The following is a 57,265-nucleotide window of genomic DNA, read 5'->3' on the forward strand; positions in this document are numbered from 1 at the left end:
TCCGAAAGGGCAAAAGTGGACGACTTTTACGCCGCCCGCGACAACACTATGCCGTCGCTACCGTGGCCGAGTATTGCTCCGCCGTTCACAAAAGTCCTTCGCGACCTGAAGCGCAAGGCTGGTGCCGCCTTTCAGCTTACCGCCTTCTGTATAGCACACGACTGCCTTAACAGGATCATCCCCCGGATAGCCGAGAACCTGGAGGACATTTCTAGACAGGAGCCGCTGGGATCGCATGCTCATCTGGTTCCAGCCTCGGCGGTAGCGAGACGCGATCTCGAAATACTCCCCGGGGATATTGAAGTGAGGAGAAGGATTCCCGCGATCACCCTGTTGCCAAAGGAAGATCTGCTTCAGCCCATTGCCGTCGTCACACCCCTTCTCGAATGATTCATCGGCACGCTCCGCACCACCGGAACGAAGACACCATCCCTCGAGCGCCAAGATCCTGCCGACCTCAATCATACGATCGCAAACTTCAATCGGCGTCTTTCGCGACCCGATCCCCGCGTAGTAGTTCACTTCTCCCATGCCTTCGTCTCCCCTGTGTCGATATGGATCATAGCTTGCGCCGGCAGGTAACCGACACCTCCTAGATTGAGTTTCACGGCCAGGTCTCGAACCGTCTCCATCGGAATATCCGGCAAAGTGAAATCGACCGCGCGTCCGAACTCATGTAGACGCTCGAGCGCAAGATCATACTCGGACCCAGAAGAACGCCGTTGCGCCAAAGTGGCTTCATCCAGAACACCATCGAAGACGACGACCCTCCCCTCGTAATCCAGCCCACTGATGATAGCGTACAAGAAGTCCAGCAGGGCCGGGTCGATATCTACAGTGCTTCCCTGACGCGGGTCCCGGAAGAAGATAGCGAGGTCATTCAGCGCTGCTGCGTTGTACCATTCGCCGCGCCAATAGGTTACCCGGAGGCTTTCCCCGGTAGCTGGCCTTACCAGGGACAGCACCCGATTCTTCGAGGGGTCGTTGACCTCGGCGAATAGGGGGGCGGTACCGGCGAGCATCACCGCTAAGGACGCCACCCCCGTTTTCAGGAACTTCCTCCTAGCAAGGCTCATCCTGTCACCACTGACGGACCCGACCAGTATCAACGTGGACGAAGTTGGACTTGGGGTAGTATCCCACTCCTCCTTCACGCAGATCGCGTGCGCTCCGACGCAAAGTGGAGAGAGCGACGCCGCGGACCCGGATATCGCCGGCCTTTCCATCCATGTGAAGAGACCTCTTGGCCACACCGCTCGAGCGTCTGCTGAGCATCGCATTGGTCCTTGGAGATCGATATCCTGAAATCAGGTCGAGCCCTTCCCGTGCCCCAAGACCTTCCTGGAGCGCATAGAAGATGTCGTAGAGACCTGGGTCGATGTCGTGACGGGTTTCATCACGCCAGTCCCGCATGAAGTAGTTGAGCTGCGCGAGCCCTTCAGCATCATATCTGCCGTTCCGCCAGTATGGGACACGAACGTGTTCATAGCGGCCATTGATTGGATGGGTGTTGCGCAGCTCGAGCACTCTTACCGAGTTCACACCGAACGCTGCCGAAGCCTGTGGAAGCGCTGCCGAAAGGGACCCGGCAGCAAGGCTGGTGAGAAACTTCCTTCTGTTCATAGCGAAATCCTTTGATGCCTTAATAGGCGCAAGGATTACTTCTGACTGGTTTCGGAGGCGTTTATCCCTGCAGGGTCTGGCAACTTGTTCCTTTGGGCCATCTCGCTGACGTGGGCGATACTGAAGGCGATGGAAACTGCCAACGACATAGCTAGGACCACTACAGCAGCGGCTGACCCGCCTAGGATTATCTTCCGGCGCCGTGCAGAAAGGCGTGCTTGGTTTCTAAATTTGACCCCTTCGCGCTCTGCCCGATCAGAAAGCATCTCGAAGGCGTGAATTGGCGTGTCAATGTTCTTGAGCTCAGGGAACCCAACGTCGGCGATTGGCAGGTCTGAAACAGACTTCTCCGCAATATTGAGAAAGGTTTCTGACATGCACACCGCGCCGGGCTGGGTGAAGCCTTCCAATCGAGCGGCGATGTTCACACCGTCCCCGAGGATATCCGTACCGCGGGTATAGATCTCCCCCATGTGCAGACCGATCCTGAAAATCAGACGCTTGCTCTTCGGAAACCTCGCGTTCTCCGCCTTCAGTTTCTGCTGAATTTTCAGAGAGCATTCCAAGGCTTCAGTCGCGCTTTCGAACACAGCAATGATGCTGTCACCAGCAGTGTTGGCGATACGTCCGCGGTAGGCTTCGATGTTCTTGTCGATGTATCGCCTCGACCGCTCCAAAAGGGCCAGCGTGCGGTCTTCGTCGTCGGCCATCAATCTGCTGTATCCGGCCACATCTGCGGCAAAGATGATGGATAGCTTCCTGCCTTGCTTTTCCGGTTTCTTACCGCCTGCCATTGTTCAAGTTCTCTTCATTGGTCCTGGATACCTACTCAAGTCGAGGGGCAACGAGATGCACTTCAGAAAGAACGCGACGATCTGCGCGAGGAAAAGTCAGCGCTGGAAAAGTCCAGTGATCTGAAAATTTCAGAGCTTTCTGAGGACTTGCTCTCCGCGCGGCAGGAGATCCGAAAGCTCGAAAAAGCCCTCGAGGGCGATCGCCGGTCGAATGCGTCCCGTGAGAGCGTTGCGCACACCGGCCTTTGGCAACAGGTTGTCCATGCCTCCATGCACACCGCTGGCCTCGAGGCCCAGATCAGCGCAATGCGACTAGAGAACGCCAGCTCCGATCTTCTGGTCACCGATCCCGACGAGGGAAAATCCCGGCTCAAGAAGATCTACGATGACGCCTTCGAACAGCGTGCAAACCAGCTCAACGTAAAGGTGCCTGCGCGAAGCTGACCATAGCCCTCCTGATTAGATGGCAGAGTGGAAGCTATCATGACCGCTCTCGTGCAATGCATATCCGAGCTTAAGCATCTTGCTCTTCACAGGCCCCAGGTGGTTCCAAATCGAAGCAAAGCTCCTGGGGATCATCATCTGAAGTGGTACCCCCATCATGTTGGCGGCCGGGTGACCGAAGCGCGTCTTTTTGAGCGTGCATGTCGCAAACGGGTCAGGGAAGTCCGGTAAGCTGTCCCAAGTGCGGGCGGATGTCGCAAAGCGATCGAACCAGAAGACATTGCGCATGTCACATTCTATGATCTCGCACCCACTGAACACGCACTCGAAGAACTTGCTCATCACGAAGTCACAACGCACGAAGGTCACGTTCTCGAACCGACATCCTTTGAAGATCGTCCCCTTGCTGTCAGGGCGATCCGAGCGATCCGACAGGTGGTGAAAGCTTGTCTGCCGGATGGTGACATTGCGGAAAGTGCAATCGGTCAGCGACGACCGCTTGAGGTCCTCAAAGTCCAAGACGCAATCCTCAAAGACAACCTCTGAGAGCGCTAGCTGCTCATGAATTTCGGAGGAAAAATCATAATCCTTCAACTGGCCACCCGACTGCAGGGCCAGGTCCAGGAAAATTTCGCTCCACCGCGGGAATTCCCCCGTCTGGCTGCAAGGAAAAATGGTATGACGGACGTTCCCGCTGCGGTCCTTGATCTCGATAGCAGAATTCGACATGATGTCTCCCTGCTAGAGAGGGTTGCGACGGAACTTTGAGAAGTCTTTTCTCCATGTCGCACGACGACGTTTTACCGAGGACATAAATGGACAACTCCAACGCTCTTCCAGACCGGTTCGAGGCCGCAGGCGAACCGACGGATGGTCTCATAACGATCACTGATAAGAAGACGGGCCGCGCGACCAAGGTTGGCCTCACGTTCTACGCGAGCTTCGTCCAGTCCCTGAACGAGCTCATCGATTTCTCTGAAATTGAGACCCCCTCTTCCGAGACTGTCGCCACTGCGCCTGCCGCGGCCGACGAAGAGGCTCCCAAGCCCAAGCGTGGCCGGCCGAAGAAAGTCGCTGAAAGCGCGCCCGACGAGCCCGCGCAATCTCCGGAACCTACGGATGCCGCTCAAGCGGAAACTCCCGCGGACGAGAGACCTTCGCCGGAACCCACGAAACCCAAGCGTGGGCGCCCCAAGAAGAAGGCTGCCGAGCAAGAGCTCCCACTGGAGCCCGCGGCTGCGGCACAGCCGTCGGAGGAAGCCCCGAAGCCGAAGCGAGGCCGCCCCCGAAAGTCTGAGGCCGCACCCGAGAAGCCAGTGGAAACTCCCGAGGCCACTCAGGCCGAGAAGGCAACCCCGGACGCTGTGGCTGAACCGGCAGCCAAACCCAAGCGTGGGCGCCCCAAGAAGAGCGCTGCAAAGCCCTCTACCTCGAAGGCGACCGAACAGCCCCATGCCGTAGAAAAAGCTCCGAAGTCTAAGCGCGTACGGCCTCAAAAAGCCGTTCCTAAAGCAGAGGCTGCTCCCGCCGCCGCAGTTAGTACTCCATCGATTGAGGGCAAGGGTTACGTTCTTGTCCCGCGGTCCGATGACAAGATGCCAGTCTACGACATCATCGCGACGGGCGGCGCCAATCTCGGAACGGTGCAACAGAAGTCGGACAAGCGGTACTACGTGGAACCGGCTGATCAGGAAAAATTTGGTCCCACTGACCATACCAGTCTGATTGCCGCCAAGACACGCGTGTTTGTCATCGCGCGCTAAGGGGCCATAGGCCACCTCAGTTTGCATCTGCTATTCTCGAAGCTAATAGGCCGTTGAAAACTCCGATCTCGACGCGCAAGGAGGAAATGTTTCATCGCGACTAGGGCGTGGATGCCGCCAGCTCAGTTGCCGGCCCGGATGAAACTGGTTTGGCAGCGGGAAGCTTTCTTGTGATTGCAGTGTGCCCCAAAGATCAGCTAGCACCCACTGACCTGCTGGCAGGTCCATCCCCTCGTGCGACACCTGCCGGGTAGTTATAGCACCGACCAGCGGAAAGAACGGTAACTGACGCCGCACTTCTTCGCAGAACTGCTCGATGGTGACCGTATCAGAGGATGCAAGTGTTCGCTGCCACTCCGGCTCCAGCGCCAAGGTGCGCGTGAGAAAGGCGATGTAGCGGCCAACTGCAACAATCGGGCGGAGCAGGTTCAGGATCTCGACAACAGCTGTTTTGGTGGCAAGCGGAGCACCATTTTCACCAAAACTCGCGATGCGGTGGGCTGGACACCCTTCAGGAAGGCCAGGCAGGGCCCGCGCCAGCTGCCTCTCGACGCGCCGTCGGCGCAGGAGTGCAGCCATCGTTCCGGGACCGACTGACCCGGCACGAGCGCTCATCTCCACCAGCGTCTTGCGAAGGGCCGCATCCCCGCTGATGCTCTGATCGAATCCCGCCCACTCGCACGCCACTTGCGCGAGTGTATCGCTGGCCCCGACCAAGACGTTGGCTTCCCCTTCGTCGCAAAGCCGAGCGGTCCAGACACGGCCAAACGCCTCGGCGAGGCGTTCCGCGGCATCTTCCTCCACCAACAACGCCATGAACAACGCCTCGCGGTGCCTGTGGGCGGCCCCATCCGTTTGCTGCACGCTGCTATTGTCCTGAAGCAGGCGCAGCACCGTTGGCGGCATCGCACCTCGCCGGGTCAGCCCGTCGGCACCGTAGAGCAACCTGATACCGCGCCCTCCTGTGAGGCAAACGGCCTTGCGCCCCATCAGCCGGGTGCGAAAGGAGTCAGTCCCCAGCCGAGTGCTGCGATCCGGGATAAAGCGATATCCCTCACGCAAAAGCGCGAGCGTGGCATCGGGGCGCTGTCCGAAGGAAGCGCGCCGGGTCTCATATGAACGGCTTCCCGCCGGTGACGGCGATCGTCGCCCCAGAAGTGTAGCTCGACGCCGGATCAGCCAACATGACATAGGCCGAGGCCAGTTCCGCAGGCTGAGCCGGGCGCCCCATGGGGTAGTTCGCGCCGAAATTCGCTACGCTCTCTGCTGGCAGCGTCGCCGGGATCAGGGGAGTCCAGACCGGCCCCGGTGCCACGCAGTTCACCCGGATCCCGCGCGCCCCCAGCGACTGTGCGAGCCCGGCAGAGAAGTTCTGGATCGCGCCCTTGGTGCTAGCATAGGCCAGAAGGCCCGGGTTGGGCATATCGGCATTGACCGAGGCTGTGTTGATGATTGACCCGCCCTGCTTCATCAGCGGCACGGCAGCTTTGGACAAGTAGAACATCGAAAAGATGTTGGTGCGGAACGTAAGTTCCCATTCCTCATCCGGGATATCCTCGAACGTATCGAACTGCATCTGGTGCGCGGCATTGTTCACGAGGACGTCGAGGCGACCGAACTGCTCTGCGGTACGGGCGACGATGTCACGGCAATGCTCCGCGGACTGAATGTCGCCGGGCAAAAGCAGGGCGCGCTGCCCAGCGTCCTCGATGAGGTCTCGGGTACGGGCAGCTTCAGCGCTTTCAGACAGGTAGGACGCCGCCACATCGGCCCCCTCTCGCGCATATGCCAGCGCGACGGCCCGTCCGATTCCGCTGTCGGCCCCCGTGACAAGGGCCGTCAGCCCCGCAAGGCGGCCCGAACCACGGTAGCTGTCTTCACCGTGGTCCGGCACGGGCTGCATATGCTCGGTATGACCTGGCAGGTCCTGCGACTGTTCGGGAAACGGGGGACGGGGATGGTCCATGGGGATGATCTCCGATGCTGAGTCCGTGGGTGTCGTCAGCCCAACAGGCGAGCGACCCGAACGTTCCGGGAACCACCGCGTACCAGCAAATTTCCGCTCAACGCTGGAAGCGCAAAGGCCCGAAAGAGATGTAGGAGCTTGCATCACAGCACCGCGGGTTGACAGCTCTCGGGAGCTCTCAAGTCTCTGTCAGGCGGCGAAACTGGTTCCGTTCCGCGAACAGGGCCTCAGCTATTCCAAACAAATGCTAGGCAATTGCTTCAGATCTGCTCTTCTGATTGACCTGCCCCCTGCCCGCCGGTCCCTCCTTCATAAAGCATCTACAAGTTGGTGCACTGCTCCCCAACGCTGGACCGTCGGACGCTCGAGTTTCCCAGCTGTTTTACGATGATGGGCTGCTAGCGTCACCTAAAATACGGCTGCGCACCCGACCCGGGTGGCGCCGGTGATCCTTGAGACTAGCATCGCTAAGGTACTACTTCCGCTCTTACTAGCGGTAGAGCGTTGCCTCAAGAATGCCGACCATCTCCAGAACGCTCGACGTAAGTGAATTTTGAGAACGCGAGGGTAGTTGCGACAAGCTCCGCTATCTCGATATCGCCATTCCCTACCTGAAGGCTTCTACCTTTCTGCGCCAGCCTTCACAGACCCGGCACCACTGGAACATTCCCTCACGCTTGCCGGTTGAACCTGAACTTTCCCACCACCGCAGGAGCGCCCGCATGGCCAATAGGCTTCCCCCTCAAGATCGCCACGCCGAAACGCAGGATCCGGACACGCCCTTCGACAAACATCCGGCGGGCGGATGGGGCTCGCTCCGGGGCGTGGCGCGCATCGCTGGCGAGACCGGGCTGCCGACCGTAGCGACCAAAGTGCTCGCCAAACTCAACAAGCCCAGCGGGGTCATGTGCTCGTCTTGCGCTTGGGCCAAACCCGCCAAACCCAACACGTTCGAGTTCTGCGAAAATGGCGCGAAGGCAACGCTCTGGGAGCTTGATCGCAACCGCGCGGGGGCCGACTTCTTTGCGCAACACAGCGTCGAGGATCTGCGCAGCTGGCACGACCACGATCTCGAGAAATCTGGGCGGCTCACCGAGCCGCTGCGCTATGAACCCGCGCTCGATAAGTATGTTCCGGTCAGCTGGGACGAAGCCTTTGCCGAGATCGGCCGCGAGCTGCGCGGCATGGCGCCGGAAAAAGCGGTGTTTTACGCTTCGGGCCATGCGGGGCTAGAGGCTTCTTATCTTTATGCGCTTTTCGCACGGGCGATGGGGCACCAAAACCTCCCGCAAAGCTCGAACATGTGCCACGAGACCACCAGCGTGAACCTGCAGACTTTCATCGGTACGCCCGTGGGCACCTGCACGCTCGAGGATTTTGAGCATTGCGACACGATCTTCTTTTTCGGGCAGAACACCGGCACGAACAGCCCGCGCTTCCTGCATGTGCTGAAAGAGGCGGTGGAGCGCGGTTGCCGAATCGTCACCTTCAACCCGGTGCGCGAACGCGGACTGATCGAGTTCACCGACCCGCAAAGCCCCAAGCAGATGACCCTCGTTAAGCCGACGCAGATCTCGGAGAAATACTACCAGCTGCGCCCCGGCGGAGACATCGCGGTGATCGCGGGGCTGATGAAATGCGTGCTCGAGGCCGAAGACGCCGCGCCTGGCACAGTGCTCGACCAAGACTTCATCGAGGCGCATACCACCGGCTTTGCCGAGACCCAGCTGGCGGTGCGCGCCGCCGATTGGGCCGAGATCGAGCGCCACTCTGGACTGACCGAGGCGATGATCCGCGAGGCGGCGGAGGTCTATCTCTCGGCCAGGAACGCAATCGGCATCTATGGCATGGGTATGACGCAGCATGTGAACGGCTGGCTGAATCTCGGGATGCTGTGTAACCTGCTGATGATACGAGGTAATATCGGCAAGCTTGGAGCGGGCATCTCGCCGGTGCGCGGCCATTCAAATGTACAGGGCCAGCGCACTGTGGGCATCGGTGAGAAATCGTCCCATATGCCCGCTGACAAGCTGCGCGATCTTTTCGGGATCGAGGCCCCCACCCGCGAGGGGCTTAACGCAGTGCACGCCTGCGAGGGTATTTTGGATGGCAGCGTCGAGGCAATGATCTCACTCGGTGGCAACCTGATCCGAGCCCTACCCGACCGCGAGCGCATGGAGGCGGCTTGGCCTAGCCTGCGGCTGACGGTGCACGTGTCAACTAAGCTCAACCGCTCGCATCTGGTGCCCGGAGAGGTCAGCTACATCCTGCCCTGCCTTGGCCGAACCGACCGTGACATTCAGGTGACCGGCCCGCAGGCTGTGTCCATGGAGGACACCTTCTCGCATATCTACGGCTCACTTGGCGGCGCCGAACCCCCCTCGGAACACGTACGCTCGGAACTGGCCATCGTCGCTGGCATGGCCAAGGCGACGCTGCCGGAAGACCCGCGGCTCGACTGGGACGGCTGGACGGCAAACTATGATCTGGTGCGCGACCTGATCGCCCGCACGTTCCCGGATGATTTTGCTGATTTCAACGAAAGGCTGATGCAGCCCGGCGGCTTTTACCGCGGTAATCCGGCGCGCGATCGGGTCTGGAAGACGGAAAGCGGCAAGGCCCAATTCACGCCCCCGACCACGCTTTCGGCGCTCGGCGCGGCCCCTCTGGACGAGGAGGTGATGACGCTGATCACCCTGCGCTCAAACGATCAGTTCAACACCACGATCTACGGCTTTTCCGATCGGCTGCGAGGGCTGAGTGGCGCACGTGAGATCGTCATGATCAATCGCCGCGAGATGCGGCGGCTCGGGCTGACCGAGGGCCAGAAGGTGGCGCTTGTAACCGCCATCGAAGATGGGGCGACGCGGCGGGTAGAGGGCTTTGCCGTCACGCCCTACGATCTGCCCGACGGCTGCATCGCGGGCTATTACCCCGAGCTTAATCCACTAGTGCCGCTCGCTTATCACGAGAAGAACTCGCAGACCCCCGCTTATAAAGGCACGCCGGTGAGGATCGTCGCATGAGCCTGCACCAGACACTGACCGGCACGCGCCCTGCCTTGCCGCCGCTGATCGAGGAAACCCCGGTGGCGCTGACCTGCGATGGCAGCACGCTGGCGGTGATGATGGCCACCCCCGACGATCTGAAGGATTTCGCGCTCGGCTTCGCCCTGACCGAAGGCATCCTTCACCATCCGGACGAGCTGCGCGAGCTGGAGATCGTGAGCCACACCGACGGGATGGAAGCGCGCATGTGGCTGGCCCCCGAAGCCTCGCACCGGGTAATGAGCCGCCAGCGTGCCATGGTCGGTCCGGTTGGCTGCGGGTTGTGTGGCATCGACAGCCTTGCGAAGGTTGCGCGCGACTTACCCGCCCTGCCCGCCGGCCCGCGCTTCGACGTCGCCGAGCTTGCCGAGGCTCCAGATCACCTGCGTAATCACCAGCCCCGGCACGACCGCACCCGCGCCTGCCATGGGGCGGGCTTTTTGGTGCCGGGGCGTGGCATTGCCTTGGCACGCGAGGACGTGGGGCGGCACAACGCGCTGGACAAGCTTGCCGGGGCACTTTGCCGCGCCGGGCTTGACCCGGCGCAGGGTGCTGTAGTGATCTCGTCGCGGGTTTCCGCCGAGATGGTCCAGAAAACCGTTGCCATCGGGGCGACGGCCCTCGTCGCGCCCTCCGCCACCACCGATTATGCGCTGCGCATCGCGCAGTCGGTCGGGCTCACGCTTGTTGCCCGAGGAAGCACGCGCGAGCCTTCCTGTCTAGTTGGAAGCGCTAGGCTCGACTGGCAGTGACCCCCCGGACTTAGCTGATGCACGGTACGTGTGTGATTCGGGAACCGTGTCGCAATGCTGGGGTGGGCAGCGAACGGGCAGGAACGCGCGGCAACCCGGCGGTCCATATCAGAAAGTGTACACCTCCGATAACCCGCTCAACGGCCGGCGATCATGGCTTTGAATGCCTTGATGGGCTCGCGGGTGCGGCACATCGAGCGCGTTCGATGGGTTTTCTGCCCGGTTTGGCCTCAGACGGGTGCATCTCGGCTGAGGAGCCACCGCAATCGGCCCCTATTGTAAACCATGTTTGCCAACGTGATCGTTGCCTTGGCACGCGCAAGGCCGATTGTGCGGGTGACCGACCTGCGGTTGTTGGCCCGTGATGTCGGTTTCGACATGGGACGGTCGCGCGGCTTCTTGCGGTGGATCTCGCTGACTATGCAGTTGGCTGCGAGCCAGGCTTCGTTCTCCGCAGAGCGATAGGGGTATCCGCCCAGACCCGGCGCCCTGTGTTGGCTTCTGGATCAGACCTTCGCGCAGGCGGGCACCGTCATGTTGGGCGGCGTCGGTAATGAGCTGGCGCCAGATAATGCCGTTCTGGCGATCGATGGAGATATGGCTCTTATAGCCGAGGGTCGGGATCGCAAGGTCGACCGGTTTGCTACCATCCGCGCGCGTCTTGGCCTTTGAATACTTGACGGTCCAGCGCGCGTTCGTGTCCCTTTGCGCTGCCTTGGCGGGCTCGTCCGGCCAGATCTCGGACGCCGTCTTTCCTGCCTTGATCGCCGCCTTCTCGCCGTCAGAATTGCGCTGGCGCGGGTCAGCGATGAGGCTCGCGTCGATGATCTGACCGGCGCGCGGAATGAACCCCGCTTGGTTGATCGCCTGGTCCAACTCCTCGAACAACTCATCGAGCGCATCGGCCTTGATGAGCGCCTCCCGGAAGTCCCACAGCGTGTTCGCATCGGGCACGGTGTCAGCGATGCCCAACCCGCAAAAGCGCATCCAGCTGAGACGGTCCCTGACCATGCGTACGGTCGCATCCAGGCTCAGGCCGTGCAGGCTCTGCAGCACCAGCATGCGGAACTTCAGCACAACGTCCAACGAAGGTCACCCGCCCTTTTGACCGCGCAAACTGGCAGCCGCGCGTTCAAGGATCGGTCGGAACCGCTCGAAATCCACAGTGCCGTTCAAGGTCTCCAGCGGGTCACCTCCCGCCGAAATCTCCGCCAACTGGTCATCGACGCTCCAGAACCCTGCTCGCTTGGCCATGTAACCCTCCACCCGTCATCGGAAGTGAATCACGACCGCTGCACATCAGCCAGAGGTTTCCGGAGGCGTCCAGCTTTCATGTTTACTACGCCCCTCGCCCCCGGCAAGTCCAAACCTAACCTAGTTGGGGAGGGATATAGAAGCTCTCGAGCCATGCGTGATCATTCCTCACCGTCCTTGTAAAGTCCCAATACATCACCCTCGAGGACACCGGCCACAAAGTAAAAAGATGGGGGATTTCCCAAAAAGTCTTCGATGTTCAGATGATTGAAGGCAAAATACTTGCGCGCGACATTCTTCTTCTGAGCAGCGAATATAATGCGCTCAATACCAGCGAATCGCGCCGCTGCAAGACACATCTCACAAGGTTGCAGCGTACTTACTAAGGTACAACCTGCCAAATCGGGCGTTCCCAAAGCCCCTGCAGCACGGCCGAGCGCAACGATTTCCGCATGCTGAGTTGGGTCATCTTGAAGGTGCACATGATTAATGCCCCGCGCAATTATATCTCCGTCACGCAAAACGACGGCTCCTATGCCGGATTTTCCCTTTTTCTCCCTAGCTTTCAACGCATCATCTATCGCGCCACGCATTGCGATAAGCTCACTATGGTTTACTTCCTGCATTTTATCTTTCTCCGTTGGTTAGCCCAGCGCAAGTCCTCTTAACCCAAGACAAACCCCTCACTCCTTCAAGTTTATCCAGGTCGGCTGAAGGTAAATCAAACACGGCTGCCGCTACAAATGAGTACATCTCTACACCTCCGCGCATTAAAGCCGCACTCGCGCTTAATTACCACGGCATCCATCTGCACCATTGAACAAAACGACGACCACTCACCCTTAAAGGGCTACCGGACGCGCTCCGAGCACTGCATACACTTCGCATAGGAAGAGAGACCAGTACTGCGATGTTTCTCCCACCTAACTTTCCTAAGATGAGGGTCAATTTTTTGACTCTAAGTCACCAGACATCGCCCTTTCAACGTAATCTTTAGTCTGCAATTCGTGCAGTATCTGCCTCAATCTTCTCCGCTTTCTCCGCGACCTAATTTGCTTAGCCTCAACTTCAGCTGGTCGAATTTTTTTTATGCCATTTCCCTCGGAAACAGCAACCTCGAAGATTCGACTTGCGGCAATAAGATCACGAGCCTGGTTTGTTGCGGCGATCGCGACCAAATTGATCTTTTCCGATTCATCAATTTGCGACCGTCCGTTAAGCTTTTTTTCTGCCCGCCTATATATGTCAGCGAAACTCCCAATATCGACGTATGCACCACTAGAAATAGGGCCTTCTGCAGATATATTACTCGTTGGAGAATCTTCTTGCTCCCACAGTTCGAGTCGATCTACCACGCTGACCGTTCTGCAAGTATCCCCATTTCTGAACTCGGCCAATACATCCATGAGAAAAGCTGGCTCGGATCCCATGTTTGAAATCAAACAACGTCCTTCGTACGTCTGTGCGCCCGCGCGACTAATCAGAATACTAGACCGTGTCTGTTTGCGGTAACTCGTAAGAAATAAGTTTAAGTAAGTAATCCAAACTACGGTCGATACGATACTTACTAGTACCTGCAATGTTGATACATTCGCCTCAAGCCATGTCCACATTTCATTCATATCCTCTTACCTTCATCAGGTTTCTAGGCACTCTCCTCCGCGTAGCGCGACAATACGAGCTATACATAAGCCCCATCTTCCGGCCCTACAGTCTCTTCTTCTTGTTCACCGGCGAGGCACTATTTAGGAGGCTGGCCCGCTACGGCTCTGGCGGTGAGGATCGGCCAATCTTTCGTCAATCGTGGCGCGCCTAATGTTGCCCTTGAAACTGATACCTACACCCCCTGATCTTCACTGCTACGATAGGCCCTTCTGTAGAAGAATCCGGCACACACCTGTGTTCGCCACGAAATTCATCCGTCAGAATTGGCTCGAGCAACTCAGACAATATTTCCTGATCTGTGCCCGAAGCGCGCTACGGTCACCTCGGACCAGGCTTTTGGGCATTTAAACTCTCGATGCGCCACATAGTTGCACAGATGGGCAAACCGCTCCGGTGCTCCTTCTTAGTCAAAGTGTGCTTTCTCTCTGCAGGACAACAATCTCCCAAGAACTTAGGTCAGTGCCCACCTGCCGGGTTCGAGCCTTGATCATCCACAGCCGGGACACTTTGTACCCTCTCAAGTTTGACGCCGTTTAATAAGGACTGCATCGATCTCCCCATTCTGCGGATCGACAATCGAGCATTTTACCCTTCCTAGAGCAAAGGCATACGGTTGCTCTTAGCCTTCATCTGCTACATGAAACCCCCTCGGGATGAGATTTAGACTTCGAATGCTAGAAGGAAATTAACCGCTAGCCATCGACCAATCTAACGTAGCTTCCGCTTCCAGGTTCCCCAAAAATCTGTAGCCCCATAACATTCCGAACGAACATGCGCTTCAGTGCGGGCCACAGACAAAATGTGACGTCCTGTCAATGTCCTACCATGTTCATGCATTGAATATGATGGGACATCTCCTTCCGGCGGGAACCGCGGCTCACAATCGGCGTTAGATGATAGGAACTGTCGTGGAGAGGGCGGATAAGTGAGACATGCAGCGGCGAAGGTTGAGCCACATGGTTCAGCAATCGAGGCCGGCGATCCCGTAGCTATTGCGACGGGCGCTTTGCGGAAGGGCGCGCCTAAGGAGGATGTTCTACGGCAACTGACCGCGGCAACCTCGAGCGCAAACATTGATCCAGCCGCGTTGGCTCAAGCTCTTCGCGATACTGCGAGCGAAGATTTGCCGCTGGCTCGGCTGCTCGAAGGGCACGCCAATGCATTAAAGTTAGTCAGGCTCTACGCTGATCCAAAGCTCAGGTTCCAGATCGAGACGGAAGCTGCGAACGGTTCAGTTTTTGGGGTATGGGGCGCGGATGTTCCAACGGATGCTGTGTCTGCGACAGGCGATGGCATACTTTCCGGCACCAAGCGCTTTGCTTCTGGTCTCGGAATCGTGGACAAAGCGCTTGTGACCGTGGCGGCGAATGGTGGACAGCAACTCTACCTCGTAGACACATCGCATGGAGAGCGACAAAACCAACATTCCTGGCATATGGTCGGTATGCAGGCATCGCGATCCGGAAACTTTGTCTGCACCGGCCTGCCTGGCGCGCCAATCGGCGATATCGGTGACTACGGCAAGGAACCGCACTTCGTAGGTGGGACTTGGCGCATTGCAGCTGTCTGCATTGGTGGGATCGTAGGGCTGCTAGACCGCTGCAGTGCAGTCTTGCGAGAGCGGGGTCAAATTGATGCTGAGGGGCATCTTTTCCGGCTTACCCCGGTGACACTCAGAGCGGTAGCGGCGTGGCCTGCTGTGCTACGAGCGGCACGCATCGCCGAAGGGCCCTTAGGAGTCAGGTCGCCCAACCGGGCAGCGAAAATCTCCATTGGTGCGCGGTTGCTCACCGAGGAGTTGGGTCAGGATACCATCGTCGCTGCCGAGCAATCCGTAGGACTTGCGATGTTTGCCGACGACAATGTCGCTGGATGCCACGCGCGTGACCTCGCCTGCTACCTGCGGCAAGCGGCGCGAGACGAATTTATGCTTGGCGCCGGAAAGGCCATGCTCGGGCAACCGGCGGGGCTTGCGGGGTGGATCGATGATCCTTGCTGAACCTCGTCCAAAGTGCCGCCGGATCACCGCAGCGCAGCTTTCCGGAAAACGTCCGATTGTCGTTCTGGCACCGCACCCGGACGACGAAGCGCTCGGCTGCGGCGGCCTTCTTGCCCATACGTTTGGCACTACAGGCGCGCATGTAGTTCTCATGACCGATGGCGCGGCTTCCCACCCCCGTTCAAACCAATGGACCGCAGAGCGGCGCGCCGGGCTGCGCTTGCGTGAACTGCTGGCTTCAGTGCGCCAGCTTGGGGGTACCGCGAAGGATATTACCAGCCTTGGTCTCCCCGATGCGGGAATGGACTCGCAGAGTCTACCCATTCTTTCGCTGGCCCAAGACATTGCTTGTCTGATGTCCCGCCTTGGGGCTCGCACTTTGCTAGCCACCGCCCCAACTGATCCTCATTGCGACCACCAGGCCACCGCAGCCATCGCAAGCCTTACCGCTCGACTCTCAGGGGCACGTTTATTGTATTACCCGGTCTGGTCGCGTTGGAAGGTACCCGACTTTCGCGCGCGTATGGCGCCGATGCCAGAGTATCTGTTCGACACCTCCTCCGTCCGTCGCCGCAAAGCCCGCGCTATTGCGTCTCATCAGAGCCAACATGGCAAAATTATTTTGGACGACCCACAGGGGTTCAAGTTGGATCCAGAATTCGTGCAAATGTTCGTCGAGAGTGACGAAATCTTCTTCGAAGAGCTCGCGCCATGACCGCCATAAGTCTCAACCATCTTACCGCCCTTTACGCCACGGGAGATGATCCCTGGAACTTCCGTACCAGCTCATATGAGCGCAAAAAATTTCTTGCGACGTGCGAGGCCCTGCCCCGGAAACAATACTGCTCCGCCCTCGAACTTGGATGCGGGAATGGCGAACTGGCATCTCATCTCGCCCCGCGGTGCGCGCAATACACAGGTGTCGACGCTGTCGAGACTGCATTGCAGGCGGCGCGCCGGGCAGTGCCGAAGGGTTACTTTTTAAAGAGCTTCCTGCCTGCAAGTTTGCCGAATGGTGACTATGACCTCATCGTGCTGTCAGAGATCCTCTATTTCCTCGACCGGCCGGGCCTGAGCACTCTAGCGCGTCAAATCGACAGGCGCTGGACCGCGGCTGATATCATCTGTGTGACATGGCTCGGACCGAGTGGAAACGCCCTTCAAGGCGAGGAGGCGTTCTCCCTATACGCTTGCGCCAGCGAACGCCGCTTCGTTTGCAAGCGCGCAACGCCGGAGTACCGCATCGATCTCGCATTGGGCCCAGCATGATGCGCTTGCACGTGTCAACTGTCGAGCGACACGCTTTCGCCAACGCCAACACGGTCGTAGTAGTGCCGGCCCGAGACGAGGAAGATCGCATCGACGCCTGCCTGTCCCACCTCTTCGCGCAGGATGCTCCCATTCCTGCAGGGATCGTCCTCTGCGTGAACAACAGCACCGATGAGACCGCTGCTCGCGCCCTTGCACAAGCACGCAGCCGCTGCCATCCGTTTATCCTTGTCGAGGCGACCTTTGCCAGTGGTGGAGTCGGACGAGCCCGGCGCCTTGGCCACCAGATCGCCATGCGCGCGGCGCCGCAGGCCAACGTCCTCCTCTCGACCGACGCCGATTGCCTGCCGGCTCCCCGCTGGCAGAGCGAAATGGAGGCCGTATTGGCGCTGGCGCCTGCCGTCCTGGGGCGGATCGACGTCTGCGGGCGGGAGCTTGCATCCTTTCCCGCGAGCGTTCTGCTGCGCCAGCGTCAGGAAAACGCCTTCGCCGCGCTGGCCATGGAGTTCGAGCGGCTCATGGACCCGGCTGGGCCCGACGGTATCGGCCTCAACACAGCCGGCGGCGCCAACCTCGGGTTCCGCCGCGCGGCCTACCGCAGTGTAGGCGGCTACCGCCCTCTTGAAACCGGCGAAGACCGCGACATCGTCAACCGGGTGCGCGCAGCCGGATTCCGCCCTCTGCGCGCCGAAAACGCGGTGGTGCTGGCCTCCATGCGCCGCGATGGGCGTGCTCCCGGAGGCATGGCCGATGAGATCACCGCTCGCTTCCAGCGCGAAGATTGCAGCGTCGACAGCGCGCTTGCCCCATTTGAGGTGATGGTGGCACGTCACCTCGGGCACAACGCCGCCGCCCCCCGTCTCACCCTGGCAGGCGCGCGCGGTGATCTTCAGGCTCTTCAAAGCTGCGTAAAGGCCTTGCGGTTGCTCGCATGTGTAGAAAGCCGTCGGCGCTACCTAGCCGGCCTAACGGGATTGAGCCCCGTACTGGGCGCGCCCTTGGCCACGCGTGACGCCTCTCGCAAAGATAATCGGTAAGGATGGAACTGCGGCAAACTGTCGCGGGTTGACAAGGCAATGACGGCGCGTACCGCCGGTCAATGCAAACCGAAGGAGGCAAGGATGACCATTCCTTCCCAAGACACTCCGACGACACCTGCCGCAGAAAGCGCTGCGCGCGAGATGCGCGACGATCTCCGGACCAAAGCCCGTGATACGGCAGAGGAAGTGAAAGAGCGCGCCAGCGGATTCGAGGAAGACCAGCGCGGCCATATGGCAGACGAGGTCTCGGACGTCTCGAACGCGCTTCGCAAAGCCGCCGAGGAAATGCGCAGCGGCTCTCCGCAGGAGCGGACCATGTCGCAGATCGCCTCGACGCTGGCGGATGCATCGGAGTCAATTCGAGACAAAGACCTAGGCGAAATGGCAAGCGGCCTTTCGGACTTCGCGCGTCGCAACCCGATCGCTTATCTCGGCGGCGCCGCAGTTCTCGGTCTCGCCGCCGCGCGTTTCGCCAAGGCCGGTAAGGGCGGAGGCCGTTCGGGCCCGGCACCGGAGCCCGGGCCGCGCCCTGAGCCACCGACCAGCCCCGTGGATTCGGCCCGTGCCCGCGACCTTCCGGCGCAACCTACACCAACACCGACCGCGGCGAGCCCTGCCACCCCAGCGTATCACCGCCCGGAACCGGAGGACATCTGATGCCGACCGAACAGACAACCGGAACCACCAATCTGGTGAGCAACATTATCGCACATGTCACCACGCTGGTGCGTAAGGAAATGGAACTGGCGCGCGCCGAGCTGGGCGAGAACCTCAACGGTGCCGCGACGGCGGTGGGAGTGATTGTCGCCGGTGTGGTCTTCACACTTGTTGGCCTCAACGTCATTGCCGCCGCGCTGGTGGCCGCTCTGACCGCAGCAGGCATTCATTCTTTCTGGTCTGCCGTGATCGTCGGCGGCGTCGCCCTCATTGCAGCGCTGATCATGATCAAGGGCGGGATGAGCAAGCTCAAGGCAAGCAGCCTTGCGCCGACCCGCACCACCGAGAACGTCCGTCGCGACGTGTCCGCAATCAGGGAGACGACCAATGGCTAATCGCAAAACGGCGGCAGAAATCGAGCGCGAAATTGAACGTGAGCGCGAGGGCTTGACCGCTTCCGTCTCGGAACTCCAGAGCCGTTTTTCGGCAGACGAGATCGTGGCACAGGTGGGCCGCCACCTGCAGACCCACGGCAGCGAGATGGGACAGGCGTTCTCGAAGTCGGCCAAGCAAAATCCCATCGGGCTCACGCTGACCGCCGCCGGACTCGCGTGGATGGTCTTTGGTCGCTCCTATGATGACGAGGATAAGCGTCTAGCGGGAGATCCTCTGAGCCGCCAAATCCGCAAGAGCCGCGGGGCGGCACCCGCCGAAAGCGCGTCGGCCGGACCGGACTGGGCCACCCGTAAGCCGGGCTACGGCACCAGCTACCGTCCAAGCTACTACGATGATCTACACCTTGATGACGGCGAGGAGAGCGAGACCTTCGGTGACGGCGTCGATCGGACGCAAGCTCGGCTGAAGGCGGGTTTCGAGGCGGGTCGCCACAACGCGGCCGCCACCGCAGGCGAAGCGCGCGCCAAGGTCGGAGAGGCCGGAAGCGCTGCGCGCGGCTCCATCGCGGCAAAGTCGGCTCAGGCGCAATCGGTACTCGAAGACGGCTACGGTCGCATCACCGCGGGGACCGAGCGCATGTCGGAAAGCGCGCGGCGCCGTGTCATCGAAGCCCGCGAACGCGCGCTGATCGCCCGCGAGCGTGCAGGTAAGGGCGTGCAACGAGCCGGTGCAAGCGCCGCCGATTTCTTCGGCGAGCATCCCCTCGTGGCAGGCGCCCTTGCCATCGCGGCCGGTGCCGCCCTCGGCGGAGCGGCACCGCGTAGCAAGGCTGAGGACGACCTCATGGGCAATTACAGCGACGCGTTGTTCGCCGAGGCCGACGCGATCTTCCGCGAGGAGCGAGACAAGCTTGCAGCGGTCGCCGATGCCGCCATGGACGAGGGTCACAGCATCGCCCGCGACGCGCGCGCAGAGGCTGACGAGCGCACCCCCGGCGACAAGCCCGCCGAGCATGCGCTTGCCGATGCCGCCAAGTCTGCCGGAAAGCGTCTGGAGGATCGGGTGCGGGATGAAGCGGAGGCGCAGAACCTGGGCCGTCCGGACGTGACCTCGGACACGCCGAAGCAGGGCTGACATCAGCTGACCGAGACTTCGCGCCGGTGCCGAGTGGCACCGGCGCAAATTTGATATGATCAAGGATGATTGCTGTCATGCCAAACGACGGTTCCTTCGCCACACGGCCACGCCAGATCGGCTTGACCGGCTGGAAAGCCATCGCGATGCGCGTGAAATCCGAATTGGCCGCAGACCGGATCAGCCTGGTTTCCGCAGGTGTCGCATTCTATGCGCTGCTGGCAATTTTTCCCGCGATAACTGCCCTCATGGCGATCGCCGGACTTTTCATCACCCCCGCCGATGTCACAGCGCAAATCCAGCAAATCACCGAGGTGTTGCCGCCGCGCGCCGCCGAGATCCTGATAGAGCAGGCAAAATCTGTAGCGGGGTCGCAGAGTGGCGGCCTTGGGCTTGCGGCCGCTCTGGGTGTGCTACTTGCGCTCTATTCCGCTTCGCAAGGCGTTGCCCATCTGATCGAAGGGCTGAACGTTGCTTATGACGAAACGGAAGAGCGCAGCTTCATCCGCCTCAAGCTGACCACGCTGGCGCTCACGCTGCTGCTGATTGCCGGATTACTCTTAGCCATCGGGGCGCTTCTCGTTCTGCCCGGCATGCTCGCGATCTTCCAGCTTGGTCCAGCGCTCGAAGCCTTTGCGTCGTGGGCGCGTTGGGGTGTACTGCTCTTGCTGGTCGTCGCCGGCATTGGGCTGATCTACCGGTTCGGCCCCTCCCGAAAGGCAGCGGAGTGGGTATGGATCACCCCCGGCGCCCTGGTCGCCTGCGTGCTCTGGCTCGCCGGGTCACTCGCCTTCTCTCTCTACAGCGAGCATTTCGGGTCCTACCAAGAAACTTTCGGATCCCTGGCTGGCGTTGTGATTTTGTTGTTCTGGTTGTGGATTTCAGCCTACGTGATCCTGCTAGGGGCCGAGATCAATGCCGAGATGGAGGCGCAGACCTTGCACGACACGACCACCGGCAAGGACCTCCCGCGCGGTAAGCGCGGGGCAGTGAAGGCCAACGAATTCAAGGGGCGCGGTGAACGCTAGTCGCCTGTATCTAAAGTTCATCGCATAGGGTTTGGGTGCGCTGGCCGAACCTCTTGACCGATGCAAGGATTTCGTCGGCGGATCTGACCCATCAGCATGGTTTCGGATTCACGTTATAGGCCGCAATAAAGGTATTGACGTCGCCCACGAGATCGGCACTCAAGAGGTGTACGCCACGTTTCATCAGCTTGCGGGTCAGTTCCTTGAAGCAGTCCTCGACCTGGTAGTTCCAACTGGCCGGTGCAGGAGTGAAGTGCACATGGCAGTGCGGGCGCTGGGCCAGCCACGCGGTATGCTTAGATCAATTTACGAAAAGACCGATATCGGCCGTTTACCTTCCCAGGGCACAACGCAAACGGCTCGTCCTAGGGAGAGTTCTTGTAAATGCACGACCTTCAAGACCGCGCGCTTGTTTTGCGCATTGCTTTCGCGATCAGCTCCGCCGTCTCGCCGCCCATTTCGCTGGCGTTCACCAGCCCCTGCACGAAGGGATGACGCCGGAGCAAAACCGGCAGAGCGACGCAATGGATGCGCCCCGCGCAGGGCGCAGCGAGGGGCAGGACAAAAGCGTCAAAGCGCAGCGGCTCTGACAGAAGATCCGCGCGCGCCAGCGACGGAAACCCGAGGTCTGCCAGCGTCATGGCGCGCTGGCCGCGCGCATCGACGAGGATCTCGAACGGGCTCTCCTGCCCGCCGCGCTGCACCGAAACGCCCTGTGCGCAGGCGGTGATCTGGCTTTCTTCACCGAGCCGCAGCACCTCGAGCACCCCCGCCTCGCGCAGCGCCAGCAGGCGCTTGATCGACGGGTGCGGCACGCAGGCATAGCAATCGGTGAACAGCGGCTTCAGCGTGTCGTGAAACGCCGCGACCTCGGCATCGCTGAACCTTGGGATCAGCTCTTCGAACAGCTCATGCGCCCGCAGCAGCGCGCTGCGCCACGGCGTCGGGGTCTTGCTGGCGACGGTCTCTTCGGCCTGCACAAGATTGGCGCGGGCCCAATCGAAGGGATCCGCCGCGAGGCGCTTGGCGAAATAGCCGTGGCAAAACGCGTCGCAGGACACGTCTGGCCCGCCGAGGCCTGCCAGCCACGCCGGATCCGCCGCCTGCAGGTCCGCAATGAAGGCCCGATAGGCGCGGTCGAGCAGAGCGCCCTCCTCCACGCCAGAGACCTCCGCGCAGATACCCGCCAAACGGGGCAACTCGGGCAGCGGCAGGTCGTACCAGTAATCCGCCTCGGGCAGCAGCCCCTTGCGGGACATGAGGCTGAGCAGGAACGGCTCCCGCCCCTCCTGCGCGACATAGCGCATCCGCCCGCCCTCCTCGCAAAAGCGCCCGCGCGCCGAGGCGATGGTCACCGCCACATCAATGGCCGACAGCGAGGTGCCCAGCACGCCGATCCGCTGCTGCGGCAGCCGGGTCAGCTTCTCGGCGGGCCAAGGCGAATGCAGCACCGCCCCGCCCGCGCACGTCCGGTCCGGCCAGCGGTGCCCGGTGGCCAGCACCGCATCCGCATAAACCGCCTTCGACGCGCTGCCCGGACTGCGCCACGCCAGCTCGACGCCCGCCGCGCGCGGCGCGATGTCGGTGACCGTGTGGTGCAGGTGAAGCTCGATCCGGTGCCCCTGCCGCCGCCCCAGCGCGATCACATCTGACATCTGCGCGGTGAAATAGGCCCCAAGCGCAAGGCGGGGATAAAACGCCTCGTCGCTGATCTGGGCCGCGCGCAGCCCCAAGCGCGCCAGGTCCGAGGTGTCGAGCCCGCGCAGCCAGTCGTTGAGCGAGGTCAGAACCGGCGGCAGCTCGCGGCTGGCGATGTTCGACAGCATGACCGTCGCGTTCATATCGGAGTTATAGGGCATCCCCGGACCGGCGGCGCTGCCCTTCTCAAAGATGTCCACATGCAGCCGCGACGGTGCCTGCCGCAGCAAAGCGGCAAGCGTGTAGACCCCGGTCGGACCGGCACCAACGATCGCGACGCGATGCGCCGCAGGCGGGCGGGGGCGCGGCGGCCTCACGGGACGATTGCCACGCGATCTCAGGGGGATGGGTTTTTCATAGGCCATGCGCGATCTCCGCCGAATGGAGGGTGGATGGGGGGCACCAAAGGCAATTCGGAACAGACCCGCGGGCGGGTGGGGACACGCGCCGCCTATTGCGCGGCACTGGACTATGCAAACCAGGCGCGGCGGAACTGCGGATCAAACGCCCCCTCTGCCGAGAACAGCAGCCGCTGCGCCCGCCCCTCGAGGCTGCGGGTCAGCGCGAGGCCCTCGGCCTCGAGTGTGAGGCGGGTGCTGCCCTTGGTGAAAAGCTCGGGGTCGGCGCGCCGCAGCGCCACAAGCTCTTTGAGCAGCGCGGTCTTGCGCCAGCCAAACACCGAGATCGGCGCGGCGGGGTCGAGCGGCGTGCGGTTGTCCGGATCGGTCAGATCGAAGCTGCCCTTTTCGCTGCCCTGATAGATGTCCGGCACGCCCGGCATGAAGACGCGCAGGGCAAGCTGCGTCAGCGACAGCCCCTCGCCCATCGCCACGAGTTTGCGCAGCGCCTCGGGCGGATCCGCCCGCCATTGCGCCAGAAGCGCCCGCCCGAAGTCTGCCGCCTGCGCCTCGGCGTCCTCGTCGGGGTCGTGCCAGTCGGTGAGTTCCTTGGCCTCGCGCAGCGCCTTCTCGAGATGCTCTGCCAGCCGGTCCTCAAGGTCCGCGCGGTCCGGATCCCAAAGCGCGATGGCCGATTGCAGGATGTACCAGCGCACCGAGCCGTCGGGCGTGTTCGGCCCTTGCAGTCGGGCGGCCTGCGCCCAGAGAACAGCGGCTTCCTTCGGCAGATGCGTCAGCGCGATGAGCCGCGCGCGCGCGTCCTCGCCGCGTTTGGTGTCATGGCTCGATCCCAGCGTCAGCGCCTGCGGCCAGAGGCGGGCGCGCTCGGTGCAATAGTCCTCGAACTCCGCCGGGGTCAGCGGCGGCGCATCGGGCTCGGATCCGACCTCGGCCTCGGCGAGACAGCGGGTGTGGCGGTAAAAGGCGGTGTCTTCCTGCGCCTTGGCCACCACCGCGCCGGTCACCTGCTGAAAGCGCCGGACGAAGGCGCGGCCCGCGGGGCCCTTCGGGGCGGCGAGCCGCGCGTGCAGCCGGTCCAGCACCTGGCGATCGGGCAGCGCGGCAGCGGCCTCTTCGGCGGTCTGGGTCAGCAGCTGCAGATCCTCGGCGCCCGGGCCGTCGCTGTCGATGTAACTGCGGTAGCGTGGGAAGGCGACGAGCAGCGCGCGCAGCGCCTCTTTGATCTGCTCGGGCTTGACCAACGCGGCATCCTCCTCGGCGTCGGTCTCGTTGAGCGCCTGCAGCGCGATGCGGGTCAGTTCCGACAGTTCCGCCGCCAAATCTTCGGACAGGATCTGATGCCGCGCGGCGCGGCAGGCCGCCGCATAGTCGCCCTTGGCCCCGGTTGCACCGCGCCACATCCGGTCGAGCCGGTCCATCCCCTCGGCGTCCAGCAGCAGCCGGGTGATCCGGTCGTTGGCCTCATAGCCGGTGGTGCCGGTGACCGGCCAATGCTGCAGCCGTTCCTCGCCGGTGAGGATTTTCTCGATCCAGATCGGCAGTTTTGGCCCCACCTCCTGCCGCAGGCGCCGCAGGTATTCGGCGGGATCGGCGAGCCCGTCCACATGGTCGATCCGCAGCCCATGCGCCAAGCCCTCGCGCAGCAGCGAAAGCGGCAGGGCGCTCATCGCCTCGAAGACCTCGGGCAGTTCGATCCGCATCCCGATGAGGCTGGTGATATTGAAAAACCGGCGGTGGGTCAGGCGCTTGCGCTCGCGCACCCAGTGGCGCAGATGCCAGTGCTGGCGCTCAAGCACCTCCGCAACGTCGCCGCTTTCGGCACTGCCGGGGGCGAGCGGCAGCCAGCCGCCCTGCCATGTGATGCGCTGCCCGCCAGCGTCGATCTTAAAGGCCCCCTGCTGCAGCATCTCGTCTTTGGGCTGCGGCAGCAGCGGCAGGATCAGCCCCTCGGCCCAGTCGACGTCGAAATACTTGGCAAAGCGGCTTTCCGCGCCATGGGTCAGCGCATCCACAAGCCACGGGTTCTCGGTGCTGAGCACCGTGTGATTGGGCACGAGGTCGAGCACGATGTCGAGGCCATGTGCCTCCGCCGCCGTCACGAGGCGCTCATAGCCGGAGCGCCCGCCAAGCACCGGATCGATCTCGGCGGGGTTGGCCACGTCATAGCCATGGGTCGAGCCGCTCTGCGCCGTGAAGATCGGCGAGAGGTAAAGATGGCTCACCCCCAGATCGGCGATATAGGGCAGAAGCTGCGCGGCACGCCCAAAGTCGACACCCTGACGAAGTTGCAGCCGGTAGGTCGCGATAAGAGGTCTCACGCGGTGATCTCCACTTCGATGGCAAAGGGATCAAGGGTCGGATCGCCGAGCCGAAACTCGGCGCGCGGCAGCCCCTGCGCGCCGGTGGCGGGCTCTCCCAGCGACAGCAGCATGCGGATCTCGCCCGCCGCGAAGGGCCAGCGCACCGCATAGGCCCGCGCGCCAAGCCGCGTGACCGCGCCCAGCCCAAGCTTGCCCGAGCTGAGCAGCGGCACGATCTTGCGCGCGCGCAGGTCCAGTAGATCGCGGGTCAGATCGCGCCACGCCGCCGCCCGCGCCGGGTCTGATGCGGGATAGGGGCGCGAGGCCTCCAGCGCCTCCGGGCCGGTGGGGTCGGGCATTCCCGACAGGTCATAGCCGATGCGGGTCAATTCGGCGCCGCGGCCCTTGCGTACTGCCGCGCGCCCGGCCTCGTCGGGGGGATCGCAGAAGAACAGAAAGGGCGCTGCGCTGCCCTCTTCCTCGCCCATGAACAGCATCGGCACGAAGGGCATCAGCAACAGCGCCGCATGCAGCACCCGCGCCGGGCCGTCGCCGATCAGCGAGATCAGCCGCTCGCCAAGCGCGCGGTTGCCGATCTGGTCGTGGGTCTGATTGGCGTTGACGAAAGCGGTCCACGGCAGATGCGCGGCGGGTGCGCCGCGCGGTTCTTCGGGGTGGGGCTGGCCCTCGTCCACCTGCCCACGGCTCAGCGCCTTGGCGATATCGTCAAAGGGATCCTCGGCAAAGCGGCTGTAATAGCCATGGGTCTCGCCGGTGACCGCCACATGCATCGCATTGTGCCAATCGTCGTTCCATTCGGCGTCGAACCCGGCCTCGCGCAGATGCGGCAGGTTGCGCTCGTCCTCGCAGATCAGATGCACCGGCCGCCCCAGATCGAGCGCATGGATCTCGGCGGCAAGCTGGCGCATGAAGCGCTGGTCCTGTCCGTCGCGGATTTCATGCACCGCGTCGAAACGAAACCCGTCGAGCCGGTACTCCCGCAGCCAGCCCAAGGCGGCGTCACGGAAAAACGCCTGCACCTCGGCCCGCTCAAAGGCGATGCCGTCGCCCCAGGGCGTCGGGCGCTGGTTGAAGAACTCGGGCGCGTAGCTGGGGAGCAGATTTCCGAAGGGGCCGAAGTGGTTCATCACCAGATCGAGGATCACCATCATGCCAAGGCTTTGGGCCCGCGCCACCAGATCGCGCAGATCGTCGGGCGTGCCATAGGCCGGATGCGGCGCGCGGATCAGCACGCCGTCATAGCCCCAGCCGCGGCGTCCGGCGAATTGCGAGACCGGCATGATCTCGATGGCGGTGATGCCAAGGCTGGCAAGGTCCGGCAGGCGGCGGGCGGCGGCGGCGAATGTGCCCTCGGGGGTGAAGGCCCCCACATGCAGCTCAAAGATCACCGCCTCTTCCAACGGCCGCCCCTGCCATGGCGTGCCCCAGTCGTAGCGCGCGGGATCGACGGTGAGCGATGGCCCCTCGACGCCGCCAAGCTGGGCGCGCGCCGCCGGGTCCGGCACATCCCGCCCGTCGATCCTGAAGAGATAGGCCATGCCAGCCCGCGCCGGCACCCGCACGCTCCAGACCCCCGCCTCGCTGCGCATGGCGATCTCGCGGCCCTCGAGCAGCAGTTGCACCCGCCGCGCCTTGGGTGCCCAGAGGCCGAAGGACCACAGGCCATCCCCGTCCGCATGAGCGCCCCACCGCGGCTGCATGGTCAGACCCCTCCCGCGCCCGCAGCGCCGCCGCGATCGCGCAGCACCGCCACCGATTGCGCCGCCACGGTGATCTCGGGTCCGGGGCGCTCTGCGCAGGTGATCCCGTCGCTCCCAGTGTCCTCGCGTCCGGTGTCGAGGATAAGCTCCCACGCCCCCTCGGGCAGAGTGAAGGTGCAGGACTCGCCGCCGTTGATCAGGATCAGCAGATCCGGGCAGTCTTCCTGATGGTGCCGCAAACCCATGGCGAAAAGCCCGCCGTCCTGCCAATCACGCTCGGACATCTCGCGCCCCTCGGGATGCAGCCAGATGCTCTCGGTCGCCTCGGGGCGCGGCCAGAACCCATAGGGCGCCAGATGCCCGCGCCAGTCGCGGCGCAGCGCGGTGAACGCCGAGACCGCCTCGACCAGCCCGGGACGCGCCGCCTCCCAGTTGATCCATGTGGTCTCATTGTCCTGACAATAGGCGTTGTTGTTGCCGCTTTGGGTCTGGCCCATCTCGTCGCCCGCCAGCAGCATCGGCACCCCATGCGACAGGAACAGCGTCGCCAGGATGCCCTTCACCCGCCGCGTGCGCGCGGCAATGATGCCGGGATCGTCGGTGGCACCCTCATGGCCCATATTGTCCGACAGGTTGTGGTTGTGGCCGTCGCGGCCATCCTCGCCGTTCGCCTCATTGTGCTTGTCGTTGTACGAGACCGTGTCCCATAGGGTGAACCCGTCATGGGCGGCGATGAAGTTGACCGAAGAGGTGGCCGGGCGGTGCGAGTGGTTGAACTGCACCGGGCTGCCCATCAGCCGCTCTGACAGAGCGCCAAGCTTGCCCGGCTCGCGCTTCCAGAAGCCGCGCACATCGTCGCGGAATTTGTCGTTCCACTCGCGGAACGGCCACGGGAAGCCGCCTACCTGATAGCCGCCCTCGCCCACGTCCCAAGGCTCGGCGATCAGCTTGATCTGGCTCAGCAGCGGGTCTTGCCGGATGGCGTTGAAGAAGGCCCCCTCGCGCTCGAACCCATCGGGCTCGCGCGCCAGCGTCGAGGCGAGATCGAAGCGGAAGCCGTCGACGTGAAAGGCCTCGACCCAATAGCGCAGGCTGTCCATCACCATGCGCAGCACCATCGGATGCGCGACATTGAGCGTGTTGCCGGTGCCGGTGGTGTCAAAGCCATGGCGGCGGTTCTCGGGCGACAGCAGGTAGTAGCTGGCGTTGTCGATGCCCTTGAACGACAGGGTCGGGCCAAGCTCGTTGCCCTCGGCGGTGTGGTTGTAGACCACATCGAGGATCACCTCGATCCCGGCGGCGTGGAAGCGTTTCACCGCGGCGCGCACCTCGCGCACGTCCTCGGTCGCCAGATAGGTGCGGTTCGGCGCAAAGAAGCCCAGCGTGTTGTAGCCCCAGTAGTTGCGCAGCCCCTTCTCGATCAGATGCCGGTCCTGCACCATGGCGTGGATCGGCAGCAGTTCGATGGTCGTGACGCCAAGCTTTTGCAAATGCTCGATGATCGGGTCGGAGGCGAGCGCGCGGAAGGTGCCCCGGTCGGCCTGCACCACACCGGGATGGCGCATGGTCAGCCCCTTCACATGCGCCTCATAGATCACCGTATCGCGCCAGCGCACCTGCGGCGCGGCATCCGCCTCCCAGTCGAACACCGGGTCGGCGACCACCGCCTTGGGCATGAAAGGCGCGCTGTCGCGGGTGTCGAGATCCAGATCCGAGCCGCCCACCGGATAAGCAAACAGCGCATCGTCCCAGGTCAGCTGACCGCGCATCGCCATGGCGTAAGGGTCGAGCAACAGCTTGTGCGGGTTGAAGCGATGGCCGCTTTCCGGCTCGAACGGCCCGTGCACCCGGTAGCCATAGGCCTGCCCCGGCCCGAGATCGGGACAGTAGCCAAAGAAGATACCGCCCTCGGCGCGGGGCAGCTCCAGCCGGGTTAGCTCCTGCGCGCCAGCCTCGTCGAACAGGCACAGCTCGACATTTTCCGCATGGTCGGAGAAGAGCGCGAAATTGGTGCCCTCCCCGTCGAAGCGGGCCCCCAACTGATCCGGTCGGGACCGGGCTGGGTCGATAGAGACGTCACGCGGATCGATCATGTCAGCCTTCCAAGCTGGTGAGAGCGGTCATCCGGGGCACCCGCTGGATGGGGGCCCTTGCTGTGGTCTTGCGCAGGGCGGCGTTGCGCCGGTCCATCATCTCGGCGGTGATCAGCAGCGTGCCCTCGGGGGTTCTGCGGAAGAAACGGGCATCCTCTTCGGCGTCATAGCCCGCGCGAAACCCATCCGGCAGCCGCACGCCGGTGCCGACGATGGCGTTCCTGATCTGGCAGCGCCTGCCGATCTTGCTGCCGGGCAGGAACACCGTGCCCTCGGCGATGCTGTCGATACAGTCGGTCTGCGCCCGCTGCATGGTCTTGGGCAGCGCCACCGGCGGCACCTCGGCGGCGAAATCAAGCTGCGCGCGCCGGTAGGCATCAAGCGAGCCCACATCGCGCCAATAGGCGCTCTGGCCGTCGCTGCTGTCGGGCAGCCGGTAGACCGACAGCGCCGCCTCGCGCAGTGCCAGCGGCAGGATGTCCTGCCCGAAGTCATGCCGCGTGGTCGGACGGCCAGGCGCTTCGCGCAGCACCTGCTTGAGCCAGATCCAGTCGAACACATAGATGCCGGTCGAGGCCAGCGCGCGCTCGGGGTCGCCCTGCATCGGCTGCGGCTCGGCTGGCTTTTCGGCAAAGCCAAAAACTTCGCCATCCGCATCGAGATCGAAGATGCCAAAGCTGCGCGCCTGCGACAGCGGCACCGGCGTCGCCGCAACGGTGACCGGCAGGGCCGTGCCCGCGGTGATGGGCGAGCAGCTGCTCAAGGTCGATGTCGAGCACATGATCGCCCGACAGCACCATGACGTCGCGCGGCGCATAGGCGTCAAGGGCGCTGATGTTGCAGCGCAGCGCATCGGCGGTGCCCCGATAGCCGTAGGGGCTCAGAAGTTCTCCGTCGCGTACCGAAATCCCTTTGGCAAAGCCATGCGCCCAATGCCGATTGAGGTGCTGGCACAGGTCATCGGGGCGGTATTGCGTGGCCACGAACAGGCTTTCGAATTGCGCCCGCTCGGCCGCGGCCAGAATGAAATCGACGATCCGTCCCTCGCCGGATCCAAAGCTGAGGGCCGGTTTGCACTGCGCGCTGGTGAGCTCAAAGAGGCGCGCGCCGCGACCGCCCGCCAGCAGGAAGGGAAGGCACCGGGCGGTGCTCGGCAAGCTTTTGGAAATCCGCATGAATCATGGCCCTGTCAGGATGTTGAAGTGCACTACTGAAGACGCAATCCGCACCTTCAGTAGGGGTGGTCGAAATGATCAGGCCGGCCGGATGATCCTCAGCAGGAACCCCCCGGCCCGACTTTGGTTCCTGAAAATATCGGGCGCTTTTGTCGAATTCCGAAGGCCGGATATATCCGGCGCGTAATCACTCATAAATCGCGACGGCCTCCTGGAAACTCAACGCCGGTACATTGGTTTTCCGAGCCGTCTGTCTGCGACTCCATTTTAGGGCGCCGCGGCTGCATCAATAGGGCAATACAGGCCAAACCACTCGCGCCAATAGGCAGAACCACCTACCGCGCGAGACCGAGCTGATTTCGAACTCAGAATGCGCGCGATAGAACCCCCACGGCCCAACGGCGCCACGGTCAAGCGTACTTTTGCCCTGGCAACAATGCTATTTGCGGCCTTGCGGCGCACCCGTTTGCTTAACCATCGCTGGGTCGACGCACGTGTCCCCCGCCGCACAAGCGGCAGGGGACTGTGCATCAGAAATCCGCGGCGTCCATCCCCGCGATCACCCGGTCAGGGGTGGCAGGCATGTCGTAGACACGCGCGCCGCAGGCATTTCGCACCGCGTTCAGTATCGCCGCCCCCGCGCCCGAGATGCCCAGTTCGCCGATGCCCTTTGTCTGGATCGGGTTCGCCATGTCGTCCCGCTCTTCGAGGAACACCACCTTTAGCTCTCCGGGCACGTCCGCATGCGCAGGTACGTGGTAGTTCGCAAGGTCGCGCGTCGCTAGATGGCCGGTGCGCGGATCGTGCGACAGCTCTTCGGTCAGCGCCGAGCCGAGGCCCCAGATCATCCCGCCTATGGCCTGCGAGCGCGCGGTTTTCTCGTTAAGGATGCGGCCCATCGCCATTACGCCCAGCATGCGCCGCACGCGCACCTCGCCGGTGTAGGCATGCACCGCCACCTCGGCGAAATGCGCCCCGAAGCCCGAGGAGAAGTGGCTCTCGGAGGTGCCCCCGGCCTCGACGCTGGCTTCCTCTACAAGCTCTACGTCGACCAGTTCGGAAAGCGGCACTTCGCGGTTGCCGCCGCGGGCGATGCCGTCCTGCAGGGTGAGCTCGGACAGGCTGCACCCCATGCGGTCGGCGAGTGTCTGGCGGATCGCCTTCGCCGCGAGGAAGGTCGCCGAGCCGGCGGAGTTAGCCCCGAAGGAGCCGCCGGACCCGGACGCGCCGGGGAAGCTGGTGTCGCCAAGGCGCACCTCGACCTGCGCGATCGGAAGGCCGAGCATCTCTGCGGTGATCTGGCCGAGGGTGGCGTAGCTGCCGGTGCCAATGTCGGTCATGTCGGTCTCGACCACCGCGCCGTCGCCGGTCAGGCGCACCCGCGCAGCGGACTTGATCAGCATGTTCGACCGCGCCGCCGAAGCCATCCCCATGCCGACGTACCAATCGCCCTCTCGGCGCTCGCCCATCGGCTTGCGATCGGCCCAACCAAACCGCTCGGCTCCGACGCGCAGGCAATCGGCGAGGCGCGTGGCACTAAACGGCTGGTCGGTCATCGGGTTCTTGTCGGGCAGGTTCTTCAGGCGCAGCTCCACCGGGCAGATGCCCAGCTCTTCGGCCAGTTCGTCCATGGCTTGTTCCAGCGCCAGCATTCCCACCGCCTCGCCCGGCGCACGGACGGATCCCGTCGGGGTGCGGCAGATCCGGGCCAGCGTCTGAGTGAAGCTCATACCTTCGGCACCATAGAGGAACTGCGAGGCTTGGCTCACCGGTTCGGCGAAGCCTTCGTCGCGGATGTTCGAGACGCGGTCGTCATGCGAGAGCGCGCGCAGCCGTCCATCCTTGTCCGCACCGAGGCGCAAGCGCTGACTAGTTTCGGTCCGACGCAAAACGCTGTCAAAGACGTTCTGCCGGGTCATCACAACGCGCACCGGTCGCCCCAGTTCGCGCGCGGCAATGGCTGCCGCCACCGCCTCAGGACCAATCCCCAGCTTGGAGCCGAAGCCGCCACCGATGTAGGGCGACAGAATGCGCACCTGCTCGGCGTCGATTCCCAGCGAATCCGCCAGCTCCTGCTTGTTGAAACGCAGCATCTGCAGCGCGCCGCGGAGGGTGAGCGCATCGCCGTCCCATTCAGCCACCGCCGCGTGCGGCTCCATCGCCGCCGCCACGTGGGGCGCGGTGGTATAGGTGCGATCCAGTGTGACCTTGGAGGCCGCGAAGGCCGCCTCGAAATCGCCCGCCGTTTCCGGATCGCCCTGCTCGTGCGTCTCGCTGCGGGCTGGATCGGTGATCACACCGTCCTCGGCCTCGTAGTTCACCGTCAGCCGCTGCGCCGCATCGCGCGCGGCCTCAAAGCTCTCGGCCACCACCAGCGCGATCGGCTGGCCATGATAATGCACCTCGTCGTCCGGCTGCACCGGCGCGGCGCCCGCCATGCCTTGCGCGGGATTGCGGATCATCTTCGGGCCGTGGAACACGCCAAGCACGCCCGGCATGCCCGACACCGAAGACTCGTCGATCGAGGTGATGCGCCCCTGCGAGATGGTCGCGCGCACCAGCACCCCGTGCGCCGCGTGTGGGGGCAGCCCGTCAGCGGCGTAGGCGGCGCGGCCCGACACCTTCTTGGGGCCCTCGGGCCTGTCGAGCGGGGCGCCGACGATCCCCTGCCCTGTTTCGTCCAAAAGGCGCGGCTGCGCTTCGTCCATGCGGAATGTCTTGGTCATGCCGGGATCCTCGCGGTCTCGACGCCGGGCGCGGACGCGGCAAGGCCGGTGGCCTCGCGCAGCGCGGCGATCAGGGTGCGCCGCAGCAGCGGCTTCTTGAACTCGGCTTCAGGATGGCAGCGCGCCTGCTGCAGCAGCCTGTCCGCGGCCTGTCCGAAGGCCTCATCGGAGGGGACCACGCCAACAAGCGCCTCTTCGACCTCCGAGGCGCTCCAAGGCCGCGGCGCCACGCCGCCGAAGGCGCAGGAGACCGAAGCGATGCGGTCGCCTTCCATTGCGAGGGCCGCTGCGACAGAGACCAGCGCGAACGCATAGGACGCGCGATCCCGTACCTTCTTGTAGACCTGCCGTGTGTCGACCATCGGCGCGGGCAGACAGACGGCGGTGATGATCTCGTCAGGCGCCAGCACGGTTTCGAGGTCCGGGCGGTCACCAGGCAGGTTGTAAAGCTCGCTCACTGGGATGCGGCGCGCCGCGCCCTGCGGCGTGCGGATCTCGACCTCGGCGCGCAACGCAGTCAGCGCCACCGCCATGTCCGAGGGATGCGCCGCAAGGCAATGCTCGGAGGTGCCGAAGATCGCCAGCATCCGTCCCACGCCCTCTTTCGCCGCGCAGCCCTCGCCCGGGTTGCGCTTGTTGCAGGGCATGGCCGTGTCGTAGAAATACGGGCAGCGCGTGCGCTGGAGAAGATTGCCGCCGGTGGTGGCCTTGTTGCGGATCTGCGCCGAAGCCCCGGCGAGGATGGCGCGCGACAGCAGCGGCCAGCCGTTGCGGACGCGGGGGTCCGCCGCTAGCTCGGAATTGGTGATCAGCGCGCCGATGCGCAGGCTGTCACCGTCTTCGGAAACGTCCTTGAGGCCGTCGATCCGCGTGATGTCCACCAGCCGCGATGGCGTCATCACCTGTATTTTCATCAGGTCGAGCAGGTTGGTGCCGCCAGCGATGATGCTCGCGTCCTCGCCGAGTTCGCCCGCAGCGCCGGACAGCGTTTCGGCCCGCGTGTAATCGAAGTCCCTCATGATTTCACCTCGGCGGCCATGGCGATGGCTTCTCGGATCAGCGGATAGGCGGAGCAGCGGCATAGGTTGCCGCTCATGCGCTCGGCGATCTCGGTGTCGTCGAGCGGCATCTCGCCCTCCAGCGAGGCCGAGGCGTAGGACGGGTCGTCGGCGCGCAGCTCTTCGAGCATCGCGGTGGCCGACACGATCTGGCCGGGCGTGCAAAAGCCGCACTGGTAGCCGTCCTTGGCCACGAAGGCTTTTTGCAGAGCGCTCAGGGCCTCCGGGCTGCCGAGCCCTTCGATGGTGGTCACCTCATCGTCTTCGTGCATGGCGGCGAGGCACAGGCAGGAATTGACCCTCTGGCCGTTTACCAGAACCGTGCAGGCGCCGCACTGGCCGTGGTCGCAGCCCTTTTTCGTACCGGTCAAACCGAGCTGGTCTCTCAGGGTGTCAAGTAGGGTGGCTCGCGTGTCGTGCTCGACCTCGCGGGGCTCACCGTTCACTGTGAATCGTGTGCGCATATGGCTTTCTTTTCAAATGTGGCTTTGGCTCGGGCGACACGTGGCGCCCCTGAAACCAGAACCACTCGGGCCACGGTAGAGTTCCGGAACTTCCGGCCCCAAGCGTGTCGATGCCTTAGGCACGGGCAGAGAGACCAAACTTTACGGACGTTTAATGTGCCAAAAGAAAAAGCGGGCATTAGTCTTTGCAGGTCCAACGTCCGCGCCGCTAGACCCGGTCTACGGGTACGCTCCGCCATCAAGTTTTCATTGTGATCAGCCCAACGTCTCCACACCGCCGGGCTGGTTTGCCCCGCGCACCGCGGCACGAAACTGGCCTCTCCGCGACTGGCCCAAAGCGGCCCGGTCGCACTCCAAAGGGGGTAGATGTCTTTGACTATCAGGCGAACTCTTCTAGCATCCATTCCAACTGCGCACGACCGCAGGCAAATTTTCTGCACGTGGATATTGGGGATAATGCATGCCAGAGGCAATTTTCGGAGACGCAGTCGCAACGGGCATCTCTGGTTTGGACCGTGTGCTGCATGGGGGATATCCGCAAGACGGGGTTTTGCTCATCTACGATGCCCATGGGACCGGCAAAACTATCCAGACCGTCGGGGCAGCCGAGTCCTAGATGATGTAATAACGGAAAGTCGGCCTGGCCCGAATGCGCGGGCCGCTGCCCAACAGCCGACACACTGGCGATTGAGAGGACTCGGCGCTGCGATAGACTCCAGTCCGAGATAGCACTGAACGAAGAGGAAAAAACATCGGAGGTACGTTCAATGGTGGCGGCATTCTCGGGCGGGTTGCTTTTGTGCCTAGTGATCTGGGATATCTTGATGTCCGCGCTGGGAACGGGCAGCTCGGGCCCGATTGCACCGCGCGTGGCGCGGACCATGTTTGGTGCACTCCGGAAGTTGCCCGAATCCGGCGCCGTCCACCGTAGTTGCGGACCCATCGTCACCGCTGCAATTGGGGCAGTGTGGATCGTGCTCATGTGTCTCGGCTGGACGCTGGTGTTTTCCGCCACTCAAGCGGCCGTGGTCCAGTCTTCCACCAACCAACCCGCCGGCATGCTAGGCCGCATCACATATGCAGGGCACCTTCTATCTACCCTGGTGGGAGGACTGAACCAGCCCGGCGGCCAGGGATGGGGCGCGGCGGCGATGCTGGCGGGCGTGTCAGGAATGATCATTCTAACCTTATCTGTCAGCTTCGTCTATTCGACGACGCAGGCCGTCGCGACAGGGCGCGCAGTAATTGCGCTATCGGATATCCACGGGCCAGGAACCGAACAGTTCGACAGCGTCCTCCTCCCGCAGATCGCCACACTTGCTGCACAGATCAAAGCAATTCCGTTCAGCCTCTACTACAGTACGGTGCGCGATAATCGCCGCCTGCCAGCATCGCTCGCCAGGTTGTACCGGCACCCGCAGCTGACTTCTGACGCACAGGCTCGCTTAAGGGTGCTACTGTGCGAATTGCCGGGGCTTGAAGGCACCGAGGCCGAGGCGTTCGAGCAGCGCTTCTACGCCTGGGTTGATACCTATTCCATCGGCGGGCGCTAAAGTGTCGCCGAGAAACAGGCCCCCACCTGTTCGCGAACCGATCGCAGCGCGTGCGACACCTTCAGTTCTGTCGGGTAGATCTGCATCCCCGGCCCGTATCCCCAGCTGTGCGCGCGCCGGGTCTGGCCACGGCTCAGGCGCGCCTGGCCCACATAACACTGGTTGCCCTCATAGACCTCTGGCACTGTGGGCATGGCCGCCACCTGCAAAAACGCAGCAAGGCACGAGACCGCACGGACGGGATCGCTTACGAGGTCCTCGTAACGCAACACCAATGCTGAATGCAGGTAACGCAGATCTCGCGCAACGATTTCATGCGCATCCAGCCAATGATTAAGCATCTCATCTGGGGCCAGGTCGACCCACTTGGCGGTGGCCGCAGCGACCGCTTCGGGGTGGCGGATGACCACCACGAATTGCGAGAGCGGGAAAAGCTGTTGGTATAGCCGCATACGCGTTAGGTTCACCGGCGATTTTTCTACTCTCCAATGCCCGGGGCCAAAATGGGGCTCCCAGTCTGTTTCAATTCGAAGCCGAGTTTCCAGCGTATCATAGCGGGTTCCTTCGGTGTGATGTTGAGCAGGATCGGTGGCGAAGTGCATCGGCGCTCCGTGCATCGCTGTATGCGGAATGGCGCCCTGCAAATAGACGCCTTCGTTTTCTGGAACGGGCGCATCAGAGATGGCGCCCACGCCAGGCAAGCCGGCGATTAGCCGCGCGACAAGACTAGTTCCCGACCGGTGAAGCCCACCGACAAAAACATATCTGTGGTTCTGCATCATGTTCCCCTGCTGCGTATCTGCATCCCAACTAATCCATAGCGGACGCGCGCCAAGCTCTACGCGCAGGACGTATTCACGCAATTTGGAGCATGCCCTGGAACTATACTCGCCTTACGACGTTCAAGGAGGGTACGTAGCTCAGTCTACACACCGTAACTCATTCCAGACTGCGAGGACCTCATGCGGATCATGCATATTGCCCTGGGCGGCTGTTTAGCCGCCCCGCCGATCCCTTATGGGCTCACGGAAGACACTGGCGGCCACATCGCATATGTTCTTGGCGCGGCCCGCGCACAGGCAGCGCGTTCCGATGTTTCTGAGGTGACAATCGTGACCCGCGCGTTTGACGATCCGGCGCTTGGGGCAAGGTTCCGGCAGTCTGAGGAACGCATAGCGCCGACGATGCGCATCTTGCGCCTGCGTACCGGCACACGCGCATACTTGGAAAAACAGGCTCTCGAAGCCGCACTGCCCGAACTATCCAGTGCATTTATTGACTTACTACGCAACATGGGGGCGGCACGGCCCGATGTTTTGCACGCTCACTTCGCGGATGCCGCTGAGCTTGCGATAGCGGCCGAACAAGAATTTTCGCTGCCCTGGCTTTACACCGCCCACTCATTAGCAAATGAAAAGCTGCGGCCCGGCGAGACCCCGGGTCCCGCCCTTTCGCGTCGCATCGCTCGTGAAGCGATTGCCGTGCGTCGCGCTCACGGCATCATCGCCTCGTCCCGTGACGAAGCCGAACGCCAGCTCCCGCGCATATATCCTGGCGCCGAAGGGCACACTCATCGCGTTGGTCCGGGCGTCACCCTGCGCTGCGATGGCGATGCTGCCCGCGCCCGCGAGACGTTGACGCCGTTTCTGCGCGCGCCCGACAAACCTGTGATCTTGGCCATTGCCCGCCCCATCGCTAAGAAGAACCTTGCAGCGCTGGTTGATGCCTATGCGCAATCGCCCGACTTGCAGGAGCGCACCAATCTTGTGATCCTGGCTGGACTACGCAGTGGTTTGCGGGGTGGGTCGGCCGAGCAGGACAGTATCATCGGCGATCTGTTCCATGCGGTCGACAGTAACGATCTTTGGGGCCGCGTGGCCCTGCCCCGCCGTCACGACGACCGCGACGTTGCCGATTTTTACGCGCTGGCAGCGCAGGGAGGGGTCTTCTGCAACCCCGCCCATCACGAACCGTTCGGCCTCACTTTAATTGAGGCCGCCCATTCCGGCGTACCGATAGTCGCAACCGCCAATGGCGGACCTGCCGACATCGTGGCAACCTTAGGTGCGGGGAGACTGATCGACCCGACCAGCACTACTTCGATCGCCCAAGGGCTTCGTAGCGCGCTGAACGACCCAAAGAGATTGCTGGCGGCGCGCCAAGCCGCTCTGAGAGTGCAAAGGAACTTTGACTGGCACGGGTGGGCGGCACGCGTGGCCCAGATCTCGGCAAAGTTAGTGCGCCCGGCGCGCCCGGCCCCTCTTCGCCCTGCAGCGCAGAATTTCCTGCTAGCCTGCGATATCGACGGCACACTCACCGGGTGCCCGGACGGCGCGGCGCGTTTCCGCGACTGGCTGGCAAAAGGCGGACATCTTCAACGGTTCGTCGTCGCCACCGGTCGGTCCGTGGTCGAGGCGCGCCGTGTATTGGCAGATTGGGACATACCCGCGCCGGATACAATCATTTCTTCGACTGGAACCGAGATATGGCGGCGCTCAGGGCATATGTATGCCTTATGCGAAGATTTCGCGGCGCGGCTTAAGCGGGACTGGGAACCTTTAGCATTGCGCGACCTTTTAACTGAAATCGGCGTCACATTCCAACCGCGTCATGACCAGCGACGATGGAAGATCAGTCTGCTAGGCAACGAAGAAGACGCCGAACGCATATCTGCTTCCTTAGAACGGGCAGGGCTGCGCGCGCGCGTCGTACCTTCGCACGGGCGATTTATCGATGTTCTGCCGCACGCTGCAGGGAAGGCCGCTGCGATCCGCTTCGAAGCGAGACGGCGGGGGATAAATCTCTGTAATGTGGTCGTCGCGGGGGACAGCGGCAACGATGCATGCATGCTGGGCGCCTTTGACCGGGCTATTCTGCCGGCCAATGCTTTATCCGAACTGGACGGGCTGCGCGCGGGCTATCGTTCGCCCCTGCCCCATGCCGCGGGAGTGCTGGACGGGATCGATCACTTCGGGCTGGAACGCGCCCCCATATTGATGGCAGGAGAATAAGTATGCGCGATTTCGCCACCTCTGGCCCGCGCCCTTTTGGCTATTTTGTACACCACCAGGGTCGTGGCCACGCAGAACGATGCGCCGCACTTGTGAACGCCCTGCCCGAGGCGCGTCCAGTGCGGATATTCTGCGCCCGAAATGACATTTTCCCGCCTCTACGACCTAACGTGACCGTGACCTTAATCCCGTCGTTGTTCGAGCCTACTGGGGATGAACCGCCCGGAGCGGCATTGCTGGACACGCCTGAAACCGTGCATTGCGCCCCGGTGGGTTGGAAGACGATCGGTAATGCTATGGGGCAGATGGCTGCGTTTTTTATGCATGAAGCACCAGAGTTGATGATTGTCGACGTGTCGGCGGAAGTCGCCCAATTAGCGCGTTTGTGTTCTGTGCCCCACGTCAAAGTCCTGCAGCATGGGGATCGGAGCGACCCGGGCCATCGCGCTGCATATGATGGTGCCGCCGGTCTCCTGGCCCCGTTCCACGCCTCGCTGGATCAACCGGGCTGGGAGACATGGGATGCGCGCATGTACCACGCCCCCGGCCTGGGGTTGCGCACGCCCATGCCCGAAAGGACGGCGGCGCGGGCGCGGCTGAACCTTGGCACTCAGCCCGTGGCGCTGGTGGTCAGCGGACAGGGGGGGAACGGGCTGGCCGAGGCGCCCCTTGGCGTCGCCGCGCGCAGCTTTCCCGCCATGCGCTGGATCACTATCGGCGAGGTCCAGCGCGACTGGCACGCCACCGCCCCGCCCAACCTGGAACATCGCGGCTGGGTCGACAACGCGCCCGATCATATCGCTGCTGCCGACGTGGTCGTGTCGTCCGCCGGTAATACTACCTGCGCGCAGGTGCTGACTGCCACGCGCCCCTGGATCGTGGTGCCCGAATGGCGCTATTTCGACGAGCAGGTGGAAAAGGCGCGCGCACTGGACCGCGCCGGCGCTGCGCTGCACCTTCCCCATCTACCCGGATCGGCCCACGGCTGGCGCCAAGCCATGCAGCAAGCAACCGACCGCCATGATCCGGATCGCCAGCGGACACTTGCCGGGAGCCACACAGCTGCCGATGGCGCGGCACGGTGGCTAGAACGGCTTGCCGCGCGGCTGTGGGGCAGTGCCCCCGATCTCCACGAACCGACCCACCAGAAGGATCCCGCAAATGCGTGACGTTTCCGCCCTGACCATCGCCCGAGGCCGCCACGACCACCTCAGAAACGTCATTCGCGGGCTTGCGATGCAAACCGTTCCCCCGCGAGAGTTGGTGATCGGCGTGATGGCGCCCGAACCCTATGCGGACCTTCCCAAAGCTCCCTTTCCCGTCCATCAGATCTTAGTACAGCGCGACGATGGCGAATTGCCGTTAGCCGCCGCGCGCAACGCCGCGGCAGACGCCGCGCGCGGCGAAGTGCTGGCCTTTGTCGATGTAGATTGCATCCCACATCCCGATCTGATCGCCGACGTGGCAGCCGCCTGCGACCCTGGGCGCGGGCTGGTGATGGGCGAGGTCGCCTACCTACCGCAAGGCGCCACCGACGCCGGGCTCGATTTCGAGCGGTTCGACCGGATCGGGGTGCGCCATTCAGATCGGCAGGCGCCTCCGCCTGAAGGGCTGCGTGCATGTTCCGATTACCGTTGTTTCTGGTCGCTGAACTTTGCCATGCACCGCGACGACTGGGCACATTCGGGCGGCTTCCATGAAGGCTATTACGGCTATGGCGGCGAAGATACCGATTTCGGACGCGTCCTAGATTCGAAGGGCATCGCCATCTGGTGGATGAAGGGAGCGCGCGTCTATCACCAGTACCACGACCACTACATGCCGCCGATCCACCATGTCGCCTCTGTGGTGCGCAACGCGGAACATTTCGCCTCGCGTTGGGGGCACCGAACCATGGGGCATTGGCTGCACGGGTTCCAACTCATGGGGCTGATCGATAACGCGCCCGAAGGGCTGACCATCCGCCGCGCGCCCGTCGAGTCAGATTTCGCTCTGTGCCGTCAGACTGGCGACATGCCCTATGCCAACACCCGCCGTGTCATCGACCAGCTGGAACGCGCTCTGGAAACCGAAGCGGAGCGGCGGAGGAACGCGGCAAACGCTGCGACGGCACTCACATCCGTAGCGGCGGAATAGCCAATGCGGATCGCAGTCATTGGACATGTCCGGTTTCCCATCGCCCGCCCGTTTATGGGCGGGATGGAATCGCACTGCTGGCACCTGTGCCGGGGCTTACGCGCGCGCGGGCACCATGTCACGCTGTTCGCCGCCGGTGACAGTGACTGGGGTGGGCCTGTCGTTCCGATCCTACCCGAACATTACGACCGCAGCTTTCCCTGGCACCGCTGGAACGGAACGCCCGAGCTGAACGCGCATTTGGACGGCGGCTTTGCTGCGATCCTACCGAAGCTTGTGCAGGGCCGGTTCGATGTGATCCACAACAACGCGCTGCACCGCTTTCCGCCACGCCTTGCCCGACGTGACAGGCTGGCGATGGTCACGTCCTTGCATGTGCCGCCCTTTGATGTGCTGCAACGGGCGGTGGTCGACTCAGGCGCGCCGTGGGCGCGGTTCACCGTATGTTCGGGCTCGCAACTTTCGGCGTGGTGGCCCACGGGCCGGAGGGAAACGGCATCGGTCGTACCTAACGGCATCGACCCAATGTGCTGGCCCTTTCAACCCGAAGGCAACGGAGAAGCAGTGTGGATAGGGCGCATTACTAGGACCAAGGGTCCCCATCTTGCGGTCGAGGCGGCGCGCCGGGCCGGCATCGCGCTGACTCTTTATGGCACTATCGAGGATCGCGGCTATTTCGACCCCAGACTGCGTCCGCTTCTGGGAGGCGATATCCGCTACGGTGGGCATCTCGTGGGCAAGGCGCTGGCCCGCGCCGTGGGCAAGGCGTCTGTGTTAGTGTTCACCCCGCTGTGGGATGAACCCTTCGGCCTTGCCGCGGTCGAGGCCATGAGCTGCGGGCTCCCCGTGGCCGCCACCGACATGGGCGCGGCGCGGGAGGTCATCGGCGAGGCGGGTCGCTTTGCCCCGCCCGACCCCGATGCGCTGGCCGGCGCGATCCAGGAGGCCTGCGCCATTCCCCGCACCTGTGCCCGCGCGCGCGTTGCCGCCTACTTTACCCACGACCGTATGCTGGACGGGTATGAGGCGCAATATTCCCTCGCCCGAGCGGGATTGCCGTCCAATCTGCCGCTTCCAGACTTTCCGCCCCATGCGCTGCCCCCGGCAAACGGAGCGCAAGGTTTGGCCGCCGAACCCGCTCCGCAAAAGAGCCACGCATAAGTGTAACGCCGCATGCGCGCTCGCCACGCGTGCGAGCGTATCATCGTCCCAGTCCACCACATAGTTTCACATACAATGGACGCTCGGGTAGTCCGTTCGCGGAAAGGCGCTACTTCGACCGAGTGCGGCGCGGCATCTTCCTCCGCGCGCGTCATAGGTCATAAACAGCGGTTTGCAGTGGCTATGTACGATATCAAAACGTTCTACGGTTGGCGGCGCCTCAGCACGCCAGCCCAACCCGTTAGCACCGCAACGCAGCGTGAGTCTGCTTCCTCCTGTCAGGGGGGCGGACTTTTGCATCGATAGCCGCGTGCGAAAGGCGTCCGCCCCGGCCTGATGCGCCGATCTAAGATGAATCTATATCCCTCGTGCAGTAGCGCTAGAAGGGTATCGGGTGCGCCATTCGAAGAACCGGCGGCGGGTTTCATATAAACGGCTTACCACCGGTTACGGCGATGGTTGCCCCCGATGTGTAGCTCGATGCCGGATCAGCCAGCATGACGTAGGCCGAAGCTAACTCCGCAGGTTGGGCTGGGCGACCCATGGGGTAGTTTGCACCGAAATTAACTACGCTCTCTGCCGGCAGGGTTGCTGGGATCAACGGAGTCCAGACCGGTCCCGGCGCCACGCAATTTACTCCAATACCGCGCGGCCCCAAAGACTGTGCAAGTCCCGCGGAAAAATTTTGGATCGCGCCCTTGGTGCTAGCATATGCCAGTAGGCTTGGGTTGGGCATGTCAGCATTGACAGAGGCGGTGTTAATGATCGACCCGCCCTCCCACATTAGCGGCACGGCCGCCTTAGACAGGTAAAACATCGAGAAGATGTTCGTGCGGAATGTTGTTTCCTATTCTTCGTCCGGGATATCTTCGAAGGCGTCAAAATGCATCTGGTGCGCAGCATTATTCACCAGTATGTCCAGGCGCCCGAACCGATCTGCGGTGCGAGCAACTATGTCGCGGCAATGTTCCGCAGACTGAATGTCGCCGGGTAACAGCAGAGCCTGCTGCCCAGCTTCCTCAACCAATTCTCGGGTGCGGTCAGCCTCAGCACCTTCGGACAGGTACGACACCGCCACATCTGCCCCCTCTCGCGCGTAGGCCAAGGCAACAGCACGACCGATGCCACTGTCGGCACCCGTGACAAGGGCGGTCAGTCCTGCCAAACGCCCAGTTCCTCGGTAACTGTCTTCGCCGTGATCTGGTACGGGCTGCATATCTTCGGTTTGTCCAGGCAGATTTTGGGGTTGTTCGGGAAAGGGTGGGCGGGGGTGATCCATGGCGAAAATCTCCGGTCCTACGAGCGGAGGTCTCACTTCTCATCACGCTCCCGGCCCGTACGTTCCTGAAAATAACGCGCATCTGCAAATTTCCTCTCGTGTCCGGAAAAGCAGGGGCTCGATTGGGATGGAGGATCGGACTTGACAACGCCAAGGTTCGGCAGCCCTCGGGAGATCTAGGTCCCATTTCGTCGGAGAAACCTGTCCCGCAATAAGGGTCTTAGCGGCTCTAAACGAGAGATAGGACCGTTGTGTCAGACCTCGTCCTCTCACAAATGCGTCCACAGGTTCGCCCTTTGAACTTACTGGTCCAACATTACCGATTGGCGAGTGTCTTGTGGAGACCACTCGCTGCACCTCGATTTTCCAATTGTGGCGTAGAAGGCAGCGCGCCGGCGAGTGTGACGCTGGCGACAAGCGCCGATCTTGGAGAAAGGCCAGGTTGCGGGACTTTGAACCAAGAACGGAGATACCGAGAATCAAATAACGGTGATCGAGCCGGTTGGGAGGCGGTCCGATAGCAATCTCGGCGCGAGATGCTGGCCTTCGCGGCCAAGCGGAAATAGAGGCGAAGGTCGAGGCGCTCACCGGTCCGGGAGGTTCAGCGGAGCGGTTACCGGGACCGCGACTGGGAGACTAGTGCCGAGCGGATCGCCATGGAAATCCCCTCGTTGATAACGGGAGCTAAATATCCGGCTTCCCGGAGCCCCGACGGATGGCCGAAGGAGCGCTACTGACGGTGATCCGGGAGGTAGTCTCCACATGCCCCGTAGGCGATCTGGGATGGCGATGGATGCTGGCAATATGTCGACGGGTCACGTCAATCGCTTCTGTGTGAAATTAACAAGCGAGTGCATGCATTCCTCTCCCGGGCGTTCGAAAGCGCTAGGCCGTACCCTCGTCTCGACGCGCCCCACATGAAAATGCGCAGCAGTGGGCGGTGCCGCGGCCCGACCATGCAGCGGCAAGTGGCTGAACTTCTACAAAACCACTGCCCGCGTTCAACACTCGGCGACGGAACACTGGTTGAGGCCCATGAGGCCCCTAACCTCGAGGCGCAGCGTCATTAGGCAAGCTTAGCAGAGCCGCAAACCTGTCCTGGTGATGGGAGCGACCTCGTAATCAAATTCTTTAGGAACACTGGGTGGACATGATTGTTGAGGAGGTAGAGCCGCCAGCGAAGACCTGAAAATGGCTGCAAGCTCGCCCTCACCAATTTTCCGCACCACGAGAGGAATGCTCGAATGTCAGACGATCGCAAGCTCTACGAGCCGACTGCCGATACTCAGAAATCCGCTGACAACGAATTGATGCCCGCTGAGGTTGGCAACGGCGGTGAGCTTCATCAATCCCCCAGGGACACTGCGCGAATGACCACAGCACAGGGAACGCCGGTATCTGATGACCAGAACACGCTGCGCGGCGGGGAAAAAGGGCCTGCGCTCATGGAAGACTTCCACTTCCGTGAGAAGATTTTTCATTTTGATCACGAACGCATCCCCGAGCGCGTTGTGCATGCACGCGGCTATGGTGCTCACGGATACTTCGAATGCACAGACGCAATCCCTGAGCTAACGCGAGCAAGTCCCTTCCAAGAAAGCGGCAAGAAGACCCCTGTGTTCGTGCGGTTTTCCACCGTTGCCGGGAATAAGGGTTCGTTCGACTTGGCGCGCGACGTACGTGGCTTTGCGGTAAAAATGTATACCGACGAAGGAAACTGGGACCTAGTTGGCAACAACATCCCCGTGTTCTTCATCCAAGACCCGATCAAGTTCCCCGACCTGATCCACTCTGTGAAGGCCGAACCTGATCGTGGCTTCCCTCAGGCCCAATCTGCGCACGACAATTTTTGGGACTTCATCTCGCTGATGCCCGAGTCGATGCATATGATCATGTGGGTGATGTCCGACCGAGCCATTCCGCGCTCCTTCCGTTTTATGGAAGGCTTCGGAGTTCACACATTCCGCTTTGTAAACGCGGCCGGGGAGAGCCATTTCGTAAAATTCCACTGGAAGCCCAAGCTCGGTTTGCAGTCGGTGGTCTGGGATGAAGCTGTAAAAATCAACGGTGCCGACCCTGATTTCCACCGGCGCGATCTTTGGGACGCGATCCAGAACGGAGATTTCCCGGAGTGGGAACTGGGGGTTCAGGTCTTTGACGAAGAGTTCGCCAACCGTTTTGATTTCGACGTGCTCGATGCTACCAAGCTAATCCCGGCGGAAGACTGTCCGATCCGCATCGTCGGCCGGATGGTACTCGACCGAACAGTCGACAACTTCTTTGCTGAAACCGAGCAGGTAGCTTTCTGCACTCAGAACATCGTGCCCGGGATCGATTTCACCAATGACCCACTCCTGCAAGGCCGCAACTTCAGCTATCTCGACACCCAGACGAAACGTCTTGGTGGGCCGAATTTCACCCACATTCCGATCAACGCGCCTAGGTGTCCGATGCACCACTTCCAGCAGGATGGGCACATGGCGATGCAAAATCCCTCGGGCCGAGCGAACTATGAGCCGAACAGCTGGGCGAAGGGTGGGCCGCGCGCCGATGCCAAAGGCGGCTTCACGACCTACCCCGAAGAACTTGAGGGCACGAAGCGGCGTCTTCGGCCGGAGAGTTATGCTGACCATTACAGCCAGGCACGGCAATTCTACATAAGCCAAACGCCGGTGGAGCAGGATCACATCGCGAATGGGCTCACCTTCGAACTCTCGAAATGCGTCGTGGAGGACATTCGTCTGCGCATCCTGGCCCATCTCCGGGTGATCAATGAGGATCTTGCTGGCAAGGTAGCGGACGGTCTCGGGCACGATCTGCCAGAGCCTGCAAAGCCGGCCCGCGAGCCCGTTGATCTCAAGGCGTCGAACAAGCTGTCGATACTCAAGAACGGGCCTGACAGCTTCAAAGGGCGGAAGTTGGGAATCTTGGTGAGTGACGGCATGGACCGAGCGATCTACGATGCGCTTGTTGATGCGGTCGAGGCCGAAGGCGGCATCGTCGAGGTCATAGCTCCGAAAGTGGGGGGCGTGAAGACCTCCGAGGGAGACATGCTGCCGGCGAACCAAAAAATTGATGGGGGGCCCTCGGTACTCTACGATGCTGTCGCAATCGTGGTCAGCGATGAGGGTGCACGGGAACTGGCCGGAATGCTGCCGGGCAAGCAGTTCGTCGCAGATGCTTATGGCCACTGCAAGTTCATCGCCCTCACGCCTGAAGCTGCTCCACTTTTCGAGGCGGCAGGCGTGAACTCCGGAGCGGAGGGCGTGATGACGCTGAAGAAGCCTGCAGCAGCTGCCGACTTCCTAGAGGCCTGCCATGCTGTTCGCGTCTGGGACCGTAAACGCTGAGTGAACGGCCTCGCAGTCGGTAAGGCTGCGGGGCTTCTCTCATTCCTGGCGGGTGAGCGACGAATGGATGAAACCAATTCGGTTCCTTACTCTTTGATCCATTTCATCAGAACGAGCGCCCCATGGCCTCGCGCGCAGCCTGGAGAGGGAAATCGCGGCTTTCGCTGGTTTCACTGCCTGTAAAAATTCGTTCGCCAACAAGGTCGAGACCTTGGGTCGGTTTCCAGCTAATACATGGCCCCAGCGGTAAGCCGCTTCGATACCCAAAGACTGTGGCAGCGTCGGCCCCGTTTAGAAAAAAGACATTCTTTAGAGCTATGATTATGGAGACGACGAGTATTCCCTGCTGTGGCTGATTGGCCCCAACTGGACGGTGCCTGACTTCAGCACCCTGTCCCAGCGCCAGAAGACCCTAGCCGTGAAAATCCCGTATCGCGCCTCCAAGGGGCCGCTGCACCTGCTGATCCCCTCTCGGGACATTGCTCCGCAGTGCCCTGCCGGGCAGCGGACAGCACAGGCATCACGGTCTAGGGCGAAGGCGAATGGCACGCCCGCAAGCATAGCGGTCCCAAACGGCGCGTCTGGCGCGAAATCCATCTCCGGCTTGATGAGGAAACACTGGAGGTCCGCGCTGTCGAGATCACCGGGAGCCACATCGGTGCTGCCCTGGTGCTACCTGAGCTGCTCGGCCAGATCACGGCGGACGAGCGGATCGGCAGCGTCACCGCCGACCGTGGCGCCCATGTCGTCATCCCGCCGCGCAAGAACGCGAAGTCTTGGAAGACCCTCACCGCCGAGACCGTGGCGCGAAACGAGGCCCTGCGCCCTTCGAAATACCTGGGCCGCGCGCTGTGGCGACGATGGAGCGGATACCACCGCCAAAGCAGCGTCGAGGCAAAGATGCACTGTGTGAAGTTGCTGGGGCAGCGCCTTATGGCGCGGGACTTCGACCGTCAGGTCGCCGAACTCCAGGTGCGCATCGCCGTTTTTATCCGATGCACCGCCCACGGCATACCCGTCACGGAAGCTGTGTAATAAGTCCATCTGGGAAAGGGGAACCTGGCCATCACACGGTTTGTGCAACAGGGACACAACAAGGGGATACGCGCCTGCATCCCAGGGCGAAAGAAACACAAGAAGCCGGTCAAGTACGACAAACGCCGATACAAGCGCCTCAATCGCGTCGGGATCATGTTCGGAACACTCAAGGACTGGAGGCGTATGGCCACCCGATATGACCGATGCCTAAATGTCTTCCTTTCGGCCATCGTCCTCGCGGTCCTCGTCATGAATCCTACCCCCAAATGACAGTGAATTTCATCACCTTTCAGAAAGTTTGTGAAACTTTGTCTCTGGCAGATTGGAGATATTGCCGGCCCCGTCTCGGGGCCGGCAATCTTACTAGGCGGTCAGCGCTGAACTTCCACCGTCGTCCTTCCAGCGCCGCCAAGCTGGGAACGCAAGAGCGATCAGGCCGAGCGCCAGATGGGCGAGCGAGACTGCTAAGGTGAAACCGTCAATGAGCACCCATGGACTAATGCCCGCCCAAATACCTGTTACCACTCGCGCCCAGTCGAGCCCTTCATGTTGCCGCCAAAGTGCAATTGCGGAAAGCACTACGATCAGCCCGCCCGTCAGCAGGGCGCTCCAGAAGGCAATATCGGTCAATGTGACGACGAAGGGCAACCCAGCGAGGGTGAGGCCCGCGAGAAGGCTGATGCCGTCGCCAAGCTTGTCATAGTTCGTGGTCGAAGTCTTGCTCATGGTGTGACCTCCTTTCTGTCAACCAAGGTTTCAATGCGGCCGAGCCAGCCGCCTGCACGCCGGCGCAGGCAAGAAATGACGTAATTCCTCCTGCGAAATCCCGCCGGTCGCGATTTCTTCCAACGCAACCTCTTCGGCAGCTTGCCGTTGGGGTTCGACCCGCGGTTCCGCCCCGGCCTTCAGCGCCCGGCTGCGGGCGCTGAAGGCGAGGACCAGAGCGAAACGATCGGGCACCGCCTGCTGGGCATCAATTGCAACGAAGGGATTCATGCCGCCCTCCCTTCCTCAACGGACGTATACATGCCGTCGACGGCCACCGCCGCTTCAAGCGCCAACAGCGCTCGTTCAACCTCGGCAAGCTGCGATTCACGCTGGTTTTCCGGCATGCCTTCGGTGCTGGCGACATCGTGAAGATATTCCGTGTAGGCCCAGTTCATCAGGATAGAACGGCGAGCCGCCAACGACAGGCTGGCGTCCGAAGCAACCTCGATGGGAGAACGCCCATCATCGCCGCTTTTCGGATCGCCCCGCCGTTTTGCGCCAGCCATCGCGTCGCGATAGGTTTGCCGCATCTCCGACAGTCCGAGCCGAGAGAGCGTGGCATCGGACCACAGCACGGCCTGCCTGTGCCGTGCCCGGGCGGCACCGCGCGCGGCTTCGCCTGCCGGCAGATGCACCTCGTAAGCCACCCCCAGACGCCTTGCATGGCGAATGGCGGCTTCCAGCGTTGGACAGCTCAGCTCGATCTGCTGGATCGTGTCGTCGCCACCGGTTCAGCCCATCAAAGGCTCGAGCCAAGGATCGGTCTGGCGCGGAAAGCTCATCTTCCATGTCTTCGTACGCGCTCGCCCCGAGGTCATCGCCGATTTCGACGGCTTCCAGATCCGGGCGACCGCATCGTCCGGCAGATGAGAGTCCCAGTCTGGTCGCGAACCGGCCTGACTCGGGATGGGTGAAACATGTGATTGTCCTGTGAAATCTCCGCTGATCACGTTCATCTCTTAGCCTCCAGATTGCATGAAGGGCGTCCGGCCGCCACCCGAGCGGCCGGATCGTCCCGTTCTGGGCCCAAGGTGGTTCAGGCCGCGACCGGTTCCGGCTCTGGAGCTGTCTCAAGCTGCCTGGCCTCGAGACCCTCGGTCACCTCAGGCGACGCGATCTCGATCCGGCGCGGTTTGAGTTCCTCGGGGACCTCGCGTTTGAGCTGGACGATCAGCAGGCCGTTCGACAGCGTAGCCCCTTCGACCCGGACGTGATCAGCCAATTCGAACCGACGTTCAAACGACCGACCGGCGATGCCGCGATAAAGATAACTGGCACCGTCGTCACCATCGGGCATTTCCTTAACGCCTGACACGATCAGCATGTTCTTGTCTTGGGTCAGGGTCAGATCGTCTTCGGCAAAGCCCGCAACCGCCATGTCAATGCGATAGTCGTCCTCACCGGCCTTGACGATGTCGTAGGGCGGCCAGTTGTCGAGCGTTTCCACCCGACGGGCGGCCTCAAGCGCGTCGAGCATACGGTCGAAACCGATATTCGAACGAAACAGAGGTGCAAAATCAAGTCTCGTTGCCATAGCCACATCCTCCTTTGAGCAACATGGGTACAGACGTCGGAAGCACCGCAAGAACGGCGTCCCGCCTTGTCACCGACCCCCATCTGGGCGATCAGCATAAACTTATTTGGAACAGCACCTTACGGTTTCAAGAGGGTACTCAAAACTTTTATTTGCGAACAGAAATTCTATATTTCACGCACTTCCTTGTGTGCCCGCCATCGAGGCACATTGGTGGAACGTCCCCTCTTTGCCACCGACACCACCGGTAACCGCATTATTGCGGAATCGGGGCTTGTGAGCGCCCTTCTGCTCAGCGGACCACTGAGTGGAAATCAACAGCTTGAGCCGATGATCGCGTAGGGCCGGAGCGATGCCCTAGTCTTTTTCGGTCCGCTTTCCCCGCTCCTGGTTAGCCTGGATGTCCAAAGCCTGCTGCGGCTCTCGCTGATTCCTCACGTGTGTCAGAGCTCGATCCCGAAGGCCAGCTCGTCTGCGGCCTTCGGGGCGAACAGCGCGATGATGTCCTCCGCCTCGCTTCGGATGGCCTCATTCTCCGACAACTCTGAAATTTCTTCGTGCGTCGTTGGTCGCGCCTCAACGATCCTCACGATCTCAATTTCTCTAACCCGACCGGCATCGATATTTTCAGAGAGCCGCTCCCTCAGCGTGACAAATTTCTCCTGTAGTCCTGCTGGAAGGCGATCGCGCTGCCCTTCAGACAAAGCAACGTACTCTTCGACCTCAATCGTGGGTGCGATCTCATGCCAATTTCCTGACAGCATGATTTCTGCCGTATCGGACAGAAGCGCTCGCCGGCCGTGAAGTGTGACCTTGAGGGCCCCATAGCGCTCGGGGCGGATCGCCATGTAGCCGCTACCGATAAGCTGCCGAATGATCGACTTCCACGTGTCCTGCGGCAGCGAACGCCCTGCACCATCGCATTGCAGGGCGTTGGACCGATCCTGGTCATCCATCCCCGGCTCAGGCGAAAGCATCCTTGCGAGCGTGGAGGTACCATATCGTTCATCAGTCTCGATCGCTGCCCGGAACACCGTCAGTGCTTGTTCTCGCCCGTTTCTTGTAAGCGGAGGTCTCCGGCAATTATCGCACTTGCCGCAGGGCTGCGTGTCGACCTCGCCGAAGTAGGCTAGCAAGGGCTTCATGCGGCAACTCGGCGTCTCAATCATCGAGATCACGCTCTCCAGCTTGGAGCGCAAAACCGCGCGGCGGTCATCATCCATCTCTCTATTGGCTTCGATCTTCTGGCGCTGCTTCCCGAGAGCCTTCTTCTCAAACAGCATCAAGGCCGAAGCAGGCTTGCCATCACGGCCTGCCCGCCCGATCTCCTGGTAGTACCCCTCCAAGGTAGACGGCGGCTCCAGGTGCACGACAAAGCGAACGTCGCCCCTATCGATCCCCATCCCGAAAGCAATCGTAGCAACAACGATAATTTCCTCTTCCTCGAGGAACCTCTCCTGAGCTCTTTCACGGTCTTCTGAGGACATGCCGGCATGATAGCCTACAGCGTTCAATCCCTTCCGTGTCAGTTCCAGAACAGTCTCGTCGACACCCTTTCTACTCGCGCGATAGATGATGCCAGCCTGTCCACTGTGCGATTTGAGGAACTTGTGAAGGTGAGGCAGGACTTCGCCCTCAACCTTCCGGATCTCCACGGACAAATTTTCCCTCTGGAAGCTCGACTGAAACCAGCGTGCGCCCTCCAACCCCAAAGAAGCAACGATGTCGTTCTGTGTTGTGGGGTCCGCGGTCGCCGTCAGCGCAATCTTCGGAGTTCCCTCGAACGCTTCCAAGACACAGCCCACCTCCCGGTATGCACTCCTGAAATCGTGCCCCCATTGAGAGACACAGTGCGCCTCATCGATCGCGAAGAGAGCTACCTTCACGCTTCGAAGGAACTCTTGAAAGCGAGGCAGTTGGAGCCTTTCTGGCGCCACGTAAAGGAAATCCACCTCCCCTGCACGAATACCCGACAGAATATCCCGGTGAGTGGCCGCAGACTGTGAACTGGAGATGTACTCTGCACGCACGCCCCGCCCCCTAAGGGCGTCGACCTGATCCTTCATCAGAGCGACCAAAGGAGAAACCACAACAGCAACCCCTTCACGGATGAGGCCGGGAACCTGGTAGCACAAGGACTTACCGCCGCCCGTCGGCATGAGCACGAACACGTTCTCCCCCGAGACGACAGCGTCGACAATCTCCTGTTGGTTCAGACGGAATCCATCATACCCGAAGACCTTCTTGAGTACTCCTAAGGGAGTTCCAGTGCTTTCCTTAAGGTCGTTACCCATGTTCATGTAGCCTCATTAGCGATTTGCGAAGGAAAATAGCACGCAGTGCCTTTCGCACTTCCTTCTCGGTGACGCCAAAGAGAAGCACTTTCCTTATGCACGACAACCCTAACAAGATCAAAAAAGGAATGAAAGGAGAACATACAAAGAACAAACTAGCATGCGGCGGCAGGCATGGAAAAAGACTCTGAATTTTGCTCTATAAAATGGATAAATTCTTGACGAAACACTCTGAAAAGTCACATAAAGGGCCATCAACGACCCCGTTAACTCCCAAATTGATGGAGTATCCCCCAAATGGCATCCGAAGATACCCAGTGGTTTAAGATAGCCGAGGCTTTTGCGTCCAAAGAGTCATCCAGCGCAGACGATGTTGTAAAACTCCTTCGCGAGATGAAGACTCTAATGGGAACAGAAGCACCCGCCTCCACCACGTCTCCGGTCGAAGAAGCGCCGGCCCCCGCTCCGGCCCCGGAACAAACCGCACCGGCTGTTGAGCCTCAGAGTGCCCCCGAAGAGACTGCCCGCGCCGCAGACCTCTTTGAAGAGGCAACCAACACGGCTCCGGTCGCAACCGAGACCTCGGCTCCCAAAAAGCGCCGCGCACCCCGCAAGCCAAAGGCAGAGACCGCTCCCGAGGCAACTCAGCCCGTAGAAGAGGCTCCTAAAACAAGGAATAAGCGTTCGACAACCAAGGCTGAGGCCACTGTTGAGAACGTGCAGCCCGCGGTCCTCGAAGAAGAAGAGCCCGAAGTCCAAGGGACTGATGAAGTCCAGGTCGAAATGCCGGATGGCCCGCCGGCGCTCCCGATCGAAGATGCCCTCACAGACGACGAGATCTTCTGTCTCGAGTGCGGCCGCGGCATGAAAATGCTCAAGCGTCACCTGGGTTCGGCCCACAACCTGACACCCGAGCAGTACCGCAAGCGCTGGGACCTCCCGGACGACTATCCCGTCACTGCACCGAACTACTCCGAGTCCAAATCGGACTACGCGAAGAACATCAAGTTCGGTCAGAAGGACTCCAAGTATGCGCCCAAGCGTCGAGGCCGCAAGAAGAAGAACGCTGCCTGACCTTAGGGTTGTTTGAATGCGATCGCCGGGCCAATGGTCCGGCGATTTTCTTTTTGAGCCTCGTGTTGGCTCCATTTTAACGGCGATGTGCTTGGTTGCAGGAAAGAACTGCGGAGCCAAGCATGCAAACCAAGACAACCCTATTCACCCTCCTGCTTTGCGGCGTTGCTGCCTGTGGGGCTGACGATCAACGCCCGGGGTACCTTACCTCCGACAGCGTCACCCCCTTCCCCACTGAGATCGCGGAAGACAAAGCAGCAAGCGACATCGATGCGTTTGAACGCGGAACGGCCTATCACCATGGCCTCGGCGCGCCCATGAACCATGAAATCGCTGAGAACTACTACCGTCAGGCGATAAAGTCTGAAAATGACACCCGCGCCATGAATGAGCTGGCGGTCCTCCTGCTCACCGAAGACACTCGCAAGGCCAGAACGGACGAAGCCTTCGATCTTTTCGTGCAGGGGGCGCGGGCCGGTAATTCGTCTGCTCGCTTCAACCTCGGGCTGGCCTACTACTACGGCTTCTCTGGAGTCGCGCGCGAGCCGTCACGCGGTCTCGACTTCATCGCGACTGCCGCGAACCAGGGGAATGCACGCGCACAGAGCTTCATGACCAACTACGTCGCCATGGCTGCAAAGTCAGAAGCCCAGCGCCATGCCGCGGTTGGTGAGCTCCTGAACAACTGGGCTAACGAGGGTGATGTAATCTACTGGGAGATCGCATCCATGGGGAGCGATTACAGCTCTCTCTGGCAAAGGTTCTTCAACACGCCACTCGCAGACAAGTCGGCGATGCTGTCAGATGTTCTCGCGGTGGAAAGTGGCTGCGCGTCCTGCACCTCCAGTGACGTCGCCGTCGTCGCTCGCAAGCTTAACGAGGTGGAGAGCTGGCGCGAAGACGCATCTGAGGGAGATCGAACTGCTCAGTTCAACCTTGGGCTCGCATACCTCCAGGGCAACGGAGTTCCCCGCAACCTTGAAGAAGGCGCTCGGAATGTCATCCAGTCTGCAGAGGCAGGCTACGTTCCCTCTCAGTATCTGCTTGGGAAACTCTACCTTGAGGGGCGCGGTATCGAGCGCAATCCTTCTATGGCGTATGCCTGGTTCAACATCGCAGCCTCCAGTGAGACTGGCTACCGAGAAGAGACCTGGGCCCGTGCCATGCGAGATTGGGTAACTTCGTACCTGCCGACCGAGAACGTGAAGGCTGGTCAGAGCTGGTCCACGAACTGGCTTATGACCAGCGGAGGCAACGGCTGACCATGCACCGGCCTCTCTTGAGGATCGCGGCCTTCGTTGCCGCCACACTAGCCCCGTCGGCCACCATTGCCGATGGGGCTAAGGCGTTTGCAGACTTCATCGCCTCTGCACGCCCTTTCGTGGCCCAATGTAGCCGGGAACGGGCGGCAATCGACCTCACCCTCGGAAACCTGGCCAACGTAAGTTTCCCCGACACTGGAAAGTTCGTTCTCGTCAACATCGCCGCCGGAACTCTGGTCGCTTACGAGGACGGCCTGCCTCTGAAAGAGATGAAGGCTATCGTCGGAAAAGCATCACACGAGACCCCCCAACACGAGACCCAGATCACCTCAGTTCGGATCAACCCGACCTGGACTGTGCCGTGGTCTATCGTACGCGAGGAGCAATGGCTCGACCGTCTGCGCACCGAACCAGAATTCTTCCGCCGGAACCGGTTCGAAATCCGGGACGCCGCGGGCGAGCTCATGACCATTGCCGAGGCCGGGAAAGCACCGCAGAGGGTTGCGAAGTTTATTCAGTCTCCGGGACGATACAACGCGCTGGGCGAGTACCGCTTCAACATAGGAAGCTCCCAAGCGATCTACCTGCATGACACCAGGAACCGCGAGAACTTCTATGATGGAAGTCCGATCACCCTCTCGCACGGCTGCGTTCGCCTCGAAAACCCAAGGTGGTTCGCATCTTGGCTGCTCGGCAAGTCGGAGAAGACGATTGGGGCTATGGCCCGCGATGGTTGGACACGGGACATCCCGGTTCCAGGAGATGTTCCGATCGTGATGGGCTACTACACCGCCTGGCCGAACAGCGCCGGCGAAGTGGTCCTTTTCGACGACATATACCAGAAGGAAAGGGCGACTTGCCAATCTACCATGACAGGAAACCTTTGAAGGCTCTATCATGACGACCATCCGAAAATGCTTCCGCGCCCTGGGACTGATGATCGACGGGCTCTCCATCACCTTCGCTGGCATCGTAGCCTTCCTGTCCGCGCATATGGCCGCCTACTGTCTATGGCAGATACGGGACGCGTGGATGGAACTGGCCTTCCCGACGGCCCACTGGGACAAATACGAGATCGTTCTGGCCTGGGTTCAGGGCGCTCTTGTGACAGGACAAGGCATGCTCATTCTCAAAACCTGGGCCACAGCCGGCGCGCTGGGGTTTTTCGCCCTGGTCACCGTTCTTGCGGGGCACGACGCCCTACTGAAGGCCAGAAGCCGAATGGGCTAAAGCTCGCTTATGCCTCCTTTTCGTATCTGGCATCGGAAGCAATAGTCAGGGTACCCTGAAGTCCTCGAAAAATCGGAATCGAAGGTCTGCACGTGCCCCGAACTCTACCTGCCTGCGCCTTCTGCGTCCTGCTCTCTCTGGCTGCGATGAACGCCTCGGCCGGAGACCCGCCCCCTGACTGGCTGCCTGAGGTCCTCGTGCTCCCTCAGGACGCAGAGGTTGTCACGACGCGAGCTATCGGATCGTCGATGCGATTGCTACGCTTAGAGACGCAAGCTAAACCCGAGACAATCCTAGCCGCGTGGCGGAAACACCTTATAGACAACGGATACGCCGTTCGCGAACCGAACGCCGCGTTGGGAGCCCTGCAGCTGTCTTTCTCAGGATACGGCATCGAGAATGCCCAGGTGTCGGTGCCGCCCCGCGGTCAACAGAGGCGGACCCTCATTGAGATCGATGCGACACTGGACAACTAGCTATCGGAAAGTTTGAGGCACTGCCTCACGCGCCGCCTGTAAATCTGCGCCGTCATCTGCCCGCCCCTTCTCGATGTTGTCTGCCACGACCTGAAGGTGATCAGCAGCCATTGAGAGAACGTGAGCGATGTCGCACCCGATGGCATTGGCGGCAACTTGGGCGTTCATCTCGAGCCGCTTGCGCGCAATGCGCACGAATGGATGCATGGCTGAGGACTCACACGAACAGGCCAAGATCGAGCTCTCCCTGCTTTTTTTCACTCTTCGCCATATCGAATGTTCTCATCTCAGCAATACACTCGTCGATGACCTCAATCTCCTCGCGGAACTCTTGGCGAAGATTCTTGAGCATCTCAGCACACTCCTCCCTCAGGACCGGGTCTTCCACCTTCTCAAGTTCCCTCTCTGCAATAGCGATCGTCTGAACCGTCCCGCTGTCATCGCTATCGTTGAGGCGGATTGCGTACTGCTCTCGCAGCGCCAGGAGGTGTTCTTCCTGAACTAACTCCTCGGGGGCATGCAGGGCGACCAGCCGGCCGGCAAAGTCCTTCAACCTCGGGTCCGTGAGCTTTTCAATCTGCTGGAGCCGACGATCCCACTCCTCCTCTCGAGAAATGATCCTGCACCGGTTTCGGTCCTCGTTGCTGACGAACTTATTGTAGATCTCGGACTCG

The 57,265-nt window shown here is 61.7% G+C and carries 49 protein-coding genes and 5 pseudogenes (1 of these 54 cut by a window edge); 26 read left to right on the forward strand and 28 right to left on the reverse strand.

Annotated elements, in window-relative coordinates; all coding sequences use genetic code 11:
• Positions 1 to 390 (forward strand): hypothetical protein (locus ACXAJT_RS21070; RefSeq protein WP_475238625.1); only part of this gene is annotated, 390 nt, incomplete at its 5' end.
• A 128-nt stretch (positions 391 to 518) separates the two neighbouring features.
• Here ACXAJT_RS21070 and ACXAJT_RS21075 read toward each other — a convergent pair.
• Genes ACXAJT_RS21075 through ACXAJT_RS21085 form a run of 3 tightly spaced genes read right to left on the reverse strand, consistent with a single transcriptional unit; the run spans position 519 to position 2,417 of the window.
• The gene (locus tag ACXAJT_RS21075) at positions 519 to 1,076 is read right to left on the reverse strand and encodes a peptidoglycan L,D-endopeptidase MepK (RefSeq protein WP_475238628.1); all 558 of its coding nucleotides are present in this window, start codon (positions 1,074 to 1,076) and stop codon (positions 519 to 521) included.
• Positions 1,077 to 1,080: 4 nt separating this feature from the next.
• Entirely contained in the window at positions 1,081 to 1,623 is a 543-nt protein-coding gene (gene mepK, locus ACXAJT_RS21080) for a peptidoglycan L,D-endopeptidase MepK (protein WP_475238630.1), read from the reverse strand.
• 35 nt (positions 1,624 to 1,658) lie between these two features.
• Positions 1,659 to 2,417, reverse strand: a complete 759-nt coding sequence (locus ACXAJT_RS21085) for an adenylate/guanylate cyclase domain-containing protein (protein WP_475238632.1) — start codon at positions 2,415 to 2,417, stop codon at positions 1,659 to 1,661.
• On the opposite strand from ACXAJT_RS21085, the gene ACXAJT_RS21090 reads away from it, so the two are divergent.
• Positions 2,388 to 2,861: a hypothetical protein gene (locus tag ACXAJT_RS21090; RefSeq protein ID WP_475238634.1), complete on the forward strand. Its 474-nt coding sequence runs from the start codon at positions 2,388 to 2,390 to the stop codon at positions 2,859 to 2,861. The genes ACXAJT_RS21085 and ACXAJT_RS21090 overlap by 30 nt on opposite strands.
• A 15-nt stretch (positions 2,862 to 2,876) precedes the next feature.
• Here ACXAJT_RS21090 and ACXAJT_RS21095 read toward each other — a convergent pair whose 3' ends face one another.
• Complete coding sequence (locus ACXAJT_RS21095) at positions 2,877 to 3,590, reverse strand: pentapeptide repeat-containing protein (protein ID WP_475238637.1); 714 nt, start codon at positions 3,588 to 3,590, stop codon at positions 2,877 to 2,879.
• A gap of 86 nt (positions 3,591 to 3,676) precedes the next feature.
• Between ACXAJT_RS21095 and ACXAJT_RS21100 the strand changes: the two genes are divergently transcribed.
• Positions 3,677 to 4,624, forward strand: a complete 948-nt coding sequence (locus ACXAJT_RS21100; protein WP_475238640.1) for a hypothetical protein — start codon at positions 3,677 to 3,679, stop codon at positions 4,622 to 4,624.
• Positions 4,625 to 4,666: 42 nt separating this feature from the next.
• Here ACXAJT_RS21100 and ACXAJT_RS21105 read toward each other — a convergent pair whose 3' ends face one another.
• Together ACXAJT_RS21105 and ACXAJT_RS21110 are read right to left on the reverse strand one after the other, a co-directional pair.
• On the reverse strand, positions 4,667 to 5,569 hold the full coding sequence (locus ACXAJT_RS21105; RefSeq protein WP_475238642.1) for a cytochrome P450: 903 nt from the start codon (positions 5,567 to 5,569) through the stop codon (positions 4,667 to 4,669).
• Positions 5,570 to 5,735: 166 nt separating this feature from the next.
• Positions 5,736 to 6,590, reverse strand: coding sequence for an SDR family oxidoreductase (locus ACXAJT_RS21110; protein WP_475238644.1), 855 nt, complete (start codon positions 6,588 to 6,590; stop codon positions 5,736 to 5,738).
• 722 nt (positions 6,591 to 7,312) lie between these two features.
• Between ACXAJT_RS21110 and ACXAJT_RS21115 the strand changes: the two genes are divergently transcribed.
• Entirely contained in the window at positions 7,313 to 9,616 is a 2,304-nt protein-coding gene (locus tag ACXAJT_RS21115) for an FdhF/YdeP family oxidoreductase (RefSeq protein ID WP_475238647.1), read from the forward strand.
• A complete protein-coding gene (fdhD, locus tag ACXAJT_RS21120; protein WP_475238649.1) occupies positions 9,613 to 10,389 on the forward strand; it encodes a formate dehydrogenase accessory sulfurtransferase FdhD in 777 nt (258 codons plus the stop codon). The genes ACXAJT_RS21115 and fdhD overlap by 4 nt, the downstream gene beginning before the upstream one ends.
• Positions 10,390 to 10,619: 230 nt before the next feature.
• On the opposite strand, the pseudogene ACXAJT_RS21125 reads toward fdhD, so the two are convergent.
• The 3 genes and pseudogenes from ACXAJT_RS21125 to ACXAJT_RS21135 all read right to left on the reverse strand — a co-directional run bounded on the left by ACXAJT_RS21125 (position 10,620) and on the right by ACXAJT_RS21135 (position 13,085).
• A pseudogene (locus tag ACXAJT_RS21125) lies at positions 10,620 to 11,643 on the reverse strand (IS5 family transposase).
• 161 nt (positions 11,644 to 11,804) lie between these two features.
• Positions 11,805 to 12,269, reverse strand: coding sequence for a nucleoside deaminase (locus ACXAJT_RS21130; RefSeq protein ID WP_475238652.1), 465 nt, complete (start codon positions 12,267 to 12,269; stop codon positions 11,805 to 11,807).
• A gap of 318 nt (positions 12,270 to 12,587) precedes the next feature.
• Positions 12,588 to 13,085 (reverse strand): hypothetical protein, encoded by a 498-nt coding sequence (locus tag ACXAJT_RS21135; RefSeq protein WP_475238655.1) that lies wholly within the window; start codon positions 13,083 to 13,085, stop codon positions 12,588 to 12,590.
• Between the two features lie 1,148 nt (positions 13,086 to 14,233).
• Here ACXAJT_RS21135 and ACXAJT_RS21140 point away from each other — a divergent pair.
• From ACXAJT_RS21140 to ACXAJT_RS21175, 8 genes are all read left to right on the forward strand, one after another.
• Positions 14,234 to 15,307: an acyl-CoA dehydrogenase gene (locus ACXAJT_RS21140; RefSeq protein WP_475238658.1), complete on the forward strand. Its 1,074-nt coding sequence runs from the start codon at positions 14,234 to 14,236 to the stop codon at positions 15,305 to 15,307.
• Positions 15,294 to 16,022: a PIG-L deacetylase family protein gene (locus tag ACXAJT_RS21145; RefSeq protein ID WP_475238661.1), complete on the forward strand. Its 729-nt coding sequence runs from the start codon at positions 15,294 to 15,296 to the stop codon at positions 16,020 to 16,022. Before ACXAJT_RS21140 ends, ACXAJT_RS21145 begins: the two co-directional genes overlap by 14 nt.
• On the forward strand, positions 16,019 to 16,576 hold the full coding sequence (locus tag ACXAJT_RS21150; RefSeq protein ID WP_475238666.1) for a class I SAM-dependent methyltransferase: 558 nt from the start codon (positions 16,019 to 16,021) through the stop codon (positions 16,574 to 16,576). The genes ACXAJT_RS21145 and ACXAJT_RS21150 overlap by 4 nt, the downstream gene beginning before the upstream one ends.
• Positions 16,576 to 17,613 carry a glycosyltransferase family 2 protein gene (locus ACXAJT_RS21155; RefSeq protein ID WP_475238826.1) on the forward strand — a complete coding sequence of 346 codons (1,038 nt, stop codon included), beginning with the start codon at positions 16,576 to 16,578 and terminating at the stop codon, positions 17,611 to 17,613. The genes ACXAJT_RS21150 and ACXAJT_RS21155 overlap by 1 nt, the downstream gene beginning before the upstream one ends.
• A gap of 84 nt (positions 17,614 to 17,697) precedes the next feature.
• Positions 17,698 to 18,273, forward strand: coding sequence for a hypothetical protein (locus ACXAJT_RS21160; protein ID WP_475238668.1), 576 nt, complete (start codon positions 17,698 to 17,700; stop codon positions 18,271 to 18,273).
• Positions 18,273 to 18,668 carry a phage holin family protein gene (locus tag ACXAJT_RS21165; protein ID WP_475238671.1) on the forward strand — a complete coding sequence of 132 codons (396 nt, stop codon included), beginning with the start codon at positions 18,273 to 18,275 and terminating at the stop codon, positions 18,666 to 18,668. Before ACXAJT_RS21160 ends, ACXAJT_RS21165 begins: the two co-directional genes overlap by 1 nt.
• Positions 18,661 to 19,803: a DUF3618 domain-containing protein gene (locus ACXAJT_RS21170; RefSeq protein WP_475238674.1), complete on the forward strand. Its 1,143-nt coding sequence runs from the start codon at positions 18,661 to 18,663 to the stop codon at positions 19,801 to 19,803. The genes ACXAJT_RS21165 and ACXAJT_RS21170 overlap by 8 nt, the downstream gene beginning before the upstream one ends.
• 77 nt (positions 19,804 to 19,880) lie before the next feature.
• Complete coding sequence (locus ACXAJT_RS21175; RefSeq protein WP_475238676.1) at positions 19,881 to 20,831, forward strand: YihY/virulence factor BrkB family protein; 951 nt, start codon at positions 19,881 to 19,883, stop codon at positions 20,829 to 20,831.
• 395 nt (positions 20,832 to 21,226) lie between these two features.
• Here ACXAJT_RS21175 and ACXAJT_RS21180 read toward each other — a convergent pair whose 3' ends face one another.
• From ACXAJT_RS21180 to ACXAJT_RS21220, 9 genes and pseudogenes are all read right to left on the reverse strand, one after another.
• On the reverse strand, positions 21,227 to 22,846 hold the full coding sequence (locus ACXAJT_RS21180; protein WP_475238678.1) for an FAD/NAD(P)-binding protein: 1,620 nt from the start codon (positions 22,844 to 22,846) through the stop codon (positions 21,227 to 21,229).
• 152 nt (positions 22,847 to 22,998) lie between these two features.
• A complete protein-coding gene (gene treY, locus ACXAJT_RS21185) occupies positions 22,999 to 25,206 on the reverse strand; it encodes a malto-oligosyltrehalose synthase (protein ID WP_475238681.1) in 2,208 nt (735 codons plus the stop codon).
• Complete coding sequence (treZ, locus tag ACXAJT_RS21190) at positions 25,203 to 26,909, reverse strand: malto-oligosyltrehalose trehalohydrolase (protein ID WP_475238683.1); 1,707 nt, start codon at positions 26,907 to 26,909, stop codon at positions 25,203 to 25,205. Before treZ ends, treY begins: the two co-directional genes overlap by 4 nt.
• A 2-nt stretch (positions 26,910 to 26,911) precedes the next feature.
• Positions 26,912 to 29,002 carry a glycogen debranching protein GlgX gene (glgX, locus tag ACXAJT_RS21195; protein ID WP_475238685.1) on the reverse strand — a complete coding sequence of 697 codons (2,091 nt, stop codon included), beginning with the start codon at positions 29,000 to 29,002 and terminating at the stop codon, positions 26,912 to 26,914.
• A 1-nt stretch (position 29,003) separates the two neighbouring features.
• On the reverse strand, positions 29,004 to 29,765 hold the full coding sequence (locus ACXAJT_RS21200; protein ID WP_475238688.1) for a sugar phosphate nucleotidyltransferase: 762 nt from the start codon (positions 29,763 to 29,765) through the stop codon (positions 29,004 to 29,006).
• A 25-nt stretch (positions 29,766 to 29,790) separates the two neighbouring features.
• Positions 29,791 to 30,177 (reverse strand): annotated as a pseudogene (locus tag ACXAJT_RS21205) (sugar phosphate nucleotidyltransferase); the annotation flags it as partial.
• Positions 30,178 to 30,707: 530 nt separating this feature from the next.
• Positions 30,708 to 32,903 carry a xanthine dehydrogenase family protein molybdopterin-binding subunit gene (locus ACXAJT_RS21210; RefSeq protein WP_475238690.1) on the reverse strand — a complete coding sequence of 732 codons (2,196 nt, stop codon included), beginning with the start codon at positions 32,901 to 32,903 and terminating at the stop codon, positions 30,708 to 30,710.
• Positions 32,900 to 33,922, reverse strand: coding sequence for an FAD binding domain-containing protein (locus ACXAJT_RS21215; RefSeq protein ID WP_475238693.1), 1,023 nt, complete (start codon positions 33,920 to 33,922; stop codon positions 32,900 to 32,902). The genes ACXAJT_RS21210 and ACXAJT_RS21215 overlap by 4 nt, the downstream gene beginning before the upstream one ends.
• Positions 33,919 to 34,425: a 2Fe-2S iron-sulfur cluster-binding protein gene (locus ACXAJT_RS21220; protein ID WP_475238697.1), complete on the reverse strand. Its 507-nt coding sequence runs from the start codon at positions 34,423 to 34,425 to the stop codon at positions 33,919 to 33,921. Before ACXAJT_RS21220 ends, ACXAJT_RS21215 begins: the two co-directional genes overlap by 4 nt.
• Positions 34,426 to 34,885: 460 nt before the next feature.
• Between ACXAJT_RS21220 and ACXAJT_RS21225 the strand changes: the two genes are divergently transcribed.
• Positions 34,886 to 35,041: an ATPase domain-containing protein gene (locus tag ACXAJT_RS21225; RefSeq protein WP_475238699.1), complete on the forward strand. Its 156-nt coding sequence runs from the start codon at positions 34,886 to 34,888 to the stop codon at positions 35,039 to 35,041.
• A 151-nt stretch (positions 35,042 to 35,192) separates the two neighbouring features.
• Positions 35,193 to 35,978, forward strand: a complete 786-nt coding sequence (locus ACXAJT_RS21230) for a hypothetical protein (RefSeq protein ID WP_475238701.1) — start codon at positions 35,193 to 35,195, stop codon at positions 35,976 to 35,978.
• Here ACXAJT_RS21230 and ACXAJT_RS21235 read toward each other — a convergent pair.
• Complete coding sequence (locus ACXAJT_RS21235; RefSeq protein WP_475238705.1) at positions 35,975 to 36,760, reverse strand: sulfotransferase family protein; 786 nt, start codon at positions 36,758 to 36,760, stop codon at positions 35,975 to 35,977. The two genes, ACXAJT_RS21230 and ACXAJT_RS21235, sit on opposite strands and share 4 nt — an antisense overlap.
• A 180-nt stretch (positions 36,761 to 36,940) precedes the next feature.
• Between ACXAJT_RS21235 and ACXAJT_RS21240 the strand changes: the two genes are divergently transcribed.
• Genes ACXAJT_RS21240 through ACXAJT_RS21255 form a run of 4 tightly spaced genes read left to right on the forward strand, consistent with a single transcriptional unit; the run spans position 36,941 to position 42,286 of the window.
• On the forward strand, positions 36,941 to 38,989 hold the full coding sequence (locus tag ACXAJT_RS21240) for an HAD-IIB family hydrolase (protein WP_475238708.1): 2,049 nt from the start codon (positions 36,941 to 36,943) through the stop codon (positions 38,987 to 38,989).
• Between the two features lie 2 nt (positions 38,990 to 38,991).
• Complete coding sequence (locus ACXAJT_RS21245) at positions 38,992 to 40,158, forward strand: glycosyltransferase (protein ID WP_475238713.1); 1,167 nt, start codon at positions 38,992 to 38,994, stop codon at positions 40,156 to 40,158.
• Complete coding sequence (locus ACXAJT_RS21250) at positions 40,151 to 41,125, forward strand: glycosyltransferase family 2 protein (RefSeq protein ID WP_475238716.1); 975 nt, start codon at positions 40,151 to 40,153, stop codon at positions 41,123 to 41,125. The genes ACXAJT_RS21245 and ACXAJT_RS21250 overlap by 8 nt, the downstream gene beginning before the upstream one ends.
• Positions 41,126 to 41,128: 3 nt before the next feature.
• A complete protein-coding gene (locus ACXAJT_RS21255; RefSeq protein ID WP_475238719.1) occupies positions 41,129 to 42,286 on the forward strand; it encodes a glycosyltransferase in 1,158 nt (385 codons plus the stop codon).
• A 424-nt stretch (positions 42,287 to 42,710) separates the two neighbouring features.
• On the opposite strand, the pseudogene ACXAJT_RS21260 reads toward ACXAJT_RS21255, so the two are convergent.
• Positions 42,711 to 43,565: pseudogene (locus tag ACXAJT_RS21260) on the reverse strand (SDR family oxidoreductase).
• A 1,244-nt stretch (positions 43,566 to 44,809) separates the two neighbouring features.
• Between ACXAJT_RS21260 and ACXAJT_RS21265 the strand changes: the two are divergent.
• The 3 genes and pseudogenes from ACXAJT_RS21265 to ACXAJT_RS21275 form a co-directional block, all read left to right on the forward strand.
• Positions 44,810 to 46,915 (forward strand): catalase, encoded by a 2,106-nt coding sequence (locus tag ACXAJT_RS21265; protein ID WP_475238722.1) that lies wholly within the window; start codon positions 44,810 to 44,812, stop codon positions 46,913 to 46,915.
• A 340-nt stretch (positions 46,916 to 47,255) separates the two neighbouring features.
• Positions 47,256 to 47,950 (forward strand): annotated as a pseudogene (locus ACXAJT_RS21270) (IS5 family transposase); the annotation flags it as partial.
• Positions 47,951 to 48,007: 57 nt separating this feature from the next.
• A pseudogene (locus ACXAJT_RS21275) lies at positions 48,008 to 48,223 on the forward strand (transposase); the annotation flags it as partial.
• 93 nt (positions 48,224 to 48,316) lie between these two features.
• On the opposite strand, the gene ACXAJT_RS21280 reads toward ACXAJT_RS21275, so the two are convergent.
• From ACXAJT_RS21280 to ACXAJT_RS21305, 6 genes are all read right to left on the reverse strand, one after another.
• Positions 48,317 to 48,679, reverse strand: coding sequence for an SPW repeat domain-containing protein (locus ACXAJT_RS21280; protein ID WP_164185377.1), 363 nt, complete (start codon positions 48,677 to 48,679; stop codon positions 48,317 to 48,319).
• 30 nt (positions 48,680 to 48,709) lie between these two features.
• A complete protein-coding gene (locus ACXAJT_RS21285) occupies positions 48,710 to 48,949 on the reverse strand; it encodes a DNA-directed RNA polymerase subunit omega (RefSeq protein WP_475238728.1) in 240 nt (79 codons plus the stop codon).
• Positions 48,946 to 49,368 (reverse strand): hypothetical protein, encoded by a 423-nt coding sequence (locus ACXAJT_RS21290; RefSeq protein ID WP_475238731.1) that lies wholly within the window; start codon positions 49,366 to 49,368, stop codon positions 48,946 to 48,948. Before ACXAJT_RS21290 ends, ACXAJT_RS21285 begins: the two co-directional genes overlap by 4 nt.
• Positions 49,369 to 49,452: 84 nt before the next feature.
• A complete protein-coding gene (locus ACXAJT_RS21295; protein ID WP_475238733.1) occupies positions 49,453 to 49,677 on the reverse strand; it encodes an NADH dehydrogenase ubiquinone Fe-S protein 4 in 225 nt (74 codons plus the stop codon).
• A gap of 80 nt (positions 49,678 to 49,757) precedes the next feature.
• Positions 49,758 to 50,255 (reverse strand): Hsp20 family protein, encoded by a 498-nt coding sequence (locus ACXAJT_RS21300; RefSeq protein ID WP_475238736.1) that lies wholly within the window; start codon positions 50,253 to 50,255, stop codon positions 49,758 to 49,760.
• A gap of 443 nt (positions 50,256 to 50,698) precedes the next feature.
• Positions 50,699 to 52,555 (reverse strand): RecQ family ATP-dependent DNA helicase, encoded by a 1,857-nt coding sequence (locus ACXAJT_RS21305; RefSeq protein WP_475238740.1) that lies wholly within the window; start codon positions 52,553 to 52,555, stop codon positions 50,699 to 50,701.
• Between the two features lie 291 nt (positions 52,556 to 52,846).
• On the opposite strand from ACXAJT_RS21305, the gene ACXAJT_RS21310 reads away from it, so the two are divergent.
• The 4 genes from ACXAJT_RS21310 (at position 52,847) to ACXAJT_RS21325 (ending at position 56,115) form a co-directional block, all read left to right on the forward strand.
• A complete protein-coding gene (locus ACXAJT_RS21310) occupies positions 52,847 to 53,623 on the forward strand; it encodes a Ros/MucR family transcriptional regulator (RefSeq protein ID WP_475238745.1) in 777 nt (258 codons plus the stop codon).
• A gap of 122 nt (positions 53,624 to 53,745) precedes the next feature.
• On the forward strand, positions 53,746 to 54,885 hold the full coding sequence (locus ACXAJT_RS21315; protein WP_475238747.1) for a tetratricopeptide repeat protein: 1,140 nt from the start codon (positions 53,746 to 53,748) through the stop codon (positions 54,883 to 54,885).
• A gap of 2 nt (positions 54,886 to 54,887) precedes the next feature.
• Positions 54,888 to 55,772, forward strand: coding sequence for a L,D-transpeptidase family protein (locus tag ACXAJT_RS21320; RefSeq protein ID WP_475238750.1), 885 nt, complete (start codon positions 54,888 to 54,890; stop codon positions 55,770 to 55,772).
• 10 nt (positions 55,773 to 55,782) lie between these two features.
• Positions 55,783 to 56,115 carry a hypothetical protein gene (locus ACXAJT_RS21325; RefSeq protein ID WP_475238752.1) on the forward strand — a complete coding sequence of 111 codons (333 nt, stop codon included), beginning with the start codon at positions 55,783 to 55,785 and terminating at the stop codon, positions 56,113 to 56,115.
• Positions 56,116 to 56,591: 476 nt separating this feature from the next.
• Here ACXAJT_RS21325 and ACXAJT_RS21330 read toward each other — a convergent pair whose 3' ends face one another.
• Together ACXAJT_RS21330 and ACXAJT_RS21335 are read right to left on the reverse strand one after the other, a co-directional pair.
• Entirely contained in the window at positions 56,592 to 56,798 is a 207-nt protein-coding gene (locus ACXAJT_RS21330) for a hypothetical protein (RefSeq protein ID WP_475238754.1), read from the reverse strand.
• Between the two features lie 10 nt (positions 56,799 to 56,808).
• Positions 56,809 to 57,265 carry the 3' portion of a hypothetical protein gene (locus tag ACXAJT_RS21335; protein WP_475238757.1) on the reverse strand. The gene runs 1,130 nt beyond the window's last position, so 457 of the gene's 1,587 nt are visible here — the last part of the coding sequence; its start codon lies off the right edge, out of view — the gene reads right to left on this strand; it ends in the stop codon at positions 56,809 to 56,811.

The sequence above is a fragment of the Salipiger sp. ABF4_146 genome (assembly GCF_056161345.1).

Coding starts and splice junctions, on each gene's coding strand:
- ACXAJT_RS21075 (WP_475238628.1), bottom strand. CDS start 1,076: ATGAGCCTTGCTAGGAGGAAGTTCCTGAAAACGGGGGTGGCGTCCTTA.
- mepK (WP_475238630.1), bottom strand. CDS start 1,623: ATGAACAGAAGGAAGTTTCTCACCAGCCTTGCTGCCGGGTCCCTTTCG.
- ACXAJT_RS21085 (WP_475238632.1), bottom strand. CDS start 2,417: ATGGCAGGCGGTAAGAAACCGGAAAAGCAAGGCAGGAAGCTATCCATC.
- ACXAJT_RS21095 (WP_475238637.1), bottom strand. CDS start 3,590: ATGTCGAATTCTGCTATCGAGATCAAGGACCGCAGCGGGAACGTCCGT.
- ACXAJT_RS21100 (WP_475238640.1), top strand. CDS start 3,677: ATGGACAACTCCAACGCTCTTCCAGACCGGTTCGAGGCCGCAGGCGAA.
- ACXAJT_RS21110 (WP_475238644.1), bottom strand. CDS start 6,590: ATGGACCATCCCCGTCCCCCGTTTCCCGAACAGTCGCAGGACCTGCCA.
- ACXAJT_RS21115 (WP_475238647.1), top strand. CDS start 7,313: ATGGCCAATAGGCTTCCCCCTCAAGATCGCCACGCCGAAACGCAGGAT.
- fdhD (WP_475238649.1), top strand. CDS start 9,613: ATGAGCCTGCACCAGACACTGACCGGCACGCGCCCTGCCTTGCCGCCG.
- ACXAJT_RS21130 (WP_475238652.1), bottom strand. CDS start 12,269: ATGCAGGAAGTAAACCATAGTGAGCTTATCGCAATGCGTGGCGCGATA.
- ACXAJT_RS21145 (WP_475238661.1), top strand. CDS start 15,294: ATGATCCTTGCTGAACCTCGTCCAAAGTGCCGCCGGATCACCGCAGCG.
- ACXAJT_RS21150 (WP_475238666.1), top strand. CDS start 16,019: ATGACCGCCATAAGTCTCAACCATCTTACCGCCCTTTACGCCACGGGA.
- ACXAJT_RS21155 (WP_475238826.1), top strand. CDS start 16,576: ATGCGCTTGCACGTGTCAACTGTCGAGCGACACGCTTTCGCCAACGCC.
- ACXAJT_RS21160 (WP_475238668.1), top strand. CDS start 17,698: ATGACCATTCCTTCCCAAGACACTCCGACGACACCTGCCGCAGAAAGC.
- ACXAJT_RS21165 (WP_475238671.1), top strand. CDS start 18,273: ATGCCGACCGAACAGACAACCGGAACCACCAATCTGGTGAGCAACATT.
- ACXAJT_RS21170 (WP_475238674.1), top strand. CDS start 18,661: ATGGCTAATCGCAAAACGGCGGCAGAAATCGAGCGCGAAATTGAACGT.
- ACXAJT_RS21175 (WP_475238676.1), top strand. CDS start 19,881: ATGCCAAACGACGGTTCCTTCGCCACACGGCCACGCCAGATCGGCTTG.
- treZ (WP_475238683.1), bottom strand. CDS start 26,909: ATGCAGCCGCGGTGGGGCGCTCATGCGGACGGGGATGGCCTGTGGTCC.
- glgX (WP_475238685.1), bottom strand. CDS start 29,002: ATGATCGATCCGCGTGACGTCTCTATCGACCCAGCCCGGTCCCGACCG.
- ACXAJT_RS21210 (WP_475238690.1), bottom strand. CDS start 32,903: ATGACCAAGACATTCCGCATGGACGAAGCGCAGCCGCGCCTTTTGGAC.
- ACXAJT_RS21215 (WP_475238693.1), bottom strand. CDS start 33,922: ATGAGGGACTTCGATTACACGCGGGCCGAAACGCTGTCCGGCGCTGCG.
- ACXAJT_RS21220 (WP_475238697.1), bottom strand. CDS start 34,425: ATGCGCACACGATTCACAGTGAACGGTGAGCCCCGCGAGGTCGAGCAC.
- ACXAJT_RS21225 (WP_475238699.1), top strand. CDS start 34,886: ATGCCAGAGGCAATTTTCGGAGACGCAGTCGCAACGGGCATCTCTGGT.
- ACXAJT_RS21230 (WP_475238701.1), top strand. CDS start 35,193: ATGGTGGCGGCATTCTCGGGCGGGTTGCTTTTGTGCCTAGTGATCTGG.
- ACXAJT_RS21235 (WP_475238705.1), bottom strand. CDS start 36,760: ATGATGCAGAACCACAGATATGTTTTTGTCGGTGGGCTTCACCGGTCG.
- ACXAJT_RS21240 (WP_475238708.1), top strand. CDS start 36,941: ATGCGGATCATGCATATTGCCCTGGGCGGCTGTTTAGCCGCCCCGCCG.
- ACXAJT_RS21245 (WP_475238713.1), top strand. CDS start 38,992: ATGCGCGATTTCGCCACCTCTGGCCCGCGCCCTTTTGGCTATTTTGTA.
- ACXAJT_RS21250 (WP_475238716.1), top strand. CDS start 40,151: ATGCGTGACGTTTCCGCCCTGACCATCGCCCGAGGCCGCCACGACCAC.
- ACXAJT_RS21255 (WP_475238719.1), top strand. CDS start 41,129: ATGCGGATCGCAGTCATTGGACATGTCCGGTTTCCCATCGCCCGCCCG.
- ACXAJT_RS21265 (WP_475238722.1), top strand. CDS start 44,810: ATGTCAGACGATCGCAAGCTCTACGAGCCGACTGCCGATACTCAGAAA.
- ACXAJT_RS21280 (WP_164185377.1), bottom strand. CDS start 48,679: ATGAGCAAGACTTCGACCACGAACTATGACAAGCTTGGCGACGGCATC.
- ACXAJT_RS21285 (WP_475238728.1), bottom strand. CDS start 48,949: ATGAATCCCTTCGTTGCAATTGATGCCCAGCAGGCGGTGCCCGATCGT.
- ACXAJT_RS21295 (WP_475238733.1), bottom strand. CDS start 49,677: ATGAACGTGATCAGCGGAGATTTCACAGGACAATCACATGTTTCACCC.
- ACXAJT_RS21300 (WP_475238736.1), bottom strand. CDS start 50,255: ATGGCAACGAGACTTGATTTTGCACCTCTGTTTCGTTCGAATATCGGT.
- ACXAJT_RS21305 (WP_475238740.1), bottom strand. CDS start 52,555: ATGAACATGGGTAACGACCTTAAGGAAAGCACTGGAACTCCCTTAGGA.
- ACXAJT_RS21310 (WP_475238745.1), top strand. CDS start 52,847: ATGGCATCCGAAGATACCCAGTGGTTTAAGATAGCCGAGGCTTTTGCG.
- ACXAJT_RS21315 (WP_475238747.1), top strand. CDS start 53,746: ATGCAAACCAAGACAACCCTATTCACCCTCCTGCTTTGCGGCGTTGCT.
- ACXAJT_RS21320 (WP_475238750.1), top strand. CDS start 54,888: ATGCACCGGCCTCTCTTGAGGATCGCGGCCTTCGTTGCCGCCACACTA.
- ACXAJT_RS21325 (WP_475238752.1), top strand. CDS start 55,783: ATGACGACCATCCGAAAATGCTTCCGCGCCCTGGGACTGATGATCGAC.
- ACXAJT_RS21330 (WP_475238754.1), bottom strand. CDS start 56,798: ATGCATCCATTCGTGCGCATTGCGCGCAAGCGGCTCGAGATGAACGCC.